The sequence below is a fragment of the Achromobacter sp. genome (assembly GCF_050285585.1).
GTDB lineage: Bacteria > Pseudomonadota > Gammaproteobacteria > Burkholderiales > Burkholderiaceae_B > Achromobacter.
The window spans coordinates 1-57,219 of record NZ_JBLZXF010000016.1 but is presented as its reverse complement, the minus strand read 5'-3'; the positions used below and the strand labels follow the sequence as shown (position 1 = coordinate 57,219).

Sequence of the window (57,219 nt, the reverse complement as noted above, 5' to 3'; positions counted from 1 at the left end):
TCGAGAGCCAGCTGTGGTCCGCCTATAACGACGGCACCTCGGTGAAGGTCGTCCAGTTCCTGCAGCAGCAACTGGCCCAGGTCGGCATCAAGGTGTCGGTCGAAGTGCTGGAATCGGGCCAGCGCGTCCAACGCGTCCAGCAGGTGCAGAAGCCTGAAGACGCCAAGGTCCGCATGTACTACGCCGGCTGGTCGTCCTCGACCGGCGAAGCCGACTGGGGCCTGCGTCCGCTGCTGACCACGGCCGCGTTCCCGCCGGTGCTCAACAACGTGTCGTACTACTCGAACAAGTCGGTCGACGACGGCATCCAGCAGGCCCTGGCCACGACGGACCGCGCCAAGAAGACGGAAATCTACAAGAACGTCCAGGAAACGATCTGGAAGGATGCCCCCTGGGCCTTCCTGGTCACCCAGAACAACCTGTACGTGAAGTCGAAGAATCTGTCGGGCGTCTACGTTGAACCGGACACCTCGTTCTGGTTCGGCGACATCGACCTGAAGCAGTAAACCTAGCAGCAACCCCCGGGGCCGGAAGGCCCCACAGTAAGGCCGCATGCGGCGGGGACACGGTGTCCCCGCCGATGTCGCAGGAATTTCAATGCTGACCTACATCGTCAAACGTCTTTTGGGCATGATCCCCACGCTGCTACTGGTGGCGGTGGTCGTGTTCCTGTTCGTGCACATGCTTCCGGGCGATCCGGCCCGTCTGGCCGCCGGCCAGGAGGCCGACCAGGCGACCGTCGAACTCGTGCGCAAGGAACTCGGGCTGGACCTGCCCCTGCCGCAGCAGTTCGTGCGCTACTTCAGCCACATGCTGCAAGGCGACCTCGGCACGTCGCTGCGCACCAAGCGCCCCGTGTCGACGGAAATCGCGGACCGCTTCATGCCCACGCTGTGGCTCACCATTGCCAGCATGGTCTGGTCGGTGACATTCGGCATGATCATCGGGATCGTGTCGGCCGTGTGGCGCAACCGCTGGCCCGACCGTCTCGGCATGACGCTGGCGGTGTCCGGCATCTCGTTTCCCGCCTTCGCGCTGGGGATGATGCTGATGCAGGTGTTCTCGGTGAATCTCGGCTGGTTGCCGACCGTGGGCGCCTCCAGCTGGAAACACTACATACTGCCGTCCATCACGCTCGGCGCCGCCGTTGCCGCGGTGATGGCCCGTTTTACCCGCGCCTCGTTCGTGGAGGTCATCCAGGAAGACTTCGTGCGCACCGCGAGGGCCAAGGGGCTGACCGAGCGCCGCGTGGTGATCAAGCATGCCTTGCGCAATGCGCTGATCCCGGTGGTGACCATGATGGGCCTGCAGTTCGGCTTCCTGCTGGGCGGCTCGATCGTGGTCGAGACCGTGTTCAACTGGCCCGGCCTCGGCCGCCTGCTGGTGGACGCCGTGACCCAGCGCGACTATCCGGTGATCCAGGGCCTCGTGCTGCTGTTCTCGCTGGAATTCATCCTGATCAACCTGATTGTCGACGTGCTCTACGGCGTCATCAATCCCAGCATCCGTTACAAGTGAGGCGGCCATGAGCAATACGACACCCGCCGCGACCATCGCCGCCGCTCCCAAGAACGACGTGCGCACGCCCGCCACCGAGTTCTGGCGCAAATTCAAGAAGCAGAAGCTCGCCGTTGGCGCCGGCATCTTCGTCCTGCTGCTGGTCTTCGTCGCAATCTTCGCGCCGTGGATCGTGCCGTTCGACGCCGAGAACTTTTTCGACTACGACGCCCTGAACGCCGGGCCGTCCGTCAAGCACTGGCTGGGCGTGGATTCGCTGGGCCGCGACATCTTCAGCCGTATCCTGATGGGCGCGCGCATCTCGCTGGCCGCCGGCTTCCTGTCGGTCGCCATGGGCGCCATCGTCGGCACGTTCATGGGCCTGATGGCCGGCTACTACCAGGGTTGGTGGGAGCGCATCACCATGCGCATCTCCGATGTGCTGCTGGCCTTCCCCGGCATGCTGCTGGCCATCGGCGTGGTCGCCATCCTGGGCTCCAGCATGGTCAACGTGATCGTCGCCGTGGCGGTGTTCAGCGTGCCGGCCTTCGCCCGCCTGGTGCGCGGCAATACGCTGTCGATCAAGCAGATGACCTACGTCGAGGCCGTCAAGAGCGTGGGCGCCTCCGACTGGACCATCATCATGCGCCATATCCTGCCCGGCACGATCTCGCCGATCGTGGTGTACGGCACGATGCGCATCGGCACATCGATCATCACGGCCGCCAGCCTGTCCTTCCTGGGCATGGGCGCGCAGCCGCCCACCCCGGAATGGGGCGCGATGCTGAACGAGGCCCGCGCCGACATGGTGATCGCGCCGCACGTGGCGATCTTCCCGGCCCTGGCCATCTTCTTCACCGTGCTGGCGTTCAACCTGCTGGGCGACGGCCTGCGCGACGCGCTCGATCCCAAGATCGACCGCAAGTAATCCTGCCGCCGGTCCTTCCGGGACCGGCGTGGAGGGCGAATTTTCCGCCGCCGCCTCCGTCCGCCGCGCGCCGCCGAGCGCGCGCCGGACCCAGGGCGGCGGCGTTTTGCATTCAGGAGCGTGGCGACACGTAGCGAACATGGACAAACAAGCGCTGGACATTCCCCGCATCGGCGTGCTGCCCCCGGGCCCGCTGGATTCGATCTGCGACGTGGGCGAGGTCACCGTCGGTCATCGCACGCTGGCCGACGGCCCGTTGCAGACCGGCGTGACCGTCGTGCGTCCGCATGGCGGCGACCCCTATCTGGACAAGGTCCCGGCCGCCGCCACCGTGCTGAACGGCTTCGGCAAGAGCACCGGGCTGGTCCAGGTGCAGGAGCTGGGCGTGCTGGAAACGCCCATCGCGCTGACCAACACTTTTGGCGTGGGCACGGTGGCCAATGCGCAGATCCGCGCCGCCGTGGCCGCCAATCCGGGGATCGGCCGGGGCATGGCCACCGTCAACCCGCTGGTCTTCGAGTGCAACGACGGCTACCTGAACGACATCCAGGCGCTGGCGGTCCAGGAGTCGCACTACGCCGATGCGCTGGCCGCCGCGGGCAAGCGGTTCGAGCAGGGCGCCGTGGGCGCCGGCCGGGGCATGTCCTGCTTTTCCTTCAAGGGCGGCATCGGCTCGGCCTCGCGCTTGGCATCCCTCCCGGCCGGGCCTCGGTACACGGTCGGGGCGCTGGTGCTGTCCAACTTCGGCCGCCTGCCCAACCTGACCGTGGCGGGCCGGCCCTTCGGCCGACGGCTGGCGGCGCAGTTGGACCGCGGCCTGGCGCAGGCGGGCGAGAACGCCGCCATTGCGCCCGAGAAGGGGTCCATCATCCTGCTGCTGGCCACCGACGCGCCGCTGGATTCGCGCCAGCTGCGCCGCCTGTCGCTGCGGGCGGGGGCGGGGCTGGCGCGCACCGGCTCCGTGTTCGGCCACGGCAGCGGCGACATCGCGCTGGCGTTTTCCACGGCCTACACGGTGCCGCAACTGCCCGAGCAGCCCATGCCGGCGGTGGCGATGTTGCATGAAGCCCGCATCGACCCCTTGTTCGAAGCCGCGGCCGAGGCCTGCGAGCAGGCCATCGTTTCCGCGCTCTGGCATGCCGATGGCGTGACGGGACGCGATGGCAACCGGCGCGCCGCGATCCGCGACGCGGCGCCGCAGTGGCGCCAGTGGCTGTCCGACACCGAATTCTGAATTTCTCGAAGGCTGATTCCATGAAGATCCTGATTTCCACCGATATCGAAGGCGTCGCCGGCGTCTTCCATTCCGAACAAGTCCGCGCCGGCAACGGCGAATACGAGCGCGCCCGCGCCTGGATGACCGCCGAGGCCAACGCGGCCGTGCAGGGAGCCATCGCCGGCGGCGCGGAAGAGATCCTGGTCAACGATTCGCATGGCGGGTTCCGCAACCTGCTGCCCGACGGCCTGGACGAGCGCGCCCGCCTGGTGCTGGGCAAGCCGCGCTACCTGGGCATGATGGGCGGGCTGGAAGAGGGCTGCGACGCCGTCATCATGATCGGCTACCACTCGCGCTCGCAGGGCCGCGGCATCCTGGCCCACACCATCAATAGCTTCGCGTTCGCCCGCGTGTTCATCAACGGCATGGAGCTGGGCGAGGCCGGCCTGTACGGCGCGCTGGCCGGCGAAATGGGCGTGCCCGTCATCCTGGGCTCCGGCGACGATGTGTTCATCTCGGAAACCCGCGATCTCTTTCCCGGCGCCGAATGGGTGCAGACCAAGGTGGCGCATGGCCAGGGCAGCGGCGTGACGCTGTCGCCCGCGGCCTCGCGTCGAGCGATCGCCGCTGCCGCCGAAAAGGCGGTGCGCAATCTGAAGGAAGACGCCCCCGCGCCGCGCCCGCCGGGCGGGCTTGCTGCCCCCCAAGGGGGCGTTTCTGTCTTGGGGCGGCCCGGCGATAGAAAAGCCGTTCCTTTCCGCATTCCCGCCCCTATAGAATGCCGGTTGCAGACGCAGAGTTCGGCCCTGGCCGACCTGTTCTGCATGTGGCCCACGCTGGAGCGCGTGGACGGCGTGACCTTGCGGTTCACCACGGACAGCATGCAGTCCGCCGTCCGCACGCTGAACAGCCTGGCCGCCATGTCTTTCATGTTGCGCTAAGGATTCCATCCCCCATGTCTAGCACCGACGCCCGTATCGCCCGACTGCGGCAGGCCATGAGCCGCCGCGGCCTGTCCGCCTACATCGTTCCCTCTTCGGACCCGCACCTGTCCGAATACCTGCCCGAGCGCTGGCAGGGGAGGCGCTGGCTGTCGGGCTTCACGGGTTCCGTCGGCACCTTGGTGGTCACCGCCGATTTCGCCGGCCTGTGGGTGGACAGCCGCTATTGGGTACAGGCCGAGGCGCAACTGGCCGGCACCTGCGTGCAACTGATGAAGATCGCGCTGGCGTCCACACCGGGCCACGTCGATTGGCTTGCGGCCAACACCAAGGCCGGCGAGGTCATCGGGGTGGACGGGCAGGTGCTGGGCCTGGGCGCCTTCCGCGCGCTGTCGGCGGCCGCGGCCGCCGCGGGCGCCATCCTGGAAATCCGCGAGGATCTGCTGGAAGACATCTGGGCGGACCGTGCCGGCCTGCCGCGCGCCCCGATCTACGATCACGTGGCGCCGGAGGCCTGCGTCTCCCGCGCCGACAAGCTGGCCCAGGTGCGCGAGGCCATGCGCGGGCATGGCGCGGACGTGCATTTCATCAGCACGCTGGACGACATCGCCTGGCTCTTCAACCTGCGCGGCGCCGACGTGGACTACAACCCCGTGTTCGTCGGCCATGCGCTGGTCGGCCTGGACCACGCCACGCTGTTCGTGGCGGACGGCAAGGTCGACGGCGCCCTGCGCGCCATCCTGGCGGCCGACGGCGTGGAAGTGGCGGATTACGCCCAGGCCGCCGATGCGCTGGCTTCGTTGGAGCTGGACCAGAAGTTGCTGATCGACCCGGCCCGCGTGACCTGCGGCGTGTTCCACGCCATGGATCCGGCCGTGCCGCGCGTCGAGGCCATCAATCCGTCCACGCTGCTGAAGTCCCGCAAGACCGACGCCGAGCTGGCCAATGTGCGCCAGGCCATGGCCCAGGACGGCGCGGCGCTTTGTGAATTCTTCGCGTGGTTCGAAGGCGCGCTGGGCACCGAAACCATCACCGAACTGACGATCGACGATCGGATCACCGCCGCCCGCGCGCGTCGGCCCGGCTACGTCTGCCCCAGCTTCGCGACCATCGCCGGCTTCAACGCCAATGGCGCGATGCCGCACTATCGCGCCACCCAGGAATCGCACGCAACCATCGAAGGCGACGGCCTGTTGCTGATCGACTCTGGCGGCCAGTACCTGGGCGGCACCACCGACATCACCCGCGTGGTCGCGGTGGGCGCGCCCAGCGCCGACCAGAAGGTGGACTTCACGCTGGTGCTCAAGGGCATGATCGCGCTGTCGCGGGCCTCGTTCCCGCGCGGCACGCCTTCGCCCATGCTGGACGCCATCGCGCGCGCTCCCATTTGGGAGGGCGGGGCGGAATACGGCCATGGCACGGGCCACGGCGTAGGTTACTTCCTGAACGTGCACGAAGGCCCGCAGGTGATTTCCTACCGCGCCGCGCCCGGCCCGCACACGGCGATGGAGCCGGGCATGATCACCTCCAACGAACCGGGCATCTACCGCCCGGGCCGCTGGGGCGTGCGCATCGAGAACCTGGTGGCCAACCGCGCGTGGCTGACCTCGGAACTGGGGGAATTCCTGTGCTTCGAGACGCTGACGCTGTGCCCGATCGACACGCGCTGCATCGAGCCGTCGCTGTTGCGCGACGACGAAATCGCATGGCTCAACGACTACCACAAGACGGTGTTCGAGCGGCTGTCGCCGCTGGTGGAAGGCGAGGCCCTGGCATGGCTGGAGCGTCGCACGGCGGCGGTCTGACATCCGCGTCCGGACAATGAAAAAGGCCCTTCGGGGCCTTTTTCATTGCGTCTATTCCTGCGTTGCAGCCTTCCGGCCGCTCCGTTCAGGCCGATGCGGCATCCTGATGCGCGTCGTGGCGCCGGTAGAACAGCTTGGCGCCGACGTGGCACCCCAGCGCCAGCAGGGCGCCGTAGGCCAGCAGCAGCGCCACCGTCGTGGCGCTGGTTTCAGCGGCACGCACCAACTGGTCCCACGTCATGGCGCGGATGGCCAGAACGGCCAGGCCGATCCCGAGCGCCTGTGCCATCCAGAAAGCGAACGTCCCATGGGCGATGGCCCGGCCGAATCCGGCCGTCCCCAATGTTTGCGGCACGCGCTTCAGGCAGACCCATGCCGTCAGCGCCAGGATCAGGGCGGGCAGCACCCAGTAGCCCAAGGCGTACTCCAGCAGTTCCGCCGATCGCATGTACGACGCGAAGTAGCCGCCCAGTGCCAGCGCCCCATGCAGCTGCCACAGCAGCAGCGTCAGCGCGGCGATCCATGCCGCGTGGCGAGGCAGGTAGGCAGGCGCGCCAGACGCTTCGCCCGGCCTGACGCTCCAGGCCGCGATGCGCACCGCCAGCCAGCTGTCTACGATCACGAGCAGGATGCTGCAAAGCTTGAGCGGCAGGCCCATTATCAGTATGCGGGTCGGACCGTAATAGCCGAACGTATTGTCCACCCATTCCTTGTGGGCGACGACGAACGAATAAAAAGCATGCTGGAGCAGCGCCTGGGCGACGGAATTCAACACGAACAGGACCAGCGACAGCGCCAGCAGCACCGCCGTCATCCGGCCCGGGCGGTCGACGCCGCTCGCGCCATGCCGGCGGAGCCAGCGCTGCGTGGTGCACCAGGTGACCAGTCCCACGAGGATGCAGCCGGCCGCGAGCTGCACGCCGGTGGTCGCCAGCATCTCGGGCCGCGCATATATCTCGCGCATCTGCGCGGCCATCGGCGAAGCGAGCATCAGGTAGGCCTGGAGCAGCGCGGTGCCGAGCACCTGCAAGCCAATCGCGGCCATCGTCAGGCGCCAGGCCAGGGATTTCGGGTGGTCGGGCGGGGTGTTCATCGGCAAGGGCGCTCCTGGTAGGGTCCAAAATCGGGGACGACCATAGCACGAAGCCTCCGGCGCGGTATTTCGATGCTCCGGCCGAGTGCAGCCAAATGTTACGAACTGGCGGCTAGGGGAAAACCCAAATAACCTCCGCCTCCCGGCTATAATCCAAATTTCCCGCACGCGCCCGCTCGTCCCGGGTGCTCATTACGATGACCAAATACGTATTTGTCACCGGCGGTGTGGTGTCTTCCCTGGGCAAGGGCATCGCCGCTGCGTCGCTTGCCGCCATCCTCGAGTCGCGTGGCCTGCAAGTCACCATGCTGAAGCTCGATCCGTACATCAACGTCGACCCGGGCACCATGAGCCCGTTCCAGCACGGCGAGGTTTTCGTCACCGAAGACGGTGCCGAAACCGACCTGGACCTCGGCCACTACGAGCGCTTCATTTCCGCCCGGATGCACAAGGTGAACAACTTCACCACCGGCCAGATCTATGAATCCGTGCTTCGCAAGGAGCGCCGCGGCGACTACCTGGGCAAGACCGTCCAGGTCATTCCCCACATCACGAACGAAATCCAGGACTTCATCGCCCGTGGCGCCGATGCCGCCTGGAACGGCAACACGGACGTCGCCATCGTCGAGATCGGCGGCACGGTGGGCGACATCGAATCCCTGCCTTTCCTGGAAGCCGCGCGCCAGATGAGCCTGCGCATGGGCCGCAACAATGCCGCCTTCGTGCACCTGACCCTGGTTCCCTTCATCGCCTCCGCTGGCGAACTGAAGACCAAGCCCACGCAGCATTCGGTGCAGAAACTGCGGGAAATCGGCATCTACCCGAACGCGCTGCTGTGCCGCGCGGACCGCCGCATCCCGGACGACGAGCGCGCCAAGATCTCGATGTTCTCCAACGTGCCCCTGGACGCGGTCGTTTCCGTCTGGGACGCCGATTCGATCTACAAGATCCCGGCCATGCTGCACAAGCAGGGCGTGGACAACATCGTTTGCGAAGCCCTGGGCCTGACCCCGCCGCCGGCCGACCTGTCCATGTGGGACAACCTGGTCGAAGCGCTGGAACATCCCCAGCACGAACTCACCATCGGCATGGTCGGCAAGTACGTCGACCTGACCGAGTCGTACAAGTCGCTGACCGAAGCCCTGGTCCACGCCGGTATCCATACGCGCTCGAAGATCAACATCGAGTACATCGATTCCGAAGACATCGAAACCCGCGGCACCGACCAGCTCAAGCACCTGGACGCCATCCTGGTTCCCGGCGGTTTCGGCAAGCGCGGCACCGAAGGCAAGATCGCGGCCATCCGCTATGCCCGAGAGAACGGCGTTCCGTACCTGGGCATCTGCCTGGGCATGCAGCTGGCCGTCATCGAATTCGCGCGCCACGTCGCCGGCCTGGGCGGCGCCAACAGCACGGAATTCGATCCGTCCGCTCCGCATCCCGTGGTGGCCCTGATCACCGAATGGATGGATCGCGAAGGCAAGGTCGAAAAGCGCGACACCTCCTCGGACCTGGGCGGCACGATGCGCAAGGGCGCGCAGCGCGTGCCGATCAAGCCCGGCACCCGCGCGCAGGCCATCTACGGCGACGAAGTGAATGAACGCCATCGTCACCGTTACGAAGTCAACAACGTCTACGTGCCCCGCCTCGAAGAGGCCGGCATGGTGATCAGCGCCCGCACGCCGACCGAGAACCTGCCGGAAATGATGGAATTGCCCAACCATCCGTGGTTCGTGGGCGTGCAGTTCCACCCGGAGTTCACGTCCACCCCGCGTGACGGACACCCCTTGTTCTCCAGCTATATCCGCGCCGCCATCGAGCAGAAGGCTCGCCGCGGCCAGGAGGCGTAATGGGCGCCTGCGGTCTCGAGTTCCGCGTGCGGATCATCGGGATCGCGGGCCTCCGCCCCGGCGCCGCCCTGTACGGCGGCGCTTCTTTCGGATACAACCGATTAGCAACGGATATGCGTCGCCGGCCGCCTTTGCGCGACACTGGCGATGCCGCCGCATCCGGCGCCACACCGAAACCAACGCAACTGTCCTGAAGGAACCCCATGAGTGCTTACCTCATCGCCGACGTCACAGTGACCAAGCCCGCGCAGTACGAGGATTACAAGCGTCTGTCCACGCTCGCCATGCGGGCGTACGATGCGAAGATCCTGGTGCGCGGCGGCGAGTCCAAGCACCTCGAGGGCCGTAAGCCTGGCCGCACCGTCGTCATGGAATTCCCCTCCATGGCCTCCGCCCAGGCCTTCTACGACTCCTGGCAGTACCGCCGCGCCCGCAATGCCCGCGAAGGCGCGGCCGTCATGAATATGTTTATCGTTCAGGGAATGTAAAGTCATGAGTGCAATTGTCGATATCATCGGCCGCGAGATCCTGGATTCTCGCGGCAACCCCACCGTGGAATGCGATGTGCTGCTGGAGTCCGGCGCAATGGGCCGCGCGGCCGTGCCGTCGGGCGCCTCCACCGGCGCGCGTGAAGCCATCGAACTGCGCGACGGCGACAAGAGCCGTTATCTGGGCAAGGGCGTGCTGCGCGCCGTCGAGAACCTCAATACGGAAATCTCGGAAGCCCTGATGGGCCTGGACGCCCAGGAGCAGACGTTCGTCGATCGCACCCTGATCGAACTGGACGGCACCGACACCAAGGAGCGCCTGGGCGCCAACGCGATCCTGGCTGCCTCGATGGCCGTGGCCCGCGCCGCCGCCGACGAGTCCGGCCTGTCGCTGTACCGCTATTTCGGCGGCAGCGGCCCCATGAGCATGCCCGTGCCGATGATGAACGTCATCAACGGCGGCGCGCACGCCAACAACACGCTCGACCTGCAGGAACTGATGATCCTGCCGGTGGGCGCGGGCAGCTTCCGCGAAGCCCTGCGCTGGGGCGCCGAAGTCTTCCACATGCTCAAGAAGCTGATCCACGGCCAGGGCATGTCCACCGCCGTGGGCGACGAGGGCGGTTTCGCGCCCAACGTGCCCAGCCACGAAGCCGCCATCCAGCTGATCCTGAAGGCCATCACCGAAGCCGGCTACGAGCCGGGTTCGCAGATCGCCCTGGGCCTGGATTGCGCCAGCTCCGAGTTCTACCGCGACGGCAAGTACACGCTGGCCGGCGAAGGCGGCATCTCGCTGTCCTCGCAGGAATTCACCAACCTGCTGGCAACCTGGTGCGACAAGTACCCGATCATCTCGATCGAAGACGGCATGGCCGAAAACGACTGGGAAGGCTGGAAGCTGCTGACCGACCAACTGGGCAAGAAGGTGCAGCTGGTGGGCGACGACCTGTTCGTCACCAACACCAAGATCCTGCGTGAAGGCATCCAGAAGGGCGTCGCGAACTCGATCCTCATCAAGATCAACCAGATCGGCACGCTGACCGAAACCTTCGCCGCCATCGAAATGGCCAAGCGCGCCGGCTACACCGCCGTCGTGTCGCATCGTTCGGGCGAAACCGAGGACTCCACCATCGCCGACATCGCCGTGGCGACCAATGCCATGCAGATCAAGACGGGTTCGCTGTCCCGCTCGGACCGCATGGCCAAGTACAACCAGCTGCTGCGCATCGAGGAAGAACTGGCTGAAGTGGCGTCGTATCCCGGCCTGGAAGCTTTCTACAACCTGCGTTGATGACGAGCGTGGCCCGGGCTTGCGGCCCGGGCCACGACTGCTGAGGGTTCTCGCGTATGCGCCTGTTGTTCCTGGTGCTGTTCGTGCTGCTAGGCCTGATCCAATACCCGCTCTGGTTGGGTAAGGGCGGCTGGTTCAAGGTCTGGGATCTGCAACGCCAGGTGGCGGAGCAGCGCGAGACCAATGAAGGCCTGCGCGCGCGCAATGCAGCACTCGAAGCCGAGGTGCGCGACCTCGAAGGCGGAACCGGCGCCATCGAGGAACGGGCCCGCGGCGAGCTGGGCATGATGCGCGAAGGCGAGGTATTCGTGCACATCCTGCCGCAGAATACGCCGCCGCCCGCGGGCGGCGCCTCGCTGGCGGCCGATCCCGCCGCCAAGCCTGCCACCGCCGCGCGCGCCAGCGCGCCGGCCGCCCGGACGTCCGCTCCGGCGCACAAGCCCGCCAATCCGGCGAACGCCCGGCACTGACCGGCTCCGCGTTCCCGCAACCGCGTTCCATTCCGATCAGCCGCAGCGCACGCTGCGGCACTCGCCATAAACGAAACCGGGGGGCGGGGTCCTGCGCGCCCATTCGACGGGGTGCGATTGCATTTCCATTTCCAGTTCGACGCGGATGGGCAGCAGGCCCCGGGCCTGCGCATGCCCGGCGTAGCTGGAGGCGTCGCGCCCCAGCGCCGCCAGCAAGGCCCGCAAGGGCGGCAGCAGCGGCTGGTGCAGATAGGTCAGCCGCAGCTTCAGCGTATTGGCCTGGAAGATGGTCTGGCCGCCCGGGCCCGACGGCTGGCGCGCGTGCTGCAAATCCTGGTAGTCGTTGTCGATCGCGCGCAGGCCGGCGGCGGAGGCGACGCGCAGGCCCGGCCGGGCGTGGCCGCGGAAGGATCGTTCGTCGGGAAGCAGCACTTCGATGCGCCAGGGATGCGTTCCGGCAAGGGCGGCGACCCTGGCGAAGCGATGCGCCTGGCGGCGCCGGGCGTCCGCCTGGCCCTGAGGGGAGGCGTCGCGCGGCAACAGGGCTTGCAGGAACGCCGCCCGCATGCGCGCCGGGTCGCCGTGGGTAGTGGCGCCGGCGCGCGCCGCCTCCATCAGGGCCAGATGGGCCATCTGCCGCATGCCCTGCCAATGCGCGGCCTCGATCGCCAGCAAGCCCAGCAGCAGCAGGACGGCCGCCGCCACCGCGAACTCGATGGCGGCGGCGCCGCGTTGCGGTCGCAGGCACAGGGCAAGAAAAAAAGCGGTCATGGCTGCGCAGTGTGGCGCGGGCATGACCGCTTGTCGATGAGGACAATCCGGTGTGATGGAAACGTCGCGGCGGGGCCGCCGGCGCGTCAGTGCACGGTGGGAGGCGCGTCCGCGGCGGGGGGCGCGTTGGGCGTGAACAGGGCGGCGCAGTCGACCGAATCGAATTTGTACGGTTTGCCGCAGAAGTCGCAGGAGACGTCCACTTCGCCGCGTTCGGCCAGGATGTCCTGGACTTCTTCTTCGCCCAACGAACGCAGCATGTTGGCCACGCGCTCGCGGGTGCAGGGGCAGTACCAGCGCACGTCGAGCGGATCGAAGGCCACCAGCGTTTCTTCCCAGAACAGGCGATGGGCCAGCGTATCGATCTCGGTCGCCAGCAGCTCGTCGCGCTTGAGGGTGCCGGCCAGCGCGCAGATGCGCTCCCAGGTTTCGGCGGCGTCCTGCTCGGTGAGCACGGGCGCGTCGGAGCCGCCATGGTGCGGCAGGCGCTGGATGAGGACGCCGGCCGCATGCTCGGCGTCAGCGGCCAGCCACAGCCGCGTGTCCAGCTGTTCGGAGGCCTTCATGTAGTGCTGCAGCGCTTCGGCCACGGTATCGCCTTCCAGGGGCACGACGCCCTGGTAGGCCTGCTGGCCGGGCAGCTTGCGCTGCGGGTCCAGCACCACGATGAAACGGCCGTTGCCGCCGGGGTTCAGCAGGCTTTGCATGTCGCCATCGGAGGGTACTGCGTGCCCTTCGCGCATCTTGACGGTGGCGCGCAGGCTGAGATCGTGGCGGCATTCCACCACCAGCAGGGCGATGGGGCCATCGCCCTGGATCTGCAGCACCAGCGAGCCATCGAACTTGATGTTGGCGGCCAGCAGGGTGGACGCGGCCACCAGCTCTCCCAGCAGGTTGGTGATGGCGGGCGGGTAGTCGTGGTTGGCCTGAACGGCCTTCCAGGTGGCGGCCAGGCGCACGGCCTGGATGCGGACGCTGCGGTCTTCGGTAAGGTATTTCTTGAGCTGATCGGTCATGGAGGAATGTTAGCCGATCAGGCGGGCCGAATTCCCCTGCTGCCAGCAGGGGTTGGAGGCGCCGCGGGGGGCGTTCAGGCGATCCGCTTGAGGGCGGTCTTGTAGTGTTGGCCCCGCGCCACGTAATGGGCGGTGTTCTTGTGCATGTTGGCGATTTCGTCGGCCGAGAGCTCGCGGACGACCTTGCCGATGCCGATGACCAGGGAGTTGTCCGGAATGACGCGGTCTTCGGGAATGATGGCGCCGGCGCCGATCAGGCAATTGCGGCCGATCACCGCGTTGTTCAGCACGATGGCCTGCATGCCCACCAGCGCGCCTTCGTGGATGGTGCAGCCGTGCAGCATGGCCTGGTGCCCCACCGTGACATTGGGGCCGATGGTCATGGGACAGCCGTCGTCCACGTGCAGCACGCTGCCTTCCTGGATATTGGTGCCCTGGCGGATCTGGATAGCGTCGTTGTCGCCCCGGATCGACACGTTCGACCAGATGCTGACGCCGGCCTCCAGCGTGACGTTGCCGATGATGTCGGCGCTGTCGGCCACGTAGGCCGAGGGATCGATGCGGGGAATCAGGTCGTCGAGCTGGTAGATGGGCATGCCTTTGGTCTCCGGTTGCGGCGTCAGGCCTCCGGGGCCCGGGGCGCGTCTGTAATGCCTGCGGGGATACGAGCGAGGTCTTCTTCTCGCTGGCGCAGGATGCGGCGTTGGATTTTACCGGTGGTCGTCATGGGCAGCTCGTCGACGAATTCGATCTCCTTCGGGTACTCGTAGGGGGCCAGGCGCTCGCGCACGTGTTCCTGCAGGTTCTCGATGATGTCGTTGCGGTCGCGCTGCGCGAATTCCGGGGTCAGTACTACGTAGGCCTTGACCAGGGCGCCGCGTTCGGCGTCCGGCTTGGGTACGACCGCGGCATTGGCCACGGCGGGGTGGCCGATCAGGCAGCTTTCGATTTCTCCGGGGCCGATCCGGTAGCCGGCCGACTTGAAGACGTCGTCCGCCCGGCCCGCATACCAGAGGTAGCCGTCGGCATCCACCTTCGCGAGGTCGCCGGTCAGGCACCAGTCGCCCTTGAACTTGGCCTGCGTGGCGGCTTCGTTGCGCCAGTAGCCCAGGAACATGACGGGATCGGGATAGCCATGGATATCGAGCCGGTTGACGGCGATTTCGCCCGTGCCGCCGGGAGGCACCGGATTGCCGTCGTCGTCCAGCACGGCGACGTTGTGGCCCGGGTAGGGGCGGCCCATGCTGCCGGGTTTGGCGGGCCAGCGCTTCTGGCTGTTGCCCACCACGTAGTTCATTTCGGTCTGGCCGAACATTTCGTTGGGCGTCACGCCCAGCGCGGACCGGCACCAGTCGAACACGCTTTCGCCCACGCTTTCGCCCGCGCTCATGAGAGCGCGCAGCGCAAGCTGGTAGCGGTTGCGCGGGTCCGGCACCGACTTCATCATCATCTTCAGCGCGGTGGGGAACAGGAACGTGTTGGTGACTTGGTAGCGCTCCATGAGCTCGAATGCGCGCTCGACGGAAAAGCGGCCGCGCGTGCCGACGATGGCGTGCCCGAAGTACAGCGTGGGCAGCAGGGCGTCCATCATGCCGCCCGTCCAGGCCCAGTCGGCGGGCGACCAGAATACGTCCCCGGGCTTGGGAAACCAGTCCTGCGAGGCCACGAAGCCCGGCAGGTTGCCGATCAGCACGCTGTGCGGCAGCAGGGCGCCCTTGGGCGCGCCGGTGGTGCCGGAGGTGTAGAGCAGGATGGCCGGATCCGAGGAGCGGGTCTGCACGGCCTTGAATTCGCTGGGCTGGCGGGCCAGCAGGCTGCGCCAGGGCAGCACGCGCTCGTCCGCGAAGCCGATGCCGATGATCTGCTGCAGGGCGGGGCAGTCGTCGCTGATGGACAGCAGGTTGGCGCTGGAGGCGTAGTCCACGATCGCGACCCGGGCCTCGGCGTCCCGCAAGCGGCTTTCCAGGGCTTCCGGGCCGAACAGGGCCGACAGCGGCAGCACCACGGCGCCCACGCTGTAGATGGCCATGTGGGCGACGACCGTTTCCGGACGTTGTCCCAAAACCACACCTACCCGGTCGCCGCGGCCCACGCCCATTTTGATCAGGCCGTTCGCCAACTGGTTGGCCGCTTCCGCCAGACGGGCATAGGTCCAGACCTCGCGGTTGCCGGATTCGTCTTCGTAGTAGATGGCGATGCGCCGCGCATCCGGACTGCTGGATGCCCAGCGGTGGCAGCACGCTTCCGCGATGTTGAACTGGGTGGGTACCAGCCAGCGGAATGTTTGGTAGAGCGCCTGATATTGGTCGTTCATGGCCCTATGTTGTGAGCATGTTGCAGCGTGAACGGGTCAGATCGCCCGTTGCCCCAGATGCAAGCATGACCTAGAGGGCCGTGAACTGCAACATCCCCGTTGCGTAACGGGGACGCATACGGGTTATCACGGGTGTTTGCCTTGGCGGCGCAGTGCGGAAGGCAGGGCGGGCAAGGTCAGGGAGCGGGGCGGACGGGGCGCGGGCTCGGCCCGGCGCTCGGCCTGGATGGCCGCCCAGTCCAGCAACTGGAGCTGCCCGTCGTGGGTTTCGCCCAGCGCCGACAGGCTTTCCACCCAGTCGCCGTCGTTGCAGTACAGGATCCCGCCCACGTCCCGCAGTTCGGCCTTGTGGATGTGGCCGCAGACCACGCCGTCCAGGCCGCGGCGCCGCGCTTCGCCCGCCAGCGCTTCTTCGAAGTCGGTGATGAAGGATACGGCGTTCTTGACCTTGTGTTTGAGGTATTGCGACAGGGACCAGTAATGAAGCCCCAGGCGGTGGCGCAGCCGGTTGAAATGGTGGTTGATCCACAGCGCCAGTTGGTAGAGGCCATCGCCCAGGTGAGCCAGCCAGCGGCTGTGCTGGATCACGCCGTCGAACTGGTCTCCATGCAGCACCAGCAGGCGCAGGCCCTTGGCGGTGACGTGCACGTCCTCGTCGAGGATTTCGATGTCGCCGAAGGCGTAGCCGGCGAATTCCCGCGCGAACTCGTCATGGTTGCCGGGAATGAACACGACCCGGGTGCCGTTGCGCGCCTTGCGCAGGATGCGCTGGATGACGTCATTGTGGGCGCGGGGCCAGTGCCAGTGCTTGCGCAATTGCCAGCCGTCGACGATGTCCCCCACCAGGTACAGGGTGTCCGAATCGTTGTGGTCCAGGAAGTCGAGCAGGAATTCCGCTTTGCACCCGGCGGTGCCCAGGTGAATATCGGAAATCCAGAGGGCGCGCCAGTGCGCAGGGTGGATTTCGTTCACGGTCGCTTCCCCAAGGGCTGTGGTCATTCCTGGGAATGAAACCACTCGGCGATGACCGGAATGTGAAGGCAGGGTGACGCTGTTGTGACGGCGGGCCGCGCCCGCTCAGCGGCGCACGGCCGCCAGCATGTCGTGCACGTCGTGCGCCATGACGGCCAGGATGCAGACCAGCGCCAGGTAGGCGCAGGTATAGGTCACCTTGCTTTCCAGCGAGGTGCCGTAATAGGCCTGGTTCTCGGGCAGCGACGGATCGTAACGGAAGGCGCGCACCACGTTGGGAAAGGCCAGCACCGCCACCAGGATCAGGATGGGGCTGGGGCGCCAGAAGAACAGGGCGACGAGAATGGGCACGCCGGCCAGCCAGATGCGCGGAGACAGCACCGCCGTGATGCGGCCGCCATCGAACGGCGACAGCGGGATCAGGTTGAACAGGTTGATGAAAAAGCCGGCGTAGGACAGCGCCAGCAGCAGATCGCTGCCCGTCTCGCGCGCGGCGAAGTAGCAGGCCAGGGAGGCCACCGTGCCGGCGAACGGGCCGCCCAGGCCCACATAGGCTTCGGTGTCCGCGTCGTGCGGCATCTTCTTCAACTGGATCCAGGCGCCGACGAAGGGGATGAAGACGGGCGCGCCCACGTCCAGCCCGCGCTGGCGCGCCGCAATGTAGTGGCCCATTTCATGCACCAGCAACAGCAGCACGAAACCGGCGGCATAGCGCCAGCCGAAGATGAAGGCATAGGCCGCCACCGACAGCAGCATGGTGCCGCCGGTGGCCAGCAGCTTGCCGAACTTCAGGTACTTGAAGCCGGAAAACAGCAGCAGAAGCAGTTTCATGGCCCGGCGGTCAGGGTTGCTGCTGGCCGGCCTTCTTGGCGCGCAGACGCTTCCACAGACCGCCGCCCAGGGCCGCCGCGGCCAGGATGCCGACCTTGGCGAACTTCGCCAGGAAGGCGGCGATCACGGCGAACAGGCCCAGTTTCTTGGCCGCCACGCCGGCCACCAGCGCCGCCAGCCCGTATTCGGCCACCTTGTCGGTCGACGAATTGAAGTCGGCGTAGCGCTTGCCTTCCACATAATTCAGATTGTCCAGCAGCGTCAGCACGGCGGTCTTGTCCTTGGGCACCAGATTTTTCTGCGTGATCAGATCCAGCGTGATGTAGCCGTCGCGGCCCAGCGCGTAGGTGTTGTAGTTGACCGTGGGGTTGCCGTTGGCGTCTTCGCCCTTGTGCTTGACGGCGACCGACCACACCAGGCGCTGCGTATTGCTGTCGTACTTCGGCGCTTCCACCCAGCCGTCCATGACCAGTTCGGGAAAGCCGAGTTTCTTGCGTTCCTCGTTGGACTGTTCCGTGCCTTCGCGCAGGCTGTCCAGCAATTCGCTGACGTTCCAGTTCTTGGCGTCGTCATCCTTGATGTAGCCGGCCTTGTCGAAATTGACGGTAATGACCCAATCGTCGTCGTCGCTCTTGGGCATCACCAGGCCCAGCAGCGAGGGATCCTTGCCATTGCCGTGCGCCGCCATGAGGCGGTCCGCCTGGAGGCGCGGCACGAAGAACATGGACGCCGGCAGATGCACCACTGCCTGGTCGCCCAGCTTGACGTCGGACGGCCCTTCCTGCGCGGCGGCGTAGGCGGCTTTCGTGGCCGCTTCGATTTCCTGCTGGGCGGCGGCGTTCTGCGCGGATGCGCCGACGGGCAGCAGGAGCAGGGCGCTGGCGGCGGCCAGCGCAAGACGGGTAAGGAAAGCGCGCATGATCATTCTGAGGCGTAGGAAAAAGGGGCCTCATTGTCTTTGCGGTCGACTTTCAACTTTCTGAAAGCAAGCGGTGAATTCGCCGCTCGATGTTGCCGTTTGTCTCAGAATGTATTTGACGGGCGGCCGGGCGCCCTGGGAGCGTCAGGTTTTCTTGCGCTGCGGCGCGTTGCGCAGCCGCGTGCCCAGGAGGCGGTCGTGCAGGAACTGCCCGTCAGGATCGAACCAGGACCAGATGAAGATCGCGAAGGGCGCGGCCACGATGAACATGTCCACCGATGCCCAGCCGGTGGCGCTGGCGGCGGCCCACACCAGAGCCGCGCCGGCCAGGACCAGCGGCCAGGCCAGGATGTAGCGCAGGATGAGGCGCGGGGTGGACGGGGTGTTGCCGTCGCGGTCCACCAGCCGGATGTTCCAGGTCTTCATGGGCAGCGTCTGGCCGCGGCGGCGCCAGCAGAGCACGAAGTATGCTCCGATCGCGACGAACAGCCAGGCTTGCCGGGCCGAGCGCAGATCCAGCGCGTTCCTGCTCTGGGTGAGGGTATCCATCAGGTAGCCCGCAAGGAAAACCACGCCGAACAGCAGCACGGCTTCATACATCATGCAGGCGAATCGGCGTAGCCGATTGGGGGTCTGGTCGAGATGGGCGTCGGTCATGGACGCGTATTATGCCCGCGAATACCGGCACCCCCGCCAGGAATGTGAAGCGCGCGGCACGCACGCTTCATTAGAACGTCTGTTTAAAACAGTCGTGGCAGAAATAGCCGCGCCGCCGCCGGGCCGCCCCAAGGCGGGCCAGCCCCCTTGGGGGGGCAGCAAGCAAGCGACGCTTGCGCAGCGTGGGGGCAAAAAAAACCCGCCGGTGAGGGCGGGTCTATAAAAGGGGCTATGCAGCCCCCAAGGGGAAAACTTTTCAGGCCCAGGGGCCTGGGGCGTCCAGCTTAGGCAGCGGAGTGCGCGTTCTTGGCGCTCGTCTTGCCGGCCAGGGCCTTGATGCCGTGGGCCAGCTTGCGCAGCCCGGCGGCCAGCGCCCGCATCGGGTGCGGACGGAATTGTTCTTCAATCGCCTGGAGCATCAGTTGGCGCTCGAGTTCGTCGGTCAGGCGGATGGTGTTGTTCGGGTTGATCACAATAGCCTCCACGGGCTTGCACAGTTGTTTAGCTACTAGGGATAACCCGAATTATAGGGTTAACCCTGAACGTGTGCAAGGGGCCGGTGCATATTGGCAACACCTTGGTTCGATGATGCCCCAAAACCGCGCAGCGAGGCACCATAAGCAAAGATATGCGCACCATGTTGCGGCGCTTTTACAACGCGCCGCACAAGAGATCAGGCGTCGCGGTAGCCGGCCGCGACCAGTTCGAAACCGAACAGGCGGCAGTCCAGCGAGCCGTTGTGCAGCGGCACGCGGCGCTTGGGTTTCAGGCGCATCTGGTTGGGCAACGTCAGGTCGCTGGTGATGGCGTGCAGTTGCCAGCCGGCGAAATTGCGCTTCAGGCAGGCCGCCCAATCGCGCCAGAGGTCCGGATCCTGTTCCGTCCCCATGCGCTCGCCATAGGGCGGGTTGGTGACGATCCAGCCATGGTCGGCGGGCGCGGAGATCTGGCGGGCGTCGCCCACCTCGAACCGGATCGAATCCGCGGTCAGCCAGGCGCGCTCGGCATTGTTGCGGGCGAATTCGATGGCTTGCGGGTCCAGGTCGTAGCCGACCAGCGGCGCGTCTAGCTGGGGCAGGATGCGCGAGCGGGCATCGTCCTTCAGGTCGCGCCAGCGGTAGGCGTCATGGCCGCGCAGGCGCTCGAAGCCGAAGGGGCGCGAGATGCCCGGCGGCACGCCCAGGGCGATCCAGGCGCCCTCGATGAGGATGGTGCCCGAGCCGCAGAAGGGGTCCAGCAGCGGTGCGGCCGGATCCCAGCCCGCCAGCGCCAGCATGCCGGCTGCCAGGTTCTCGCGCAGCGGAGCCTCGCCCTTGTCCAGGCGCCAGCCGCGCTTGAACAGGGATTCGCCGGAGGTGTCCAGATAGAGCGTGGCGGTGTGCCCGGTCAGGAACAGGTGCACCCGCGCGTCCGGGCGGACCGTGTCGATGCTGGGGCGCTCGCCTTCCCGTTCGCGCAGGCGGTCGCAGATACCGTCCTTGGCGCGCAGATTGCAGTATTGCAGGCTCTGCACCGGGCTCTTGATCGCCGAGGTGTCCACGCGCAGCGTCTGCTCGGCGCCGAACCAGCGTTCCCAGGGGGTGTCGCGGGCGAGGTCCAGGATGTCGTCTTCGTGCGAGATCTCGGCATGCGCGACCTGCACCAGGATGCGCGTCGCCAGACGCGAGTAGAGGTTGGCGCGCTGCACGCCCGACCAGTCGGCGGTAAAGGAGCAGCCCGCGCGGCCGGCCTGCGCGTCGTCGTATCCCAGGGCCTGCATTTCCGCGGTCAGGGCTTCTTCCAGGCCTTGGGGACAGGGCGCGAACACCTTGAACGTTTCGGCCTGCCGCGGTTCGCGGGGGCGGCGGCTGCGGATCTCGACATGGGGCTCGGGCCGGGAGAAGGGTTCCGCAGCGGAGTCTTCGTAATCGGGCTCGGGCGCGAAGGCGGGCGCGGGGCCGTCGTCTTCGAAGGGATCGTAGAAACGTCCGGCCGGCGTGGCCGGTGCGATGTATTGGTCGTCCAGGCGCGGCGCGCGTTGCGGCGCGCGGCCGGAGCGCGAACCCGGAGCGGTCTCGCGGCGCGGGCCGTCGCCGCGGCTTGCGGAGCTGCGGGCATCCTGCCCCCGGTTCACGGGGCCGCGCCCGTCGGCGGCCGCGGGCTTGCGGCCGCGCGCGGATTCCTGCTGGCGCCGCTGGTAGCCTTCGGGATCCTTCTGGCGTTCGATGTTGTCCTTGGTGCGCTCCTGCTGCGCGACCAGGCGGGCGCGGGCGCCGGAGCGCACGCGCTTGGGCGCGCTCTCGGCATGGGCGTCGCGCGCCGTTTTCTTGATTGTCAGCGTCTTGCGCGGGCGGTCCTGTTCATCAGAGGACATACGAATCCTGGCGAATGTGCAAAGGTAGGGGGTATCAGAAGGGTTTGACGACGACCAGCGCCACCACCACCAAGAGCAGCAAGACGGGAACTTCGTTGAACCAGCGATAGAACTTGTGCGAACGGACGTTCTTGCCCTGTTCGAATTTGCGCAGCATCGAGCCACAGGCGTGATGGTAGCCGATCACGAGCACGACGAAAAAGAGCTTGGCGTGCATCCAGCCGTTTCCTGGGCCCATGCCGATGCCGTAGCCCAAGTAGAGCCATGCGCCGAGCAGCACGGCGGCCACGGCCAGGATGGTGGTGAAACGGTACAGCCGGCGGGCCATGCCCAGCAGCGTGGCCTGAACCGAGGGATCCGATTGCTGCGCCAGGTTCACATAGATGCGCGGCAGGTAGAACAAGCCGGCAAACCAGGAGGCGATGAAGACTATATGAAAGGTCTTGACCCAAAGCATGGCCATGGCGCGATCCGTCCGAGGAAAGCCGCATTGTAAGCCGCGCGACGGTTGCGGCCCGCGACAAGGCGAGGGCCGCAACCGGCCCCCGGACCGCCGCGGCGGAACTCAGATCGAGTAGAGATCCACGTACTCGTGCACCGGCATGGCTTCCAGGGTTTCCTGGTCGAGGGACGCCTCCAGGATGCGGTGCTGTTGCCTGGCCGGGAACATGCGGGCCAGGTTGGTGCGGAACTTGGCTTCCAGCAGCGGAATGCCTTCGGCGCGGCGGCGCTTGTGGCCGATGGGATATTCGCAGACGACTTCGTCCAGGCGCGTGCCGTCGCTGAATTCCACCGTCAGCGCGTTGGCGATCGAACGCTTGTCGGGATCGTGGTAGTCCCGGGTATAGGCCGGGTCCTCCACGCAGACGATCCGATCGCGCAGCGCGTCGATGCGCGGATCCCGGGCGACCGCGTCTTCGTAGTCGGCCGCGGTCAGGCGTCCGAACAGCAGCGGCACGGCCACCATGTACTGGATGCAGTGGTCGCGGTCGGCGGGATTGTCGAGCGGGCCTTTCTTGTCGATGATGCGGATGCACGCTTCGTGGGTGCGGATCGTGATCTTCGCGATGTCTTCCGGGCGCTTGCCGGCGGCCTGCAGCTGCCGGTGGATGTCCATGGCGCACTCGACGGCGGTCTGCGCGTGGAATTCGGCTGGGAAGGAGATCTTGAACAGCACGTTTTCCATCACGTAGCTGCCGTAGGGGCGCTGGAACCGGAACGGCTGGCCCTTGAACAGCACGTCGTAGAAGCCCCAGGTCTTGGCCGTCAGCACCGAGGGATAGCCCATCTCGCCGGTCCGCGCGATCAGCGCCAGGCGCACGGCGCGGCTGGTGGCGTCGCCGGCGGCCCAGCTCTTGCGGCTGCCGGTATTGGGGGCGTGGCGGTAGGTGCGCAGGCTCTGGCCGTCGACCCAGGCGAGGGAGACGGCGTTGATGACTTCCTCGCGATTCAGGCCCAGCATCTGCGCGACGACGGCGGTGGACGCCACCTTGACCAGGACCACGTGGTCCAGCCCCACCTTATTGAAGGAGTTTTCCAGCGCGATGCAGCCCTGGATTTCGTGCGCCTTGATCATGCCGGTCAGCACGTCGCGCATCAGGAGGGGCGGTTTTCCGGCCGCGACCGCGGTGCGCGACAGCCAGTCTGCGGTGGCCAGGATGCCGCCGAGATTGTCTGACGGGTGGCCCCATTCGGCGGCCAGCCAGGTGTCGTTGAAATCCAGCCAGCGGATCATCGCGCCGATGTTGAACGCGGCCTGGACGGGGTCCAGCTGGAACTGGGTGCCCGGCACCTTGGCGCCGTGGGGCACGACCGTGCCCGGCACGACCGGGCCGAGCAGTTTCCTGCACGCGGGGTATTCAAGCGCTTCCAGGCCGCAGCCCAGGGTGTCGATCAGGCAGTTGCGGGCCGTCTCGTAGGCCGTGCCGCTCTGGATCTCATGGTTCAGTACGTAGTCGGCGATGTCGACCAGGACCTGGTCGGGATCGGGACGGACGTTGGATATCGGGGCAGACATGTCGGAACCTCTCCTGAGTGAGTACAGGAGGCCCGGGGCCCGCGCGGCGCTGCTCGTTGGATGCGCGGGCCCATGGGTCGCCTTACTTACGCTTTTCGATCGGCACGAACTTCTGATCTTCCGGGCCCACGTAGTTGGCGGTGGGGCGGATGATCTTGTTGTCGATGCGCTGCTCGATGATGTGGGCCGACCAGCCCGCGGTGCGCGCAATGACGAACAGCGGGGTGAACATGGCGGTGGGCACGCCCATCATGTGGTAGCTGACGGCCGAGAACCAGTCCAGGTTGGGGAACATTTTCTTGATGTCCCACATGACGGTTTCCAGGCGTTCGGCGATGTCGAACATCTTGGTGCTGCCGGCCTTCTTGGACAGCTTTTTCGCCACGTCCTTGATGACCTTGTTACGGGGATCGGACACCGTGTAGACGGGGTGGCCGAATCCGATGACGACTTCCTTGGCTTCCACGCGGCGGCGGATGTCGGCCTCGGCTTCGTCGGGGGTCTCGTAGCGCTTCTGCACCTCGAAGGCGACTTCGTTGGCGCCGCCATGCTTCGGGCCGCGCAGCGCGCCGATGGCGCCGGTGATGGCGGAGTACATGTCGGAACCGGTGCCGGCGATGACGCGGGACGTGAACGTGGACGCGTTGAATTCGTGCTCGGCGTACAGGTTCAGCGAGATATGCATGGCCTTGACCCAATCCTCGCTCGGCTTCTCGCCGTGCAGCAGGTGCAGGAAGTGGCCGCCGATGCTGTCGTCGTCGGTCTGCACGTCGATGATGCGGCCGTTGTGGCTGTAGTGGTACCAGTACAGCAGCGCCGAGCCCAGGTTGGCCATCAGGCGGTCGGCGATGTCGCGCGCGCCGGGGATGTTGTGGTCGTCCTTTTCAGGCAGGACGCAGCCCAGGACCGAGACGGCGGTGCGCATCACGTCCATGGGGTGGCTGGCGGCGGGCAGGGCTTCCAGCGCGGCCTGCAGCTGGGCGGGCAGCCCGCGCAGGCTGCGCAGCTTTTCCTTGTAGGCCTTCAGTTCGGCCTTGTTGGGCAGCTTGCCGTGGACGAGCAGGTGGGCGATTTCCTCGAACTCGCTGGTGTGGGCGATGTCCAGGATGTCGTAGCCGCGGTAGTGCAGATCGTTGCCGCTGCGGCCGACCGTGCAAAGCGCGGTGTTGCCGGCGACGACGCCGGACAGCGCGACCGACTTCTTGGGCTTGAAGCCGGCTTTCTCTTCCGGCTTGGCGTCCGTTTTCGCTTCCTGCTTCTTGGGAGCCGTGCTCATGTCTCTACTCCTTTCCTTTCGCGGGGTCGTTGCAATGGGATGGCATGCATGGCGCCGGGCGCGGCGCCGGTTATCGCGGTTACGCCTTGCCTTTCTGGAAAAGCGCGTCCAGTTTCGATTCGAATTCGTGGTAGCCGATGCGGTCGTACAGCTCTTCGCGCGTCTGCATCAAGTCCACCACGTTCTTCTGGTGGCCGTCGCGGCGGATGGCCGTGTAGACGGCTTCGGCGGCCTTGTTCATGGCGCGGAAGGCGGACAGGGGATAGAGCACCATGCCCACGCCGACGCTCTTCAGCTCCTCGACCGAGAAGAGCGGGGTCTTGCCGAACTCGGTGATGTTGGCGAGCACCGGCACCTTGACGGCCTTGACGAAGCGGTCATAGGTGGGCAGATCGTAGGCGGCTTCCGCGAAGATGGCGTCGGCGCCCGCTTCCACGCAGGCCAGCGCGCGTTCGATGGCGGCGTCCACGCCATGCGAGGCGATCGCGTCGGTGCGGGCGATCAGGTAGAAGTCGCTGTCGGTGCGGGCGTCGGCCGCGGCCTTGACGCGGTCGGCCATTTCCTCGGTCGAGACGATTTCCTTGCCGGGGCGGTGGCCGCAGCGCTTGGCGCCGACCTGGTCTTCGATGTGGCAGGCGGCGGCGCCGAACTTGATCAGGCTCTTGACGGTACGGGCGATATTGAACGCCGACGGGCCGAAGCCGGTGTCGATGTCCACCAGCAGGGGCACGTCGCACACGTCGGTGATGCGGCGCACGTCGGTCAGGACGTCGTCCATCGTGTTGATGCCGAGGTCGGGCAGGCCCAGCGAGCCGGCCGCGACGCCGCCGCCGGACAGGTAGATGGCGCGATAGCCGGCGCGCTTGGCCAGCAGCGCGTGGTTGGCGTTGATGGCGCCGATGATCTGCAGCGGGCTTTCTTCGGCGAGAGCGCGGCGGAAGAGGGCGCCGGCGGATTCGGGTCTGGACATGGGTGGTCTCCGTATATTGGACCGGGTGTTCTCGTAAGCCCCGGATGAAACGACTGGACTGCGGACTGGCGGCCTGCCGGTCGGCCGGGGCGGGACGCCCCGCCCTTGATTCCGACCTTACCGCGGGCCCGGAAAATAAATCTGTCCCCTTGGCGACATTCCCTTGAGCGGGAGCAAAGAGACAGGTTTATGTTGCGGACGCAATGGGGCTGCCCCCTAGGAATTGGGCCCGCGAACGGGCCCAATCCTTGATTCATGCGCTGCTTACTTCAGCAGGTCCTTGACGCCGTCGCGCTCTTCGAGGAGCTCCTTCAGCGTGAAGTCCAGGCGCTCGCGGGAGAAGGCGTCGATTTCCAGGCCTTCGATGCGCTTGTATTCGCCGTTTTCGGTCGTGACCGGCACGCCGTAGATGATGCCTTCGGGGATGCCGTAGGAGCCGTCCGACGGGATGCCCATCGTGACCCACTTGCCGTTGCTGCCCAGGACCCAGTCACGGACGTGGTCGATGGCGGCGTTGGCGGCCGAAGCGGCCGAGGACAGGCCACGGGCTTCGATGATGGCGGCGCCGCGCTTGCCCACGGTGGGGATGAACGTGTCGCGGTTCCAGGCGTCGTCGTTGATCAGCTTGGACAGCGATTCGCCGCCGACGGTGGCGAAGCGGTAATCGGGGTACATCGTGGGCGAGTGGTTGCCCCACACGACCAGCTTCTCGATGTCGGCCACGGCCTTGCCCGACTTGGCGGCCAGTTGCGACAGGGCGCGGTTGTGGTCCAGGCGCAGCATGGCGGTGAAGTTCTTGGCGGGCAGGTCCGGCGCCGACTTCATGGCGATGTAGGCGTTGGTGTTGGCGGGGTTGCCCACGACCAGGACCTTGACGTTGCGGCTGGCGACGTCGTTCAGGGCCTTGCCCTGCGCCGTGAAGATCTGCGCGTTGACGGACAGCAGGTCCTTGCGCTCCATGCCCGGGCCGCGGGGGCGGGCGCCAACCAGCAGGGCCACGTCGGCGTCCTTGAAGGCGGTGCGCGGATCGCTGTGCGCGGTCACTTCCTGCAGCAGCGGGAAGGCGCAGTCATCCAGTTCCATGATGACGCCCTTCAGGGCCTTTTGCGCTTTCTCGTCGGGGATTTCCAGCAGTTGCAGGATGACGGGTTGATCTTTACCCAGCATTTCGCCCGAGGCGATGCGGAATAGCAGTGCGTAACCGATTTGGCCGGCGGCGCCGGTGACGGCGACACGCAAGGCAGGCTTGGACATGGACGTTCTCCGTAATGGTTTGGCGAGAAAAAAATCTCACCAATCAGTGTAATCGTTGGGGCGTGAAAATCGACGCGCACACGGCCTGGCGCGCGGCGCCCGGGCAGCGGTGAATCCTAGATCGATTTTACGTATGCGTCAATTGCTCTTCTATCTTATATAAGACATAAGACGTTGGACAGCGTCCCTCGCGATATGCCACAATAGTGTGTTTATTCGAATGCGCCGCAGCCTTGTTTGGCCGCGCGCCTGTATCAAGCCAGAAGGCCGGCGGCAGCGGTGCATTGCGGATGGGTTCGTGGCCCTTGCGCCGCTCTCCCATTCTCCGGATAAACATGACACAACCAAGAAGATCCATGGCAGAGCCTCGGCCCGAAACCTCCTTACGCACTCGCGCCGCCCGTCCTTCGGGCGAGGGGGCCGCTTTCAGTCCGCTCTACCGCCAGATCAAGGACCTGCTGGTCCAAAGCCTGGAGCGCGGCGAATGGAAGCCGGGCGAGCTCATCCCCAGCGAAATCGATCTGGCCGCCCGTTTCCAGGTGAGCCAGGGCACGGTGCGCAAGGCGGTCGACGAGCTTGCGGCCGAGCACATGCTGTTGCGCCGCCAGGGCAAGGGCACTTTTGTCGCCACCCACCACGAAGCGCGCGTGCGCTACCGCTTCCTGCGCCTGGCCCCCGATGACGAGGGCGAGGCCGGCCGGGCGGAAAGCCGCATCCTGGAATGCCGCCGCCTGAGGGCCCCGGCCGAGATCGCGCGCGCCCTGGACCTGCGGGCCGGCGAAACCGTCGTGATGATCCGCCGCCTGCTGTCCCTGGGGCACGTGCCCACCGTCGTGGACGACATCTGGCTGCCCGGTTCCATTTTCCGCGGACTGACCCTGGAGCTGCTGGCCGCCAACAAGGCGCCCCTCTACGGTCTGTTCGAATCCGAATTCGGCGTGAGCATGGTGCGCGCGGACGAAAAGCTGCGCGCGGTCGTCGCGCCGGCCGAGGTCTGTCCGCTGCTTAATGTTGCCGCCGGGACGCCGTTGTTGCAGGTGGATCGGGTGTCCTACACCTACGGTGACCGCCCCATGGAAATTCGCCGGGGGTTGTACTTGACCGATCGATACCATTACCGCAATAGTTTGAATTGATGAGCTTTTTGACTACGATTTGATACCGACCCTATCTCTGGGCGAAAATACCGTGCTTGCCCGAAAGGGCCACGGCATTCTTGCCGTCACGATTCCCTAGTTCCGAAACACCGAGGCCGTCATGTCCGACACCGCTGCCAAGCCACGTCCGCAGTTTCGCAATATTGGCATTGCGCAACTCGCCAGCTACCGCCTGCCCCTGGCCGGCAAGCTGTCCATCCTGCACCGCGTCAGCGGCGCGCTGCTGTTCCTCTGTCTTCCCTTGGTCATCCTGCCGCTGTTCGCGGCCAGCGTGGCCGCGCCGCAGACGTTCGCCGCCGTGGCCGCGTACGCCGGCAATCCGATCGTCAAGCTTGTCTTCCTGGTCCTGATCTGGGGCTACCTGCACCACTTCTGTGCCGGCATCCGCTACCTGCTGCTCGACCTGCACCTCGGCATCGACAAGCTGTCGGCGAAGAAGAGCGCCGGCGTGGTTTTCGGGGTGAGCCTGGCGCTGACCCTGGTGTTCGCCCTCAAACTGTTCGGAGTGCTGTAATGGCCGACGTCAAAAACTACGGACCCAAGCGTCTGGTCGTGGGCGCCCATTACGGCGTCATGGACTTCATCATCCAGCGCGTCACCGCCGTCATCATGGCCGTGTACACGCTGGTGCTGCTGATCGGCATCCTGATGATGCCGGCTTTCACGTACGAACACTGGACCGCGCTGTTCAATTTCTACGTGGGCGTTCTTCCGGTCGGCCAGATCCTGGCCACCCTTGCATTCGTTGCGCTGGCCTGGCACGCCTGGATTGGCGTGCGCGACATCTGGATGGACTACGTCAAGTCGGTGGGCGTGCGCCTGCTGCTGCAAGTGCTGACGATCCTCTGGCTGGTCGGTTCGGTCGTTTACTTCGCGCAAATCCTCTGGAGCATTTAAGCCGTGGTCTCTGTCATGAAATCCTTGCCGCGCCGCCAGTTTGATGTGGTGGTCGTTGGCGCCGGCGGAGCCGGCATGCGTTGTTCGCTGCAACTGTCCCAAGCGGGCCTGTCCGTTGCGGTGCTGTCCAAAGTGTTCCCCACGCGTTCGCACACCGTTGCCGCTCAAGGCGGCGTGAGCGCCTCGCTGGGCAACATGAGCGAAGACAACTGGTACTGGCACATGTACGACACCGTCAAGGGGTCGGACTGGCTGGGCGACCAGGACGCCATCGAATTCATGTGCCGTGAAGCGCCGAACGCCGTGTACGAGCTCGAGCACTTCGGCATGCCGTTCGACCGCAACCCCGACGGCACGATCTATCAGCGTCCGTTCGGCGGCCACACCGCCAACTTCGGCGAAAAGCCGGTCCAGCGCGCCTGTGCCGCTGCCGACCGTACCGGCCACGCCCTGCTGCACACCCTCTACCAGCGCAACGTTGCCGCGCGCACCCAGTTCTTCGTCGAATGGATGGCGCTGGACCTGCTGCGCAACGAAGCCGGCGACGTCGTGGGCGTGACCGCCCTCGAAATGGAAACGGGCGAGATCTACATCCTGGAAGCCAAGACCACGGTGCTGGCCACCGGCGGCGCGGGCCGCATCTGGGCCGCTTCCACCAACGCGTTCATCAACACCGGCGACGGCCTGGGCATGGCTGCCCGTGCCGGCATCCCGCTGCAAGACATGGAATTCTGGCAGTTCCACCCGACCGGCGTGGCCGGCGCGGGCGTGCTGATCACGGAAGGCGTGCGCGGCGAAGGCGGCATCCTGCTGAACAAGGATGGCGAGCGCTTCATGGAGCGCTATGCGCCCACGCTGAAGGACCTGGCGCCGCGCGACTTCGTGTCCCGCTCGATGGACCAGGAAATCAAGGAAGGCCGCGGCTGCGGCCCCGACGGCAGCTATGTGGTCCTGAAGCTGGACCACCTGGGCGCCGACGTGATCAACAAGCGCCTGCCCTCGATCCGCGAAATCGCCATCAAGTTCGGCAACGTGGACCCGATCAAGGAGCCGATCCCCGTCGTCCCGACCATCCACTACCAGATGGGCGGCATCCCGGCCAACTACCACGGCCAGGTGCTGACGCGCGAAAACGGCGAGAACAAGGTCGTCAACGGCCTGTACGCCATCGGCGAATGCGCCGCGGTGTCGGTGCACGGCGCCAACCGCCTGGGCACGAACTCGCTGCTGGACCTGATCGTGTTCGGCCGCGCCACCGGCAACCACATCGTGAATTCGCATCCGGAACGCCAGCACGCGCACCAGCCCGTGCCGCAGCAAGCCGTCGAATTCTCGCTGGACCGCGTGAACAAGCTGGAGTCGCGCACCTCCGGCGAAAAGACGCAGGACATCGGCAATGCCATCCGCTTCTCGATGCAGCGCCACTGCGGCGTGTTCCGCACGCTGGACCTGCTGAACGAGGGCGTGGAGCAGATCGAAGACCTGGCCAAGCAAGCCGACAACATCTACTTCAAGGACAAGTCCAAGGTGTTCAACACCGCGCGCGTCGAGGCGCTGGAACTGGCCAACATGACCGAAGTGGCCCGCGCCACCATCAAGTCGGCCGCCAACCGCACCGAAAGCCGCGGCGCCCACGCGCTGGACGACCACCCGACCCGCGACGACGAGAACTGGCTCAAGCACACGCTGTGGTACTCCGAAGGCAGCCGCCTGGATTACAAGCCCGTGCAGATGAAGCCGCTGACGGTCGAGTCCTTCCCGCCCAAGGCGCGTACCTTCTAAGTCCGGATAGAGCCTACTATGAGCACCAAGAGAATCGTCAAGTTCGAAATCTACCGCTACGATCCGGACAAGGACGAGCGTCCCTACATGCAGAAGCTGGACGTCGAACTCCAGCCCACCGACAAGATGCTGCTCGATGCGCTGGTGCGCATCAAGAACGACGTCGATGACAGCCTGGCCCTGCGCCGCTCGTGCCGTGAAGGCGTGTGCGGTTCGGACGCCATGAACATCAACGGCAAGAACGGCCTGGCCTGCACGACCAACCTGCGCGAGCTGAAGGAACCGATCGTGCTGCGCCCGCTGCCGGGCCTGCCCGTGATCCGCGACCTGATCGTGGACATGACGCACTTCTTCAACCAGTACCACTCGATCCGCCCGTACCTCATCAACGACACGCCGCCGCCCGAAAAAGAGCGCCTGCAGTCGCCCGAGGCGCGCGAAGAGCTGGACGGCCTGTACGAGTGCATCCTGTGCGCGTGCTGTTCCACTTCCTGCCCGTCGTTCTGGTGGAATCCGGACAAGTTCGTCGGCCCGGCCGGCCTGCTGCAAGCCTACCGCTTCATCGCCGACAGCCGCGACGAAGCCACGGGTTCGCGCCTGGACAACCTGGACGATCCGTACCGCCTGTTCCGTTGCCACACCATCATGAACTGCGTCGACGTCTGTCCGAAGGGCCTGAACCCGACCAAGGCGATCGGCAAGATCAAGGAACTGCTGGTCCGTCGCACGGTCTAGTCTGAAGCAGGATTTTTTTATCGCCGAGCCTTCCGGGATATGGCCCTCCCGGAGGGCGGCAAGCCCGGGTGGCGCCGAGGTCCGTAGGCTTTCCGCCGCCGGGCCGGCACGGGGCGGAAACGCCTCCCCGGGCGCAGCTGGTCCGCGTAGCGGACGCGGCGCGAGGGCTTCATTTAGGTGTAACGATGAGCAGGCTAACTGAACTAGAGCGGGCACGTCTGCGTTGGCGGGCGCGTCGCGGTCTGCTCGAAAACGACTTGATCATCACCCGGTATCTGGACGCCCACGAGGCCGAGCTTACCGATGATGACGTAGCCGCATTGACGCAGCTTTTCGAATTGGGAGACAACGACCTGCTCGATCTGCTGCTGGCCCGCAAGGAGCTCGAAGGCGAGCTGGACACGCCCAGGCTCCGGGGCATTATTGGCCAGATGCGCGCGCTCTGATTAATTGAGAGGAAAAAACATGAACCTGTCTGACAAAAAAGCCACGCTATCCTTCTCGGATGGCAGCGCTCCCATTGAGTTCCCTGTCTACAAGGGCACGGTCGGTCCGGATGTGATCGACATCCGCAAGCTTTACGGCCAGACGGGCATGTTTACGTTTGACCCGGGCTTCATGTCCACCGCCGCCTGCGAATCGGGCATCACGTACATCGACGGCGACAAGGGCGAGCTGCTGTATCGCGGCTTCCCCATCGAGCAGCTGGCCGTGAACTGCGACTTCATGGACATCTGCTACCTGATCCTGAACGGCGAACTGCCCAACAAGGACCAGAAGGCCGACTTCGACTCGCAAGTCACCCATCACACGATGGTGAACGAGCAGCTGCATTTCTTCCTGCGCGGCTTCCGCCGCGACGCGCACCCGATGGCCGTCCTGACGGGCCTGGTCGGCGCGCTGTCCGCGTTCTATCACGACTCCACCGACATCACGAACCCGCAGCATCGCCACATCTCGGCCATCCGCCTGATCGCCAAGATGCCGACGCTGGTTGCGATGGCGTACAAGTACTCGCAAGGCCAACCGTTCATCTATCCGCAGAACGACCTGTCCTACACGGGCAACTTCCTGCGCATGATGTTCGCCACGCCGTGCGAAGACTACAAGGTCAATGAAGTCGTCGAGCGCGCGCTGGACCGCATCTTCATCCTGCACGCCGACCACGAGCAAAACGCGTCGACCTCGACCGTCCGCCTGTGCGGTTCGTCGGGCACCAACCCGTTCGCCGCCATCTCGGCCGGCGTGGCTTGCCTGTGGGGCCCGGCTCACGGCGGCGCCAACGAAGCTTGCCTGCAGATGCTCGAAGAACTGCAAGCCAACGGCGGCATCGCCAAGGTCGGCGAGTTCATGGAGAAGGTCAAGGACAAGAACTCGGGCGTGCGCCTGATGGGCTTTGGCCACCGCGTCTACAAGAACTACGACCCGCGCGCCAAGCTGATGCAGGAAACCTGCAAGGAAGTGCTCTCGGCCCTGGGCCTGGAAAACGACCCGCTGTTCAAGCTGGCCATGGAACTGGAACGCATCGCCCTGTCGGATCCGTACTTCGTGCAGCGCAAGCTGTACCCGAACGTGGACTTCTACTCGGGTATCGTCCAGCGCGCCATCGGCATCCCGACCTCGCTGTTCACGGCCATCTTCGCGCTGGCCCGCACGGTGGGCTGGATCGCCCAGTGGAACGAAATGCTGTCGGATCCCGATTACAAGATCGGCCGTCCGCGCCAGCTGTTCACCGGTTCGGTCACGCGCGACGTGCCCCCGATGGACAAGCGTTGATCCGCTAGCGGTCCGCTCCGAGAAACCCGCCTTCAACGAGGCGGGTTTTTTCATGGGCGCAGCCCGTCTGCGGCGGCCTGTCCGCCTGCCTCCGGAAGCGGGGACGCGCCGGTCCCAGGGCCCGATGGGGCAACGGGTAAATACCAATTCAAAGGCAGTTGCCTTTTGGCAGAATCTTCGGGACAAAGCGGGGGGGCGACTCCCCGCCCGGCAGCACGCAGGAAGCAGCAGGCAGCAAGAGGACCGATAAGCCGTATTTCCGCAAAATCCGTGTCAATCTCTGGCACTGGCCCCGCCGGAGGGGAAATGAAGCTGAACTATTCGACCGAGAAGGTGAGTGAGCGCCAGCGGCCCGAGTACTGGAACGAAGTCGTCTGCAAACATTGTGTACAGGCCGACAGCACCATCGACAGCTCAGGCAGTTTTATCGGCAAGTACGCCGCCAAGTCGATCGACGAGATCGAGATATCGCGGATGTCTTCTCCCCGCCATGTGTGGCAGCGCGCGGCCAGGCACGTGCGCCGGGATGAGAACGAGGCATTCCTGTTGACGCTGATGGAGTCGGGAACGGGCCATCTGTCGCAATCGGGCCGTTCCACGCACATCAACAATGGCGATATCGCCCTGTACGACGCCGAGCGCCTGTTCACCTACGATATGACGCCCGAGTCCGTCTTGCTGTTGCGCATTCCACGCAAGCAATTGCTGTATCGCGCCCCGCTGGCGGAACGCTATACGGCCATGCGCTTCATGCCGGACAAACCCATCACCGGCTTGCTGTTCCACACGATACGCTCCGCCGCCGACATCAACTTCTCCGAGGATCTGCCTCCCGGCGTGCAAACCCAGTTTGCCGCGTCCTTGCTCGACCTGCTGGCGGCGACGATCCAGATGCAGATGGCCGGCAGCGACTCGGCCGCCAGCGAACGCGAGAGACTGCTCGGGAGCGCCAAACAGTACGTGGAGTCCCACCTGGACGATCCCCAGCTCACGGTGGACCGGATCGCCATCGCCTTGCGCGTGTCCGAGCGCACGCTCACCCGCATGTTCGCCGAGAGCGGCACCACGCCCATGCGCTGGGTCTGGCAGCGGCGGCTTGAATCCGCCTATTGTTCGCTGAAGGAGGGCAGGGCGCGTCAGGTGACCGAGGCCGCGTTCCGCCATGGATTCAACGACGTTTCGCATTTCAGCCGGATCTTCAAACTCTGCTACGGCCATTCGCCGAAAGACCTGCTGAGTCGAACAAGGCGCTGAGCGGCGCCGGTCCGGCAGCCCGCTGGGGCCCGTCCTGGGGTCCAGCGGGCTGTTTCTTTTCCCGCTTCCGATTCCGCGCCGCGCGCGCGTGGCTGTCACAGTCAAGTCGGCTGGCGGTCACGAACAAGAATCCGTTCGGCACGCGCCGTAATCTGCTTCCAGACACGCATCAGGCTATTTCAAGCCGCGCAAGACGATAGCGTCTGGCGGTTTCTGTCGGTTGACGTCAAGGAGGACGGAATGAATCACGATGATCTGCACTACATGGGACTGCGCGAAATCGGCAAGGCCATTCAATCCGGCGAGGTCTCTTCTGAAACCGTCACCGAGCGGCAGTTCGAACGCATCGACAAACTGGACGGCCGCCTCAAGAGCTACGTCCTGCTCATGAAGGACGGCGCGATGGCGGCTGCCCGCCAGGCGGACCGGGAGATCGCGCAAGGCCAGGTGCGCGGCCCCCTGCATGGGGTGCCCGTCGCGGTGAAAGACCTGTGCTGGACCTTCGACGCGCCCACCGCGTTCGGAACGACGGTCTACCGGGAGTTTCAATCCCGCGAAGACGGCACGGTGGTGAAGCGCCTGCGGGAGTCCGGCGCCGTCCTGCTGGGCAAGGTCCAGCTGACCGAGGGCGCGCTCACCGACCATCATCCGGACGTCGATCCGCCCATCAATCCCTGGAATCCCGAGCACTGGACCGGCGTGTCTTCCAGCGGGTCGGGCGTGGCGCCGGCGGCCGGGCTTTGCTATGGCGCGATCGGCACCGATACCGGCGGCTCGATCCGCTTCCCGTCCGCGGCTTGCGGACTGTCGGGCATCAAGCCGACTTGGGGGCGCGTCAGCCGCTACGGCGCGTTCGAGCTGGCGGCATCGCTCGATCACCTGGGTCCGATGACGCGCAGCGCGGAGGATTCGGCCGCGATGCTGCAGGTCATCGCGGGCGCCGACGAGAACGATCCGACGGCCAGTCAGTTGCCGGTTCCCGATTATCTGAGCGAGATGGAGCGGGGCGTCAAGGGGCTGCGCATCGGCGTCGATTCCCGCTGGAACCATGACGATGTCGATGCGCCGACGCGCAAGATGATGGACGAAGCCGTTGCCGTAATGGCGAAGCTGGGCGCGGAGATCGTCGAGGTCAAGGCGCCCGACGCGGTCGATGTGCAGCGCAACTGGTTCAACCTGTGCAGCATCGAAGCGGCCGTGGCCCATGAAGAAACCTATGCGCGGCACAAGGGCTCCTACGGCCCGGCATTGGCCAACCTGATCGAGATGGGCATGGCCCAGAGCGGCATCGACTACCAGAAGATTCTGCTGCAGCGCGCCGCGTACACGGGCAAGATGCGGGCCCTGATGCAAACGGTGGACGTGCTGTTGATTCCCACCACGCCGATCGCCTCGCCGACGGTGGCGCAAATGCACGTCACCGGCCAGGCCTATGTCGACATCTGGTTCGCCATGATGCGCTACACGGCGCCGCTGGACATGGCGGGCGTGCCCACCATTACCTTGCCCGGCGGCTTTCTCGAAGGGGCCGGCACGCCGATCGGCTTCCAGTTCGTGGGCGCCGATTTTCGCGAAGACCTGATCGTGCGCGCCGCGCATGCGTATCAGCAAATGACGGATTGGCATCGCAGGCATCCCGATCTGGCCGGTGCCTGAGCGCGCGGGCGCGCGTCGGCGTCGGGCCGGATCGCAGCCGCAGGATCGCCGCCGGCGGGAGACGCCGGCGGGGGCAATTCAACGAAGGAGTGTCCATGTCCCTCAATCGACGGGGTTTCATCAAAACCGCGGCCGGCGTGCTGGCGTACGCCAGCAGCTTCGATCTGCTCGCGCAGGCGCAAATCGATTCGTCCAAGCCGATCAAGGTGGCCAACCTGCTGGACAAGACCGGCGTCCTGAACAACTACTGCCTGAAGCAGATCAAGGCGGTCGCCATGGCGGCCGACGAGATCAATGCATCGGGCGGCTTGCTGGGCCGTAAGGTAGAGGTCGCCTTCTACGACACCCAGTCCAGCAACCGGCTCTATTCGCAATACGCGACCCAGGCGTTCGTCCGCGACAAGGCCGACGTCATCCACGGCGCCGTCGCCAGTTCCGCGCGCGAAGTGGTCAGGCCGATCGTGCAGCGCTTCAAGGGGCTGTACTTCTACAACGCCCTGTACGAAGGCGGCGTGTGCGATCGCCGCCACGTGTGTCCCGGCATGGTGCCGGGCCAGGAGCTGGACCCGCTGGTCGACTACGTGATCAAAGAGCGCAACGCCAAGACGCATTACATCCTGGCGGCCGACTACAACTACGGCCAGATCACCAGCAAATGGCTGCAGAAGTTCATCCGGGAAAAGGGCGGCAAGGACGTGGCCGTCGAGTTCTTTCCCCTGGACGTGACCAACTTCGCGCCCGCGCTCAGCCGCATCCAGGCCGCCAAGCCCGATGCGGTGTGGTCCGCGCTGGTCGGCGATGCCCACATGAGCTTCTACCGCCAGTTCGAATCGACCATAGGCAAGAAGAACATGACGCTGATCGGCACGGTGTACGGCGCCGCCAGGGAGAACTCCATGCTCAGCGCGCAGGAGAACGACGGCACCATCATCGCCGCGTCCTTCATCGACACGCTGCCCACCGACGCGGCCAGGAAATTCGTGAAGCGCTTCGCGGACTTCACCGGGGAGTCGGACTACATCGGCGAGTATGGAGAGTACGGCTACCGCGGCATGATGCTATGGGCCGAAGCGGTCCGGCGCGCCGGCAGCGTGGAGCCGGACAAGGTCATCGCCGCCTTGCCGGGGACCCGGTACGACGGCCCCGGCGGACTGTACTCCATCGATGAGCAGTCCAATCACGTCGTCATGGATATCCACATCGCCATCGGCAACAAGGACAAGGGCTTCGACGTGGTCAAGTCATTCCCCCAGCGCCAGCCCACCGATACCCAGGCGGTATGCGACCTGAGGCGCAATCCCGACGACACCCGGCAGTACGAGCCCAAGCTCTAGATGCCGGAAGTACCAGGGCCGCCGCTACGCCGACGGCCCTGGCGGACATCAACCATCCGCTTCGGAGAGCCGCGTGACATCGCTATACACCGGTCTTTACCTAGTCGTATTTTCGATCTCCCTGATGTTGCTGATCAGCCTGGGGCTGGCGGTGATATTCGGCATGATGAAGGTCATCAACCTGGCCCACGGCGAATTCATGATGGTGGGCGGATACGCGTGCGTGCTGTCCGCCAACGCCGGCGCGCCGCTGTGGCTGGGCGTACTGGCCGGCGGGGCGATCGCCGGCATTGCAGGCATCGTGGTCGAGCGGCTCGTCATCCGCTTCCTCTACGGACGGATGGTCGACACGCTGTTGGCCACCTGGGGGTTGTCGCTGCTGTTCGTCGGGGCGGCCACCACCGTGTTCGGCGCATCCAGCATGGGAATGTCGACGTACTTCGCCAACGTCAGCCTGGGCGGCATGAGCGTCTCTTCCTACAACCTGGCGATCTGCGCGTTTTCCTTCTCGCTGGTCGCGCTGTGCTGGTGGCTGGCGGTTCGGACCAAGGCGGGCCTGATCGTGCGCGGAACCATGCAGGCTCCGGAGATGGCGGCTTGCCTGGGCGTGGATCGAGACCGCGTCTACATGTCCACGTTCGGGCTGGGTTCCTGCCTGGCCGGGCTGGCGGGCGCGGCGCTGGCGCCATTGACCGGGGTGAGTCCGGCCATGGGCGGCTTTTTCGTGGCCAAGGCGTTCATCACGGTCATCGTCGGCGGCCACCTGCCTCTCGTGGGCGCGAGCGCGGCCTCATCCCTGTTCGGCGCGATCGACGGCGTGGTGTCCTATGCCTACAGCTCGGTGCTGGGCGAGGTCAGCATGCTGATCGCGGCGGTTCTCCTACTGCGCATGCTCCCCTTGGGCATCACAGGCAGAATGAAGCGAGGTATGTAGCATGAGCAGCCATACGTTTTCCATGAGTTTCGACGCGCATGCCGGACGCCGGCCCCGATGGCCCTGGTGGGCATCGGTGGGCGTTTGCGTAGCGCTGATGCTGGCCGTGCCCCGGTACGCCGACACGGCGCTCCAGCTGGACCTGTCGCTGGTGATGATCCTGTCGCTGCTGGCGCTGAGCATGGGATTGCTGTGGGGCTACGTCGGGATCCTGAGCTTCGGCCAGACGATTTTCTTTGGCCTGGGCGGCTATGCCTATGCCCTGTTCAGCCTGAATACCGATCTGCCCGTGGCGGCACTGGCATTGGCGGCCGTCGTGCCCATGCTGTTCGCGGTACTGCTGGGCTATTTCATGATGTACGGCCGGATCAGCGATATCTACCTGAGCGTCATCACGCTGGTCGTCACGCTGATCTTCGAGAAGGGCGTGCGCGCCACCTCGGGGCCCGAATACGTCATCGGCACCGTGCGGCTCAACGGACAGAACGGCATACCCGGCGTGCCGGGGCTGCCGCTGCGGATCGGGCCGCTCGACCTGCAATCCATCGAAGGCATTTTCTACCTGGCCTTGTTCTTCCTGGCCCTGGCGTACGTGGGCATCCGCCTGTTCCTCGCCAGCCCGACGGGACGCGTGCTGGTGGGGCTGCGGGAAAACGACAAGCGCATGGAATTGCTGGGCTACGACAGCCGGCTGTACAAGCTGATGGCCTTCGTCATCGCCGGCGGGCTGGCCGGCCTGGCCGGAGGCCTGTACGCGCTGTGGGGGAACTTCGTCGGTCCGGAGATGTTCAGCCTCAACCAGGCCGCGATGGTGGTCATCTGGGTCATCGTCGGCGGACGTTCCATCCTGGCGGGGCCGATCATCGGCACGCTGCTCATCCAGTACCTCACCACCTGGCTGGGCACGGTGGGCGTCGGCCAGGTCACGCTGGCGCTGGGATTCATATTGATCGTCTGCGTGCTGTTGTTTCCGCAGGGATTGGCGCCGGCGTGCCAAGGCCTGATCGCCCGTCTAGCGCCGCGGCGGCGCGCGGGAGGCGAGCGATGACGGACCGCGACATCATCCTGGAGGCTCGGGGCGTGGGCAAGCGCTTCGGCGGCGTCAAGGCGCTGGGCAATATCGATTTCGTCTTGCGCCGAGGCGAGCTGAGGTGCCTGATCGGGCCCAACGGCGCCGGCAAGAGCACGTTCTTCAAGTTGCTCAGCGGCCAACTCGCGCCCTCGGAAGGAGACATTCTGTTCGACGGACGCAGCATCCGGCATGCGCAGCAGCACGCCATCGCCAAGCGGGGCATGGGTATCAAGAACCAGGTGCCGACCGTGCTGGACGGGCTGACGGTGGACGAGAACCTGTGGCTGGCCGCCTGGAGCGCCTGCAGCTCCGGGAAGGCGCTCGACCGGGCCGAGCAGATCAAGGCCCGCCTGGGGCTGGAGGGCGTTTCCCGAAAGCTGGTGGGCGAGCTGGCCCACGGCCAGCGGCAGTGGGTGGAAATCGGCATGGTCGTGGCGCGAGATCCGAAGGTGATCCTGCTAGACGAACCCGCGGCCGGAATGAGCGACGAGGAAACCCAGCGCATGGCGGACCTGATACACGAGCTGAATTCGCGGGCGGCCGTGGTGGTGGTCGAGCACGACATGGCCTTCATCGGCAAGATCGCGCGCACGGTCACCGTGTTTCATCAGGGCAGCATCCTGACGGAAGGCTCGTTTGAGCAGATCATCGCGGATCCGCAGGTGCGCGATGTCTATTTGGGAAGGGGGCGCGGCGCATGAACTTGCTGACGGTCAACAATCTGGCTTCCGGCTACGGCCGCATTCCCGTTCTGGAGGGCGTGCAATTCCACGTCGCCGAGGCGGAATTCCTGGGCGTGCTCGGCCACAACGGCATGGGCAAGTCCACGCTGCTGAAGACGCTGATGGGCGTGCTGCCGGCGACGGCGGGCGCCGTGCGCTTGCAGGACGCGGACATCACGCGCTTGCCTTCCCACTGGCGCGCCCGGATGGGCATGGGTTACGTGCCGCAGGGGCGGGGCATTTTTCCGGGCCTGTCGGTGCTGGACAACCTCAGGTTTTCAGCCAAGGCGAACCCCGGGCGTAGCATGGACGTGCAAGAAATCCTGGATGAGTACCCGCGCCTGAAACCGTTGGCGGGGCGCCCCGGCGGCGCGCTCAGCGGCGGAGAGCAGCAACTGTTGGCGCTGGCGCGGGCCCTGGTCGCGCGGCCGAGGCTGCTGCTGCTCGACGAACCCACCGAAGGCATCCAGCCTTCCATCATCGATGAAATCGTGGACAAGCTGAAGGACATCCGCGAGCGCCTGGGGCTGGCGATCGTGCTGGTGGAGCAGAACATCGATTTCATTCGCCAGCTGTCGGACCGCGTGCTGCTGATCCACAAAGGCACCATCACGCGGGCCTTGCAGCCGGACGAATTGACGGACGAATCCGTCCTGGATCATTTCACCTGAGGCGTGGGACAGGGGGCTGTCGGCGTCCGGACCGGCGCGGGGGCGCGGCATCCCGACCGAGGCGGCGGTTCGCGTATCATCGCCGCCATGATCCCGATTTCGCTGCCGTCGACGGAATTCTTCGTCTTCCTTTTCGTTTCCCAGCTCGCGGGCCTGGCATTGCTGGGATGGTTGGCGGTGCTGGCTGCCAGCCGCCGCGCAAGGCAGCGGTTCGGGCGCCGCCCCTGGCTGCACGGCGGCGCGCTGCTGGCGCTGGCCGCCTTGTCCGCCTTCTATGTCTTCATCCGGTACGTGTCCTGGACCGTGGACCGCGAACATGACCGCCTGGAGGCGGCGCGGCGCGTGACGCTGGCGCAGCCGCAGACGCTGGGCGGCGTGGCCATGCCCGCGGGCGCGCGCCTCGTGCTGGCGAGGGAAGGCCAGCCCGAACGCTACACCGAGGCGACGTTCGAGGCGCCGGTTCCGGCATTCGGCATGCAGGCCACGCGTATCGTGCGTTACCTGCGCACCGAGTACGACCGGGAAACCTACGAGGAACTCGGCGCGCATCCGCACACGCTGTACCTCTGGGGCGCGGGCGTGCAGGATGTGGCGGGCTGGCGCTGCGACACCACGGAAAAGGTCGAATTCAGCGTCGAGAAAAAAGACGCCCGTCCCGAGTTCGAATCCTGCACGCTGGGCGCGGGCAATCGCGCGGGAGGGATCGCGTTGCCGGCCGGCGCCGAGGTCCGGGCGAGAAAGGGCGAGACCTACACGAACGGGCACGTGGAGCCGCTGAACTGGTACGTGAGCGTCGATTCGCCCGAGCCCCTGGCGGTGTCCGGGATGTTGCTCGGGCGTCCCGGGCTGCGCCTGGACGACACGCATCGTTTGCTGGGCGTGGCGAGCGCGGCGCTGGCCTGCCCGCTGCGGCTGGGGCCCTATCGCTATCCCGCGGGCACGCGGGTCCAGTCCACCGCCTATCCGCTGAACCGGCGCCTGCCGGACGCCTGGGTGCTCACCCCGGACCATGGCATGACGGTGCTGCGCGACGACGGCGAGGCGCTGTCCGAGGGCATGTCGGTGGTGCAGCGGGGGGACGGCGAGGTGCTGGCCACGCTGCCGAACGCCGAGGCGGGCGTGATGCTGTTCGCCACCATCGAGGTGGAAGGGGCGCCGCCGCAGGCGTCGGTGCGCTGCCCCTCCTGAACGCGCCGGCCCGGAGCGGGGCCGGGCGCTACATGCCGATGCCGCGCGCCATCAGCACCGCGAACAGCGGCAGGAAGATGAACAGATGGGATTCGATCATCACCCAGCGGCGCGCGCGGCGGATGTCGGCTTCCGGCGGCACGAAGCCGGGCTGCGTGGCGGCCTGCTTGCGCCAGCGGATGAAGGCGAGGGTGGGCGGGATCGAACAGAGCGCGATCACGACGAAGAGCGCGATCTTGGCGTGGAACCAGGGATTGGCCATGTAGAACGCCGCGCCCTTGGCGCCGAGCATGAGGCGCAGCACGCCGGTGACCAGCACGGTCACCGCCGACACGCCGAAGAAGCGATCGTACAAGGCCAGGCGGCGAACCGTGTCGGGCGCCAGGCCGGGGCGCAGCAGGACGGCTTCGGCCGTCATGATGACTACGAGCACGAAAATGGCCAGGTAGTGAAACCAGGCGAGCAGGGCGTCTTGCAGCATGTCGGCTCCAGAAAGGCGGGACAAGCATGGTTGTACCATCCCCCGCCGAACCGCCAAGAAAAAAGCGCCCCGAGGGGCGCTTTGCATGCCGGGCGCCGCGGGCGCCCGAACAGGTCGATCAACGGCGTTTCTTGGCGGCCTCGGCGGCTTCCTGCTGCGCGTCCACCACGGCCAGCGCCGTCATGTTGACGATGCGGCGCACGGTGGCGCTGGTGGTCAGGATGTGCACGGGACGCGCCGCGCCCAGCAGGATCGGGCCCATCGCGATGCCATTGCTGCCGGTCATCTTCAGCATGTTGTACGTGATGTTGCCGGTGTCCAGGTTCGGCATGACCAGCAGGTTGGCGCGACCCTTCAGCGTGCTGTCCGGATAGGCCAGCATGCGGATCTTCTCCGACAGGGCGGCGTCGGCGTGCATTTCGCCGTCGACTTCCAGGTCGGGGGCGCGATCGCGCACCAGCTTGTTGGCGCTGGCCATCTTGCGCGAGGATTCCGTCGTGCGGCTGCCGAAGTTGGAGTGCGACAGCAGCGCGATCTTCGGCACCACGCCGAAGCGCAGCATCTCGTCGGCGGCCTGGATCGTGATGTTGGCCACTTCCTCGGCCGTCGGGTTCTCGTTGACGTGCGTGTCGGTGACGAACAGCGTCTGGTCGGGCAGCATCAGCACGTTCAGGGCGGCGTAGGTCTGGCCTTCCTTCTTGCCGATGATTTCGTCGATGTACTTGAGCTGGTTGTCGTACTTGCTGGCCACGCCGCACAGCAGTGCGTCGGCATCGCCACGGCGCAGCAGCATCGCGCCGATCAGCGTGTTGTGCTTGCGGATCATCGCCTTGGCGATGGCCGGCGTCACGCCTTCGCGGCCCTTGAGCTGGTAGTACGCATTCCAGGTTTCGTTGAAGCGGCTGTCGTCCTCGGGATCCACGATCTCGAAGTCCTTGCCGGCCGCCAGGCGCAGGCCGAACTTCTTGATGCGCATTTCGATGACGGACGGACGGCCGATCAGGATCGGGAACGCCAGCTTTTCATCGGCCACGGTCTGCACCGCGCGCAGGACGCGCTCGTCTTCGCCGTCGGCGTAGATGACGCGCTTGGGCGCCTTCTTGGCCTGGGCGAACAGCGGGCGCATCAGCTGGCCGGAGTGGTACACGAAGCCCATCAGCTTCTGGCGGTAGGCTTCGATGTCCTCGATGGGACGCGCGGCGACGCCGGAGTCGGCGGCGGCCTGGGCCACGGCCGGGGCGATCTGGACGATCAGGCGCGGGTCGAAGGGCTTGGGAATGATGTAGTCGGGACCGAAGGACAGTTCCTGGCCGGCGTAGGCGCGAGCCACTTCATCGTTCTGCTCGGCTTGCGCCAGTTCGGCGATGGCCTTCACGCAGGCGAGCTTCATCTCTTCCGTGATGCGCGAGGCGCCGGCGTCCATGGCGCCGCGGAAGATGAACGGGAAGCACAGCACGTTGTTGACCTGGTTCGGATAGTCCGAACGGCCGGTGGCGATGATGCAGTCGGGACGCGCCGCCTTGGCGACTTCCGGACGGATTTCGGGTTCCGGGTTGGCCAGCGCCAGGATCAGCGGGCTGGCGGCCATGGTCTTGACCATGTCGGCGGTCAGCACGCCGGCGGTGGAGCAGCCCAGGAACACGTCGGCGCCGTTGACCACGTCGGCCAGCGTGCGCGCGTCGGTCTTCTGCGCGTAGCGCTTCTTGTTGACCTCCATGTTCTCGTCACGGCCATCCCAGATCACGCCGCGGGAGTCGACCACGTAGATGTTCTCGCGCTTGACGCCCAGGTGGACCAGCAGGTCCAGGCAGGCGATGGCGGCGGCGCCGGCGCCCGAGCAGGCCAGCTTGACCGAGCCGATGTCCTTGTTCACGACCTTCAGGCCGTTCAGGATGGCGGCCGACGAGATGATGGCGGTGCCGTGCTGGTCGTCGTGGAAGACGGGGATCTTCATGCGCTCGCGCAGCTTCTTCTCGATGTAGAAGCACTCGGGCGCCTTGATGTCTTCAAGGTTGACGCCGCCCAGCGTGGGTTCCAGCGCGGCGATGATGTCGACCAGCTTGTCCGGGTCGTTTTCGGCGAGTTCGATGTCGAACACGTCGATGCCGGCGAATTTCTTGAACAGGCAGCCCTTGCCTTCCATGACCGGCTTGGCGGCCAGCGGACCGATGTTGCCCAGGCCCAGCACGGCGGTGCCGTTGGTGATCACGCCCACCAGGTTGCCGCGCGAGGTGTACTTCGAGGCGGCGTCGTCGCCCTGGTCGAAGATGGCCATGCAGGCGGCCGCCACGCCGGGGGAGTAGGCCAGGGACAGGTCGTCCTGGTTGGCCAGGGTCTTGGTCGGGGTGACCGAGATCTTGCCGGGAGTCGGATAGGCGTGGTAGTCCAACGCCAGTTTGGTGAGAGTTTCGTCCATGGGATACAGGCCTTCTGGGGCGTAAAACAGAAAAAGAAAACGGACTGCAAAAGGCGGGCTCGCGGCCCGCCGTTTTCATCTGGCAATGCTTGGGAACACCCGTATTTCAACAGAAAGCGCGCAGCCTTGGTTGTTGCAGTGCAGCGAAGGCCCGCGCGCCCTCCATCCTAGAGTTCCCAGGGAGGGGTTTGGCGGGTGCCGGCGTTCAGCCGCGCGCGCAATGCCCGGGCGTCGTCCTGCCGGCCCAGGCTGTCCAGCGCGTAGAGCGCGATCCAGTCGGCGCTGACCTCGAAGAAGTCGCGCAGCCGGGCGCGGGTGTCGCTGCGGCCGAAGCCGTCGGTGCCCAGCGTGCGGTACGGCGCCGGCACCCAGGCGCGGATCTGGTCCGGGACGGCGCGCACGTAGTCGGTGGCGGCGATCACCGGCGCGTCGCTGCCGCCCAGGCAGGCGCGCACCCAGTCCGTGGCGGCGTCGGCTTCCAGCCCCAGCACGCGGGCGCGCTCGGCTTCGCGGCCGTCGCGGGCCAGCTCCGAGAAGCTGGTCACGCTCCAGACCTCGGCCTCCACGCCGTAGTCCGCCCGCAGGCGCTCGGCCGCCATCTCGGCCTCGCGCAGCATCGGGCCGGCGCCCAGCAGGCGCACCTGGGCCTCTCCATGGGCGGGCCGCAGGCGGTACATGCCGCGCAGGATGCCCTCGCGCGTGCCCTCGTCCGCGGGCATGTCGGGTTGCGCCAGGTTCTCGTTGGTGACGGTCAGGTAGAAGAATTCGTCGCGTTGTTCGTCCAGCATGCGGCGCATGCCGTATTCGACGATGACCGCGACCTCGTAGGCATAGGCCGGGTCGTAGGCGCGGCAGTTGGGGACGGCGGCGGCCATGATGTGGCTGGAGCCGTCCTGGTGCTGGAGGCCTTCGCCGCCGAGCGTGGTCCGGCCGGACGTGGCGCCGACCAGGAAGCCGCGCGTGCGCTGGTCGGCGGCCGCCCAGATCAGGTCGCCGATGCGCTGGAAGCCGAACATCGAGTAATAGATATAGAACGGCAGCATCGGCAGGCCGTTGACCGAGTAGCTGGTGCCGGCGGCCGTCCAGGACGAGATCGCGCCGGCCTCGGTGATGCCTTCTTCCAGGATCTGGCCGTCGCGGGCCTCGCGGTAGTACAGCACCGAGCCGATGTCCTCGGGTTCGTAGAGCTGGCCCTGGGCGGAATAGATGCCGATCTGGCGGAACAGGTTGGCCATGCCGAAGGTGCGGGCCTCGTCGGCCACGATGGGCACGATGCGCGGACCCACCGCGGGGTCCTTGAGCAGCGCGGTCAGCATGCGCACGATGGCCATGGTGGACGACATTTCCTTGCCGTCCGCGGCCAGCGCGAAGCGCGCCCACTGTTCGGCGTCCGGCGGCGCCAGGCGGGGCGCCTCGGTGGCGCGGCGGGGAATGTGGCCGCCCAGCGCGGCGCGGCGCGCCTGCAGGTGGCGCAGTTCGGCGCTGTCTTCGGCGGGGCGGTAGAACTTCAGGGCCAGGCAGTCGGCGTCCGAGATCGGCAGCGCGAAGCGGTCGCGGAAGGCCAGCAGGGCCTCGTCGTCCAGCTTCTTCTGCTGGTGGGTGGTCATCTTGCCCTGGCCGGCCGCGCCCATGCCGAAGCCCTTCTTGGTCTGGGCCAGGATGACGGTGGGCTGGCCGCGATGGCGCGCGGCGCGGTGATAGGCCGCATGGATCTTCACCATGTCGTGGCCGCCGCGGTGCAGCCGGTCGATGGCTTCGTCGGTCCAGTCGGCCACCAGGGCGGCGAGTTCGGGATTCTGGTTGAAGAAGTGGGCGCGGTTGAAGGCGCCGTCGTTGGCGGCGAAGGTCTGGAACTGGCCGTCCACGGTATTGGCGAACGCCCGGGCCAGCGCGCCGCCCGTGTCGCGCCGCAGGAGCGCGTCCCAGTCGCTGCCCCAGACCAGCTTGATGACGTTCCAGCCCGCGCCGGCGTACAGGGTTTCGAGTTCGTCGATGATGCGGCCGTTGCCGCGCACCGGGCCGTCCAGGCGCTGCAGGTTGCAGTTGACCACGAACACCAGGTTGTCGAGCTTTTCGCGCGCGGCCAGCGTCAGCGCCGCGATGGACTCGGGCTCGTCCATTTCGCCGTCGCCGAAGATGCCCCAGACCTTGCGGTCGCCGCCCGGCACCAGCGAGCGGTGTTCGAGGTAGCGCATGAAGCGCGCCTGGTAGATGGCGTTGATCGGGCCGATGCCCATCGAGCCCGTGGGGAATTGCCAGAAGTCCGGCATCAGCCACGGGTGCGGATACGAAGACAGCCCGCGCAGGCCGCGCGCGGTGGCGGTGATTTCCTGGCGGAAATGCGCCAGGTCGTCTTCGCCGAGGAAGCCCTCCAGGTAGGCGCGGGCGTACACGCCCGGCGCCGAGTGCGGCTGCATGTAGACCAGGTCGCCGGGGCCGTCGGCGGTGCTCGCCCGGAAGAAATGGTTGAAGCCCACCTCGAACAGGTCGGCGGCCGAGGCATAGCTGGCGATGTGCCCGCCCAGTTCGCCGTGCGCCTGGTTGGCGCGCACCACCATGGCCAGCGCGTTCCAGCGGTTGATGCGCGCGATGCGCTCTTCGACGGCCAGGTTGCCGGGAAACGGCGGCTCCTGGTCGGCGGGGATGGTGTTCAGGTAGGCGGTGCGCGTCTGCGCCCGGGCGCGCAGGCCCAGCGAGGCGGCATGGCCCAGGAGATTGTCCAGTACGTAGCCCGCCCGTCCGGCGCCTTCGGCCTGGACCAGCGATTGCAGGGCGTCGCGCCATTCGGCGGTTTCGGCGGGGTCGAGGTCGGGTTCCGTGCCCTGCCCGGGGCGGAGGGTGCTGGCGTCGCGCATAGTGGTGTTGTCTCCTGGTTTAGCACCCATGCTAGACCCTTGCCCCTGGCATGGGTGATCGAAATCTTGGCGGAATCGCGCCGCTTTCAGCATAATCTTTTGCAGGACGGATTGCCGGCGGCAGCTTATGCCGCCGAATCGGCCGATGGCCGCCTCCCGGGCCGCAACCGGGGGGCGCTAGAATTCGCGCCTTGCAGACAGGGAGATTTCCATGACCGAACCCATCCGCGTCCCCGCAGAGGTCACGCTGCCGGAACTGACGTTCCGCGGCGTCCTGCTGGGCGCCCTGATCACCGTCATTTTCACGGCCTCCAACGTCTTCCTGGGGTTGAAGGTGGGCCTGACGTTCTCGTCCGCCATCCCGGCCGCGGTGATCTCGATGTCCGTCCTGCGCCTGTTCAAGGACGCGAACATCCTCGAAAACAATATGGTGCAGACCCAGGCCTCGGCGGCCGGCACGCTGTCCTCCATCATCTTCATCCTGCCGGCCCTGGTCATGATGGGGCACTGGCAGGGCTTTCCGTTCTGGCAGACGCTGGGCATCTGCGCGGCCGGCGGGATGCTGGGCGTGATGTTCACCATTCCGCTGCGCCACGTGATGGTGGTGCAGAGCGACCTGCCGTATCCGGAAGGAGTGGCGGCCGCCGAGATCCTGCGCGTGGGCAGCGCCGAGCGCGCTCCGGACGCCGCCGAGGACGCAGGGCGGCCGCCGGCCAGGACGGCCACGGGCATGGGCGACATCGTCGCCGGCGGCCTGGCCTCGGCCGTGGTCAGCTTCGCCGCCAGCGGCCTGCGGGTGCTGGGCGACAGCGTCAGCGGCTGGTTCCCGCTGGGCGGGGCGGTGTTCCGCCTGCCCATGGGATTCTCGCTGGCGCTGCTGGGCGCCGGCTACCTCATCGGCATCGTCGCGGGCCTGGCCATGCTGACCGGCCTGGTCATTTCCTGGGGGATCGCCGTGCCGATCCTGACCGCCCTGGGCGACATGCCCGCCGGCATGTCGCCGGAGAAGTACGCGACCGGGCTGTGGTCGTCGCAGGTGCGCTTCATCGGCGCGGGCGTGATCGGCGTGGGAGCCATCTGGACGCTGGCGACTCTGTTCATGCCCATGGTGCGCGGCCTGAAGGCGTCGTTCGCCGCGCTGGGCAAGTCGGACGCGGCCCAGGCCGGGCGCATCCCGCGCACCGAGCGCGACCTGTCGGCCGGCTGGATCTCGGCGGTGACGCTGGTGCTGGTGGCGGTGCTGGTCGTGACGTTCCAGGTGTTCCTGTCGGGCGCGCCGCTGTCGGCCGGCGCCATCTGGAAACTGGTGGCCTACGCCGTGCTGTTCGCCTTCGTGTTCGGCTTCCTGGTGGCGGCGGCCTGCGGCTACATGGCCGGGCTGGTCGGTTCGTCGACGAGCCCGATCTCGGGAGTGGGCATCGTGGCCATCGTGCTGGTGTCGCTGCTGATGCTGGCGCTGGGCGGCGAGTTGCTGGGCGCCGAGAATGGCGTGCAGATGGCCATCGCGCTGTCCATCTTCAGCACCTCCGCGGTGGTGGCCGTGGCCTCGATTTCCAACGACAACCTGCAGGACCTGAAGACCGGCTGGCTGGTGGGCGCGACGCCGTGGCGCCAGCAGGTGGCGCTGCTGATCGGCTGCGTGGCGGGCGCGGCGGTGATTTCGCCGGTGCTGGAGCTGCTGTACAACGCCTACGGTTTCGCCGACGCGATGCCGCGCGCCGACATGGATCCGGCGCAGGCCCTGTCGGCGCCGCAGGCGACCCTGATGCTGGCGATCGCGCGCGGCATTTTCACGCACCAGCTCAACTGGACGATGATCCTGATCGGCATGGCGGTCGGCGTGGGCCTGATCCTGGTGGACCAGGTCCTGATGCGCACCTGCCGCGTGGCCCGGATCCCGGTGCTGGCGGTCGGCATCGGCATCTACCTGCCGCCCACCGTGGCGGCGCCCATCGTGGCCGGCGCGGTCCTCGCCTGGCTGCTCGAACGCGTTCTGCGCCGCCGCGCCGCAGAAGCCGGCAAGCCGTACGAGCAGTTCGCCGACGCGGCCAACCGCCGCGGCGTGCTGATCGCCTCCGGCCTGATCGTCGGCGAAAGCCTGGTCGGGGTGCTGATGGCGGGTATCATCGGCGCCGCCGGCACCGATGCCCCGCTGGCCATCGCCGGGGAGGATTTCGCGAAACCGGCCTCCTACCTGGGGCTGGCCGTCTTCGTGCTGGTGGCGGTGCTGTTCTGGCGGCGCGTGCTGCGGCTGGCGTAGCGCATCCGCCCCGGCCCGGCCGCGGGACCGTCAGGCCGGCCCGAGCAGGTCGGACAGCGTGCGGGCGATGACCTTGGTGGCGCGGCGCAGGTCTTCCAGCACCACGCGCTCGTCGTTGCGCTTGGCGTGGGATTCCAGCACGCTGCGCGGCCCGGCGCCATAGATCACGCCGGGGATGCCGGCTTCGGCGTACAGGCGCACGTCGGTATAGAGCGGCGTGCCCATGGCGGGTATCGGCTCGCCGAACAGTTCTTCTCCATGCTTCTGGATGGCCTGCACCAGCGGCTGGCTGCCGGGCAGCGGCCGCATGGCGTTCGCCAGCAGCAGGCGCTTGATGTCCACCGTGATGCCGGGCAGGGCGGCGGCGGTCTCGGCGATGATGCGGCGGATGTCCGCTTCGACGTCGGCGGCGTTCTCTTCGGGGATCATGCGCCGGTCCAGCTTGAACACCACCTTGCCCGGCACCACGTTGGTGTTGGTGCCGCCCTCGATGCGGCCGATGTTCAGATAGGGGTGGCTGATGCCCGGCACCTGCGAGCGGATCTCCCGGTAGCGCGCGTTCTGCCCGTACAGCGCGTCGAGGATCTTGACGGCGGCCTGCAGCGCGTCGACGCCGGTGGCCGGGATGGCGGCATGCGCCATCTTGCCGTGGACGGTCACTTCCATTTGCAGGCAGCCGTTGTGCGCGGTGACGACTTCGTAGCTGAAGCCCGCCGCGATCAGCAGGTCGGGCCGGGTCAGCCCCTGCGAGAGCAGCCAGCCCGGGCCCAGCAGGCCGCCGAATTCCTCGTCGTAGGTGAAGTGCAGCTCGATCGCGCCGCGGGTGGGGCGGGCGACGGCTTCGAGCGCGCGCAGCGCGAAGGTATAGCTGGCGAAGTCGCTCTTGCTGACGGCGGCGGCGCGGCCGTAAAGGCTGCCGTTGTCGATTTCGCCGCCGTACGGATCGTGCTGCCAGCCGTCGCCGGGCGGGACCACGTCGCCGTGGGCGTTGAGCGCAATGCGCGGGCCGTCCGCGCCGTACTCGCGCCGCACGATGAGGTTGGTGATGGATTGCAGCCCGTAGTCGCGGACCGCGTCGGCGGGCACGGGGTGGGACTCGGCCGAAAGGCCGTAGCCTTGCAGCAGTTCCGCGGTGCGTTCGGCGTGGGGGGCGTTGTTGCCGGGCGGCGTGTCGGTGGGCACGCGGACCAGTTCCTGCAGGAAGCGGACTTCCTCGTCGAAGTGGGCGTCGATCCAGGCGTCGAGCCGGGCGTAATCGGTCGGAGTCGTCATGTCGTTTCCTTGGCGAGCGCGTCCAGCAGCTGCAGCATCGCGAGCGCGGCGAGCTGGATGTCGTCGCTGGTGGTGGATTCGCGGGGGTTGTGGCTGATGCCGGCGTTCTGGCCGCGCACGAACAGCATGGCCTGCGGCATGACTTCATGCAGCTTCATGGCGTCGTGGCCCGCGCCGCTGGGCATGCGGTGGACCGGCAGCCCCAGCGCGTCGACGGCCTGTTCCCAGCGCCGCTGCCAGGCGGGATCGCTGGGCGCCGCGGCGGCGCGCATGGTTTCTTCCAGGGCGTAGCGCAGGCCCCGGCGCTGGCAGACGGCTTCGAGCTCGGCCAGCACGTCCCGGGCGAGCGCGTCGCGCCGTTCGTCGCTGGGGGCGCGCAGGTCCAGGCTGAAGCGGCACTCGCCGGGCACCACGTTGATCGAGCCGCTGGGCACTTCCAGCATGCCGACGGTGCCTACCGAATCGCCATCGCGGGCGGCGCGCCGCTCGACGTACAGGACCATCTCGGCCGCCGCGGCGGCGGCGTCGCGGCGCCGGTCCATCGGGGTGGTGCCGGCATGGCAGGCCATGCCGAAAACCTGGACCTGGTAGCGCAGGCAGCCGTTGATGGAGGTGACGACGGCCAGCGGCAAGCCCATTTCGTAGAGCACCGGCCCTTGCTCGATGTGGACTTCGACGAAGCCCAGGTAGCGGGCCGGATCCCGGCGCAGCGCGGGGATGTCCTCGGCGCGCAGGCCGGCGCGCGCCATCGCGTCGCGCATGCTGATGCCGTCCGCGTCGCGTTGGTCCAGCCATTCGGGGCGGAAGTCGCCAATGAGGGCGCCCGAGCCGAGGAAGGTGGCGCGGTAGCGCTGGCCTTCCTCTTCGGCGAAACCGATCACCTCCAGGTGATAGGGCAGGCGGCGGCCGCGCCGGTGCAGTTCGCGCACGCAGGCCATGGGCACGAAGATGCCCAGCCGCCCGTCGTGCTTGCCGGCATTGCGCACCGTGTCGTAGTGGCTGCCGGTCAGGAGCGTCAGGGCCTCGGGGCGGTCGGCGAGGTATCGGCCCACCACGTTGCCCACGGCATCGATCCCGACCTCGTCGAAACCGCAGTCGCGCATCCATTGCGACAGCTGCGCGGCGCAGGCGCGGTGCGCGTCGGTCAGGTAGGTGACCGTCAACTGGCCTTTTTCGGCGTAGCCCGGGTCGCTGTGGGCGGCGAGGGCTTCGCCCCAGTCCCAGATGTCGTCGCCCATGGCGGGGGTGTCGCCGAACCGTTCCCGCAGGCGGATCTCGGCGATGCGGTGCAGGTGCTGCAGCGCTTCCTGGAGTTCGACGTCGGCCGGGTTGTCCAGGCGGCGGGCGAATTCGTCGAGGATCTGCCGGCGCGCGAGGCCGGTTCCGCGCGGGCCGCGCACGGCCAGCACGAAGGGGAAGCCGAACTTGGCGGCGTAGGCGGCATTCAGTTCGCGCAGTCGGTCGAGCTCGTCGGCCGAGCCTTGCCCGATGCCGGCCAGCGTCTGTTCGCGCGTCGATTCCGCGCTGAGCGCCGGGCCTTGCGGCGTCGGGACGGCCAGTTCGGGATGGGCGCGCACGAGCGCCAGGCGAGCGTCGGGGTCGGCATCGGCGACGGCCCGGCGCAGGCATTGCCGCAGTTCGGCCAGGGAACGGAACGGGCGCGCCTGCGCCGCGCGTTCGGCGATCCAGGGCGCGTGTTCGTACAGGCCATCGAGCATCGCGGCGGCGTCGGCCGGCGGGGCCGAGTTGAGTCGGGCTAGGGTGTCGTCCATGAGCGTCCTGTTCAGGCGTTGGAAGTGTAGGGATGCGCCGCTTTCCAGTGGCGCGCGATGTCGATGCGGCGGCAGACCCAGACGCGGTCGTGGCGCGCGATGTGGTCCAGGAAACGCTGCAGCGCGGCGATGCGGCCGGGCCGCCCCAGCAGGCGGCAATGCATGCCGATGCTCATCATCTTGGGCGCCTCGTCGCCTTCGGCGTACAGCGCGTCGAAGCTGTCCTTCAGGTACTGGAAGAACGGATCGGCGTGCGAATAACCCTGCGGCAGCGCGAAGCGCATGTCGTTGCAGTCCAGCGTGTAGGGCACGATCAGCTGCGGGACGGTGCTGCCGTCGGTTTTCCGCACTTCCATCCAGAAGGGCAGGTCGTCGCCGTAATAGTCGCTGTCGTACTCGAAGCCGCCGTAGTCGGCGACGAGCCGGCGGGTGCGCGGGCTGTCGCGGCCGGTGTACCAGCCCAGCGGGCGGCTGCCGGTCAGGCGGGTAATGGCGTCCATGCCCAGGCGCATGTGCTCGCGCTCCGTGGCTTCGTCGACGTGCTGGTAGTGGATCCAGCGCCAGCCGTGGCAGGCGATCTCGTGGCCCAGTTCGACGAAGGCCGAGGCCACCTCGGAGTGCCGCTCCAGGGCCATGCCGACGCCGAACACGGTCAAGGGCAGCCCGCGCTTTTCGAATTCCCGCAGGATGCGCCACACCCCCGCCCGGGAGCCGTACTCGTAGATGCTCTCCATGCTGAGGTGGCGCTCGGGATAGCTGGCGGGATTGAACATCTCGGACAGGAATTGTTCGGATCCCGCATCGCCATGCAGCACGCTGTTCTCACCGCCTTCCTCGTAGTTCAGCACGAACTGCACGGCGATGCGGGCCTGTCCGGGCCAGCGGGCGGGCGGCGGGTTGCGGCCGTAGCCGACCAGGTCGCGCGGATAAGGGCGGGTGGAATCGTAGTGGCTCATGGACGGTCGGGCAGTGGGTCCCGGCGCTCGGCGGCGGGAGCGGGGTTGGCGGACGATCTCGCGATGAGCTGCACCATAGCCGGAAACCGCAGTTTTGTATACAACTTATGTACATAATTGTACGGGATCCGGGGCCAGCGCCTGGGTGGCCGCGGCCCGGACGCGCTGCGCCCCGCCGGGGAATTCCGGGCGGGGCGGGGGGGCGCCGCGCCGCGCCGTTCGCGGAGTCCGGGTACTACCTTGCTTGCATCATGGGCGCGGACCGGCCGCGGTGGCAAGCCCCGGGGGCTTCCCGCGGGCGCCGCCTTCAGCGCAGGTCGCCGCTGGGCCAGCCCAGGGGGCCGTAGGCGCCCTTATCCGTTGCGGTACAGAAAGCTGTAGGCGTTGATCGCCGGCACCCCTCCCAGGTGCGCATACAGGACGCGGGAGCCGGCGGGGATCTCGCCGCGGCGCACGATATCCATCATCCCCTGCATGGATTTGCCCTCGTAGACCGGGTCGGTCATCATCCCTTCCAGGCGCGCGCAGAGGCGGATCGCCTCGTTGGTCTCGGCCGAGGGCAGGCCGTAGGCCGGATAGGCATAACGGGTGTCCAGCACCACGTCGCCGTCCTCGATCGGCTTGTCCAGCCCCACCAGGTCGGCGGTGCGCCGCGCGATGCGCAGGATCTGCTCGCGGGTCTGGTCCGGCGTGGCGGAGGCATCGATGCCGATGACGCGGTTCGCGCGCCCGTCGGCGGCAAAGCCCACCACCATGCCCGCCTGCGTGCTGCCAGTGACGGCGCACACCACGATGTAGTCGAAGCGGAAACCCAGCTCGGCCTCCTGACGCCGCACTTCCTCGGCGAAGCCCACGTAGCCCAGGCCGCCCAGTTCGTGGTCGGACGCGCCGGCCGGAATGGCATAGGGCTTGCCGCCGCGCCGTTTCACTTCTTCCAGCGCGTCTTCCCAGCTGCGCCGGAACCCGATGTCGAACCCCTGGTCGACCAGCCGCACGTCGGCGCCCATCAACCGGCTCATCATGATGTTGCCGACTCGGTCGTACACCGCATCGGAATAGTCCACCCAGTTTTCCTGCACCAGCACGCAGGCCAGGCCCAGCTTGGCGGCCACCGCCGCCACCATGCGCGTGTGGTTGGACTGGATGCCGCCTATCGTGACCAGCGTGTCGCAACCCTGTTCCAGGGCCTGCGGAATCAGGTATTCCAGCTTGCGCAGCTTGTTGCCGCCGAACGCCAGGCCGCTGTTGCAGTCTTCGCGCTTTGCGTAGATCTCGACCTTGCCGCCCAGGTGCGCGGAGAGGCGGTCGAGCTTTTCGATGGGGGTATCGCCGAAGGTCAGGCGGTAGCGGGGAAATCGTTGCAGATCCATGCTGGCTCCTGTTGGTGTAGCCGTGCCGGCCGGAATGGCGCGCACGGAAAAATCATAGGAATCGCGGGGATGCGAGGTCAATTGCGTATTTTTTCAAATAAGCAGGGTTATTTTTTTATGAATCAGGATTTATGGATTTAATATTCATCGATAAAAACAACAAACGAAATTTAATTTTCAGGGACATATCAAATGGCAGCCATTTCCGAGCTGGACCGCATCGACCGGCAGATCCTGCGCGAGCTGCAGCAGGATGCCCAGATCACCAACCTGGAGCTGAGCGCGCGCGTCCACCTGAGCCCAGCCGCCTGCCTGCGCCGGGTGGAAAAACTCAAGGGCGAGGGCATCATCCGCAAGACCGTCGCGTTGCTGGAGCCGGCGGAGGTGGACATGGCCACGCTGGTGATCGTGGGCGTGGTGCTGGACCGCTCCACGCCCGAGTCCTTCACCGACTTCGAGGAGGCCGCGCGCGGCATCAGCGGCTGCCTGGAATGCCATCTGGTGGCGGGTGAATTCGATTACTTCCTGATGCTGCGCATACGCGACCTGGAACGCTTCAACAAGCTGCACGCGGGCGAGATCATCAAGCTTCCCGGCGTACGCCAGATACGCACCTTTTTCGTCCTGAAAGAGATCCTGTCGACCACGGCCTTGCCGGTCTGACGAGGCGAATGTGCAACACACATTGCGCGTCAATTAAAAAATGACGCGCCGCCGCATTTTGGATTAACGGAATTTGATGGCGAGTAGACGGCGCAATGGAAGGCGTTCGCAGGACATTCCAACGCCGCATGAAGGCATTCCCAATGCGCTTTTGCGTCACGCAAACGCAAGAAGACGCCCATAAACTCAAAGGGTTATACTCTCGTCCATACGGCTTTCAAGGCTTGTACGCGCCTTCTGCCCCTGCTATCCGCTAACCGGGAAGCCCGTGTCGCGGAAGGTTTTCCTGCATCGTGTCGAGTGAAGCACTCGTAAAGGTGAAGCGATATGTCTTCGGAATTGGAATCTCTATCCACGTCTTATTTATTCGGGGGTAATGCCCCCTATGTCGAGGAGCTTTACGAAGCCTACCTCGATAACCCCGGTTCGGTACCTGACAACTGGCGCGAATATTTCGACCAATTGCAGCACGCTCCCGCAACCGACGGCCAGGAATCCACTCGCGACCAGGCCCACGCTCCCATCGTCGAATCGTTCGCCCAGCGCGCCAAGGCCAATGCCTTCGTGCAACGCGCCGCCGAACCCGACCTGAGCGTCGCCTCCAAGCAAGTCTCGGTGCAATCGCTGATCGCCGCCTACCGCTCGCTCGGCTCGCGCTGGGCCGACCTCGATCCGCTCAAGCGCCAGGAACGTCCGCCGATCCCCGAACTCGATCCGGCCTTCTACGGCCTGACCGAAGCCGACCTGGACCAGACCTACTCGGCCACCAACACCTACTTCACGACCGCCAGCACCATGACGCTGCGCGACATCCTGAAGGCGCTGCGCGACACCTACTGCCGCAGCATCGGTGCCGAATTCACGCACATCTCCGATCCCGCCGCCAAGCGCTGGATCCAGGAACGCCTGGAAACCACGCTGGGCGCGCCCGTCTATTCGGTCGAAGAAAAGCGCCACATCCTGCAGCAGCTGACCGAGTCCGAAGGCCTCGAACGCTTCCTGCACACCAAGTACGTCGGCCAGAAGCGCTTCTCGCTGGAAGGCGGCGAAAGCTTCATCGCCTCGAT

Annotated in this window: 51 protein-coding genes (1 of these 51 only partly in view); 28 read left to right on the top strand and 23 right to left on the bottom strand. The window is 66.4% G+C overall.

The genetic code is table 11. The features are described 5' to 3' along the window. The 6 genes from gsiB to ACN6PJ_RS19910 form a co-directional block, all read left to right on the top strand. Nucleotides 1–506, top strand: partial view of a glutathione ABC transporter substrate-binding protein GsiB gene (gene gsiB, locus ACN6PJ_RS19935; RefSeq protein WP_427997555.1) — the final stretch only. It extends 1,048 nt beyond the left edge of the window; 506 of the gene's 1,554 nt are visible here — the last part of the coding sequence; its start codon lies beyond the left edge, outside the window; it ends in the stop codon at nt 504–506. Nucleotides 507–597: 91 nt separating this feature from the next. Further along, on the top strand, nt 598–1,518 hold the full coding sequence (gsiC, locus tag ACN6PJ_RS19930; RefSeq protein ID WP_043543233.1) for a glutathione ABC transporter permease GsiC: 921 nt from the start codon (nt 598–600) through the stop codon (nt 1,516–1,518). A 7-nt stretch (nt 1,519–1,525) separates the two neighbouring features. Next, complete coding sequence (gsiD, locus tag ACN6PJ_RS19925; RefSeq protein ID WP_427997554.1) at nt 1,526–2,425, top strand: glutathione ABC transporter permease GsiD; 900 nt, start codon at nt 1,526–1,528, stop codon at nt 2,423–2,425. Nucleotides 2,426–2,564: 139 nt separating this feature from the next. After that, nucleotides 2,565–3,659 carry a P1 family peptidase gene (locus tag ACN6PJ_RS19920; RefSeq protein WP_427997553.1) on the top strand — a complete coding sequence of 365 codons (1,095 nt, stop codon included), beginning with the start codon at nt 2,565–2,567 and terminating at the stop codon, nt 3,657–3,659. Between the two features lie 20 nt (nt 3,660–3,679). Next, a complete protein-coding gene (locus ACN6PJ_RS19915) occupies nt 3,680–4,582 on the top strand; it encodes a M55 family metallopeptidase (protein WP_427997552.1) in 903 nt (300 codons plus the stop codon). Between the two features lie 14 nt (nt 4,583–4,596). After that, nucleotides 4,597–6,387 carry an aminopeptidase P family protein gene (locus ACN6PJ_RS19910; RefSeq protein WP_427997551.1) on the top strand — a complete coding sequence of 597 codons (1,791 nt, stop codon included), beginning with the start codon at nt 4,597–4,599 and terminating at the stop codon, nt 6,385–6,387. Nucleotides 6,388–6,472: 85 nt separating this feature from the next. Here the strand turns inward: ACN6PJ_RS19910 and ACN6PJ_RS19905 are convergent, their stop codons facing one another. After that, nucleotides 6,473–7,480: a hypothetical protein gene (locus ACN6PJ_RS19905; protein ID WP_427997550.1), complete on the bottom strand. Its 1,008-nt coding sequence runs from the start codon at nt 7,478–7,480 to the stop codon at nt 6,473–6,475. Nucleotides 7,481–7,677: 197 nt separating this feature from the next. Here ACN6PJ_RS19905 and ACN6PJ_RS19900 point away from each other — a divergent pair, with 197 nt between their 5' ends. From ACN6PJ_RS19900 to ftsB, 4 genes are all read left to right on the top strand, one after another. Beyond that, a complete protein-coding gene (locus ACN6PJ_RS19900; protein ID WP_427997549.1) occupies nt 7,678–9,330 on the top strand; it encodes a CTP synthase in 1,653 nt (550 codons plus the stop codon). Nucleotides 9,331–9,533: 203 nt separating this feature from the next. Then, nucleotides 9,534–9,818: a DUF1330 domain-containing protein gene (locus ACN6PJ_RS19895; RefSeq protein WP_427997548.1), complete on the top strand. Its 285-nt coding sequence runs from the start codon at nt 9,534–9,536 to the stop codon at nt 9,816–9,818. Nucleotides 9,819–9,822: 4 nt separating this feature from the next. After that, complete coding sequence (eno, locus tag ACN6PJ_RS19890; protein ID WP_043543220.1) at nt 9,823–11,109, top strand: phosphopyruvate hydratase; 1,287 nt, start codon at nt 9,823–9,825, stop codon at nt 11,107–11,109. Between the two features lie 56 nt (nt 11,110–11,165). After that, a complete protein-coding gene (gene ftsB, locus ACN6PJ_RS19885) occupies nt 11,166–11,579 on the top strand; it encodes a cell division protein FtsB (protein WP_427997547.1) in 414 nt (137 codons plus the stop codon). A gap of 36 nt (nt 11,580–11,615) precedes the next feature. Here ftsB and ACN6PJ_RS19880 read toward each other — a convergent pair whose 3' ends face one another. The 15 genes from ACN6PJ_RS19880 to ACN6PJ_RS19810 all read right to left on the bottom strand — a co-directional run bounded on the left by ACN6PJ_RS19880 (nt 11,616) and on the right by ACN6PJ_RS19810 (nt 26,929). Next, the gene (locus tag ACN6PJ_RS19880) at nt 11,616–12,350 is read right to left on the bottom strand and encodes a TadE/TadG family type IV pilus assembly protein (protein ID WP_427997546.1); all 735 of its coding nucleotides are present in this window, start codon (nt 12,348–12,350) and stop codon (nt 11,616–11,618) included. An 86-nt stretch (nt 12,351–12,436) separates the two neighbouring features. After that, entirely contained in the window at nt 12,437–13,366 is a 930-nt protein-coding gene (gene hslO, locus ACN6PJ_RS19875) for an Hsp33 family molecular chaperone HslO (protein WP_427997545.1), read from the bottom strand. Nucleotides 13,367–13,440: 74 nt separating this feature from the next. Next, nucleotides 13,441–13,962 (bottom strand): gamma carbonic anhydrase family protein, encoded by a 522-nt coding sequence (locus ACN6PJ_RS19870; protein WP_427997544.1) that lies wholly within the window; start codon nt 13,960–13,962, stop codon nt 13,441–13,443. Between the two features lie 23 nt (nt 13,963–13,985). Beyond that, the gene (locus tag ACN6PJ_RS19865) at nt 13,986–15,680 is read right to left on the bottom strand and encodes an acyl-CoA synthetase (protein ID WP_427997543.1); all 1,695 of its coding nucleotides are present in this window, start codon (nt 15,678–15,680) and stop codon (nt 13,986–13,988) included. Nucleotides 15,681–15,806: 126 nt separating this feature from the next. After that, nucleotides 15,807–16,679 (bottom strand): UDP-2,3-diacylglucosamine diphosphatase, encoded by an 873-nt coding sequence (locus ACN6PJ_RS19860; RefSeq protein WP_427997542.1) that lies wholly within the window; start codon nt 16,677–16,679, stop codon nt 15,807–15,809. A gap of 78 nt (nt 16,680–16,757) precedes the next feature. Continuing rightward, nucleotides 16,758–17,483, bottom strand: a complete 726-nt coding sequence (locus ACN6PJ_RS19855) for a site-2 protease family protein (RefSeq protein WP_427997541.1) — start codon at nt 17,481–17,483, stop codon at nt 16,758–16,760. A 10-nt stretch (nt 17,484–17,493) separates the two neighbouring features. Further along, complete coding sequence (locus ACN6PJ_RS19850) at nt 17,494–18,402, bottom strand: DUF2167 domain-containing protein (protein WP_427997540.1); 909 nt, start codon at nt 18,400–18,402, stop codon at nt 17,494–17,496. 144 nt (nt 18,403–18,546) lie between these two features. After that, entirely contained in the window at nt 18,547–19,059 is a 513-nt protein-coding gene (locus ACN6PJ_RS19845; protein ID WP_427997539.1) for an RDD family protein, read from the bottom strand. A 284-nt stretch (nt 19,060–19,343) separates the two neighbouring features. After that, entirely contained in the window at nt 19,344–19,532 is a 189-nt protein-coding gene (locus ACN6PJ_RS19840; RefSeq protein WP_008161862.1) for a hypothetical protein, read from the bottom strand. 200 nt (nt 19,533–19,732) lie between these two features. After that, entirely contained in the window at nt 19,733–21,412 is a 1,680-nt protein-coding gene (locus ACN6PJ_RS19835; protein ID WP_427997538.1) for a THUMP domain-containing protein, read from the bottom strand. 34 nt (nt 21,413–21,446) lie between these two features. Further along, a complete protein-coding gene (locus tag ACN6PJ_RS19830; protein WP_427997537.1) occupies nt 21,447–21,875 on the bottom strand; it encodes a CopD family protein in 429 nt (142 codons plus the stop codon). A 102-nt stretch (nt 21,876–21,977) separates the two neighbouring features. Further along, nucleotides 21,978–23,429, bottom strand: coding sequence for a bifunctional 2-methylcitrate dehydratase/aconitate hydratase (locus tag ACN6PJ_RS19825; protein WP_427997536.1), 1,452 nt, complete (start codon nt 23,427–23,429; stop codon nt 21,978–21,980). A gap of 82 nt (nt 23,430–23,511) precedes the next feature. Then, on the bottom strand, nt 23,512–24,705 hold the full coding sequence (gene prpC / locus ACN6PJ_RS19820) for a bifunctional 2-methylcitrate synthase/citrate synthase (protein ID WP_427997535.1): 1,194 nt from the start codon (nt 24,703–24,705) through the stop codon (nt 23,512–23,514). 79 nt (nt 24,706–24,784) lie between these two features. Then, nucleotides 24,785–25,675: a methylisocitrate lyase gene (prpB, locus tag ACN6PJ_RS19815; RefSeq protein ID WP_043542890.1), complete on the bottom strand. Its 891-nt coding sequence runs from the start codon at nt 25,673–25,675 to the stop codon at nt 24,785–24,787. A gap of 264 nt (nt 25,676–25,939) precedes the next feature. After that, entirely contained in the window at nt 25,940–26,929 is a 990-nt protein-coding gene (locus tag ACN6PJ_RS19810) for a malate dehydrogenase (protein WP_013392305.1), read from the bottom strand. 356 nt (nt 26,930–27,285) lie between these two features. On the opposite strand from ACN6PJ_RS19810, the gene ACN6PJ_RS19805 reads away from it, so the two are divergent. The 15 genes from ACN6PJ_RS19805 to ACN6PJ_RS19735 all read left to right on the top strand — a co-directional run bounded on the left by ACN6PJ_RS19805 (nt 27,286) and on the right by ACN6PJ_RS19735 (nt 42,107). After that, a complete protein-coding gene (locus tag ACN6PJ_RS19805) occupies nt 27,286–28,065 on the top strand; it encodes a GntR family transcriptional regulator (RefSeq protein ID WP_427997534.1) in 780 nt (259 codons plus the stop codon). Between the two features lie 121 nt (nt 28,066–28,186). After that, the gene (gene sdhC / locus ACN6PJ_RS19800) at nt 28,187–28,600 is read left to right on the top strand and encodes a succinate dehydrogenase, cytochrome b556 subunit (protein ID WP_427997533.1); all 414 of its coding nucleotides are present in this window, start codon (nt 28,187–28,189) and stop codon (nt 28,598–28,600) included. Then, nucleotides 28,600–28,983, top strand: a complete 384-nt coding sequence (gene sdhD, locus ACN6PJ_RS19795) for a succinate dehydrogenase, hydrophobic membrane anchor protein (RefSeq protein WP_043542892.1) — start codon at nt 28,600–28,602, stop codon at nt 28,981–28,983. The genes sdhC and sdhD overlap by 1 nt, the downstream gene beginning before the upstream one ends. Before the next feature lie 3 nt (nt 28,984–28,986). Next, nucleotides 28,987–30,765, top strand: a complete 1,779-nt coding sequence (sdhA, locus tag ACN6PJ_RS19790; RefSeq protein ID WP_427997532.1) for a succinate dehydrogenase flavoprotein subunit — start codon at nt 28,987–28,989, stop codon at nt 30,763–30,765. An 18-nt stretch (nt 30,766–30,783) separates the two neighbouring features. Next, entirely contained in the window at nt 30,784–31,500 is a 717-nt protein-coding gene (locus ACN6PJ_RS19785) for a succinate dehydrogenase iron-sulfur subunit (RefSeq protein WP_427997531.1), read from the top strand. Nucleotides 31,501–31,685: 185 nt separating this feature from the next. After that, nucleotides 31,686–31,946: a succinate dehydrogenase assembly factor 2 gene (locus ACN6PJ_RS19780; RefSeq protein ID WP_043542897.1), complete on the top strand. Its 261-nt coding sequence runs from the start codon at nt 31,686–31,688 to the stop codon at nt 31,944–31,946. A gap of 19 nt (nt 31,947–31,965) precedes the next feature. After that, nucleotides 31,966–33,276 (top strand): citrate synthase, encoded by a 1,311-nt coding sequence (locus ACN6PJ_RS19775; protein WP_057284849.1) that lies wholly within the window; start codon nt 31,966–31,968, stop codon nt 33,274–33,276. A gap of 306 nt (nt 33,277–33,582) precedes the next feature. Beyond that, nucleotides 33,583–34,530 carry a helix-turn-helix domain-containing protein gene (locus ACN6PJ_RS19770; protein ID WP_088145787.1) on the top strand — a complete coding sequence of 316 codons (948 nt, stop codon included), beginning with the start codon at nt 33,583–33,585 and terminating at the stop codon, nt 34,528–34,530. A gap of 240 nt (nt 34,531–34,770) precedes the next feature. Beyond that, complete coding sequence (locus ACN6PJ_RS19765) at nt 34,771–36,186, top strand: amidase (RefSeq protein ID WP_125284628.1); 1,416 nt, start codon at nt 34,771–34,773, stop codon at nt 36,184–36,186. Between the two features lie 95 nt (nt 36,187–36,281). After that, a complete protein-coding gene (locus ACN6PJ_RS19760) occupies nt 36,282–37,520 on the top strand; it encodes an ABC transporter substrate-binding protein (RefSeq protein ID WP_062684934.1) in 1,239 nt (412 codons plus the stop codon). A 73-nt stretch (nt 37,521–37,593) separates the two neighbouring features. Beyond that, nucleotides 37,594–38,454, top strand: coding sequence for a branched-chain amino acid ABC transporter permease (locus ACN6PJ_RS19755; RefSeq protein WP_254598863.1), 861 nt, complete (start codon nt 37,594–37,596; stop codon nt 38,452–38,454). Nucleotide 38,455: 1 nt separating this feature from the next. Next, a complete protein-coding gene (locus tag ACN6PJ_RS19750; protein WP_427997530.1) occupies nt 38,456–39,502 on the top strand; it encodes a branched-chain amino acid ABC transporter permease in 1,047 nt (348 codons plus the stop codon). Continuing rightward, nucleotides 39,499–40,227, top strand: coding sequence for an ATP-binding cassette domain-containing protein (locus tag ACN6PJ_RS19745; protein WP_125284627.1), 729 nt, complete (start codon nt 39,499–39,501; stop codon nt 40,225–40,227). The genes ACN6PJ_RS19750 and ACN6PJ_RS19745 overlap by 4 nt, the downstream gene beginning before the upstream one ends. Beyond that, on the top strand, nt 40,224–40,919 hold the full coding sequence (locus ACN6PJ_RS19740) for an ABC transporter ATP-binding protein (protein ID WP_427997529.1): 696 nt from the start codon (nt 40,224–40,226) through the stop codon (nt 40,917–40,919). The genes ACN6PJ_RS19745 and ACN6PJ_RS19740 overlap by 4 nt, the downstream gene beginning before the upstream one ends. Nucleotides 40,920–41,006: 87 nt before the next feature. Next, on the top strand, nt 41,007–42,107 hold the full coding sequence (locus ACN6PJ_RS19735; protein ID WP_427997528.1) for a hypothetical protein: 1,101 nt from the start codon (nt 41,007–41,009) through the stop codon (nt 42,105–42,107). 28 nt (nt 42,108–42,135) lie between these two features. Here ACN6PJ_RS19735 and ACN6PJ_RS19730 read toward each other — a convergent pair whose 3' ends face one another. The 3 genes from ACN6PJ_RS19730 to mdeB form a co-directional block, all read right to left on the bottom strand. Beyond that, nucleotides 42,136–42,588, bottom strand: coding sequence for a DUF2214 family protein (locus tag ACN6PJ_RS19730; RefSeq protein ID WP_088145782.1), 453 nt, complete (start codon nt 42,586–42,588; stop codon nt 42,136–42,138). A gap of 118 nt (nt 42,589–42,706) precedes the next feature. Beyond that, nucleotides 42,707–45,004, bottom strand: coding sequence for an NADP-dependent malic enzyme (locus ACN6PJ_RS19725; RefSeq protein ID WP_427997527.1), 2,298 nt, complete (start codon nt 45,002–45,004; stop codon nt 42,707–42,709). Nucleotides 45,005–45,171: 167 nt separating this feature from the next. Then, entirely contained in the window at nt 45,172–47,859 is a 2,688-nt protein-coding gene (gene mdeB / locus ACN6PJ_RS19720) for an alpha-ketoglutarate dehydrogenase (protein WP_088446008.1), read from the bottom strand. 211 nt (nt 47,860–48,070) lie between these two features. On the opposite strand from mdeB, the gene ACN6PJ_RS19715 reads away from it, so the two are divergent. Continuing rightward, entirely contained in the window at nt 48,071–50,119 is a 2,049-nt protein-coding gene (locus ACN6PJ_RS19715) for an OPT family oligopeptide transporter (protein ID WP_062684942.1), read from the top strand. A gap of 30 nt (nt 50,120–50,149) precedes the next feature. Here the strand turns inward: ACN6PJ_RS19715 and ACN6PJ_RS19710 are convergent, their stop codons facing one another. The 4 genes from ACN6PJ_RS19710 to ACN6PJ_RS19695 all read right to left on the bottom strand — a co-directional run bounded on the left by ACN6PJ_RS19710 (nt 50,150) and on the right by ACN6PJ_RS19695 (nt 55,489). After that, complete coding sequence (locus ACN6PJ_RS19710) at nt 50,150–51,391, bottom strand: M20 family metallopeptidase (RefSeq protein WP_088446006.1); 1,242 nt, start codon at nt 51,389–51,391, stop codon at nt 50,150–50,152. Further along, nucleotides 51,388–53,163, bottom strand: a complete 1,776-nt coding sequence (gene uraD / locus ACN6PJ_RS19705; RefSeq protein WP_427997526.1) for a 2-oxo-4-hydroxy-4-carboxy-5-ureidoimidazoline decarboxylase — start codon at nt 53,161–53,163, stop codon at nt 51,388–51,390. The genes ACN6PJ_RS19710 and uraD overlap by 4 nt, the downstream gene beginning before the upstream one ends. An 11-nt stretch (nt 53,164–53,174) precedes the next feature. Next, entirely contained in the window at nt 53,175–54,119 is a 945-nt protein-coding gene (puuE, locus tag ACN6PJ_RS19700) for an allantoinase PuuE (protein WP_427997525.1), read from the bottom strand. Nucleotides 54,120–54,472: 353 nt separating this feature from the next. Then, the gene (locus tag ACN6PJ_RS19695) at nt 54,473–55,489 is read right to left on the bottom strand and encodes a 1-aminocyclopropane-1-carboxylate deaminase (RefSeq protein ID WP_088145777.1); all 1,017 of its coding nucleotides are present in this window, start codon (nt 55,487–55,489) and stop codon (nt 54,473–54,475) included. Nucleotides 55,490–55,681: 192 nt separating this feature from the next. On the opposite strand from ACN6PJ_RS19695, the gene ACN6PJ_RS19690 reads away from it, so the two are divergent. Together ACN6PJ_RS19690 and ACN6PJ_RS19685 are read left to right on the top strand one after the other, a co-directional pair. Further along, nucleotides 55,682–56,152: an Lrp/AsnC family transcriptional regulator gene (locus tag ACN6PJ_RS19690; protein ID WP_062684947.1), complete on the top strand. Its 471-nt coding sequence runs from the start codon at nt 55,682–55,684 to the stop codon at nt 56,150–56,152. Between the two features lie 327 nt (nt 56,153–56,479). Continuing rightward, nucleotides 56,480–57,219 (top strand): 2-oxoglutarate dehydrogenase E1 subunit family protein (locus tag ACN6PJ_RS19685; protein ID WP_427997524.1); only part of this gene is annotated, 740 nt, incomplete at its 3' end.

Coding starts and splice junctions, on each gene's coding strand:
- gsiC (WP_043543233.1), top strand. CDS start 598: ATGCTGACCTACATCGTCAAACGTCTTTTGGGCATGATCCCCACGCTG.
- gsiD (WP_427997554.1), top strand. CDS start 1,526: ATGAGCAATACGACACCCGCCGCGACCATCGCCGCCGCTCCCAAGAAC.
- ACN6PJ_RS19920 (WP_427997553.1), top strand. CDS start 2,565: ATGGACAAACAAGCGCTGGACATTCCCCGCATCGGCGTGCTGCCCCCG.
- ACN6PJ_RS19915 (WP_427997552.1), top strand. CDS start 3,680: ATGAAGATCCTGATTTCCACCGATATCGAAGGCGTCGCCGGCGTCTTC.
- ACN6PJ_RS19910 (WP_427997551.1), top strand. CDS start 4,597: ATGTCTAGCACCGACGCCCGTATCGCCCGACTGCGGCAGGCCATGAGC.
- ACN6PJ_RS19905 (WP_427997550.1), bottom strand. CDS start 7,480: ATGAACACCCCGCCCGACCACCCGAAATCCCTGGCCTGGCGCCTGACG.
- ACN6PJ_RS19900 (WP_427997549.1), top strand. CDS start 7,678: ATGACCAAATACGTATTTGTCACCGGCGGTGTGGTGTCTTCCCTGGGC.
- ACN6PJ_RS19895 (WP_427997548.1), top strand. CDS start 9,534: ATGAGTGCTTACCTCATCGCCGACGTCACAGTGACCAAGCCCGCGCAG.
- eno (WP_043543220.1), top strand. CDS start 9,823: ATGAGTGCAATTGTCGATATCATCGGCCGCGAGATCCTGGATTCTCGC.
- ftsB (WP_427997547.1), top strand. CDS start 11,166: ATGCGCCTGTTGTTCCTGGTGCTGTTCGTGCTGCTAGGCCTGATCCAA.
- ACN6PJ_RS19880 (WP_427997546.1), bottom strand. CDS start 12,350: ATGACCGCTTTTTTTCTTGCCCTGTGCCTGCGACCGCAACGCGGCGCC.
- hslO (WP_427997545.1), bottom strand. CDS start 13,366: ATGACCGATCAGCTCAAGAAATACCTTACCGAAGACCGCAGCGTCCGC.
- ACN6PJ_RS19870 (WP_427997544.1), bottom strand. CDS start 13,962: ATGCCCATCTACCAGCTCGACGACCTGATTCCCCGCATCGATCCCTCG.
- ACN6PJ_RS19865 (WP_427997543.1), bottom strand. CDS start 15,680: ATGAACGACCAATATCAGGCGCTCTACCAAACATTCCGCTGGCTGGTA.
- ACN6PJ_RS19860 (WP_427997542.1), bottom strand. CDS start 16,679: ATGACCACAGCCCTTGGGGAAGCGACCGTGAACGAAATCCACCCTGCG.
- ACN6PJ_RS19855 (WP_427997541.1), bottom strand. CDS start 17,483: ATGAAACTGCTTCTGCTGCTGTTTTCCGGCTTCAAGTACCTGAAGTTC.
- ACN6PJ_RS19850 (WP_427997540.1), bottom strand. CDS start 18,402: ATGCGCGCTTTCCTTACCCGTCTTGCGCTGGCCGCCGCCAGCGCCCTG.
- ACN6PJ_RS19845 (WP_427997539.1), bottom strand. CDS start 19,059: ATGACCGACGCCCATCTCGACCAGACCCCCAATCGGCTACGCCGATTC.
- ACN6PJ_RS19835 (WP_427997538.1), bottom strand. CDS start 21,412: ATGTCCTCTGATGAACAGGACCGCCCGCGCAAGACGCTGACAATCAAG.
- ACN6PJ_RS19830 (WP_427997537.1), bottom strand. CDS start 21,875: ATGGCCATGCTTTGGGTCAAGACCTTTCATATAGTCTTCATCGCCTCC.
- ACN6PJ_RS19825 (WP_427997536.1), bottom strand. CDS start 23,429: ATGTCTGCCCCGATATCCAACGTCCGTCCCGATCCCGACCAGGTCCTG.
- prpC (WP_427997535.1), bottom strand. CDS start 24,705: ATGAGCACGGCTCCCAAGAAGCAGGAAGCGAAAACGGACGCCAAGCCG.
- prpB (WP_043542890.1), bottom strand. CDS start 25,675: ATGTCCAGACCCGAATCCGCCGGCGCCCTCTTCCGCCGCGCTCTCGCC.
- ACN6PJ_RS19810 (WP_013392305.1), bottom strand. CDS start 26,929: ATGTCCAAGCCTGCCTTGCGTGTCGCCGTCACCGGCGCCGCCGGCCAA.
- ACN6PJ_RS19805 (WP_427997534.1), top strand. CDS start 27,286: ATGGCAGAGCCTCGGCCCGAAACCTCCTTACGCACTCGCGCCGCCCGT.
- sdhC (WP_427997533.1), top strand. CDS start 28,187: ATGTCCGACACCGCTGCCAAGCCACGTCCGCAGTTTCGCAATATTGGC.
- sdhD (WP_043542892.1), top strand. CDS start 28,600: ATGGCCGACGTCAAAAACTACGGACCCAAGCGTCTGGTCGTGGGCGCC.
- ACN6PJ_RS19785 (WP_427997531.1), top strand. CDS start 30,784: ATGAGCACCAAGAGAATCGTCAAGTTCGAAATCTACCGCTACGATCCG.
- ACN6PJ_RS19780 (WP_043542897.1), top strand. CDS start 31,686: ATGAGCAGGCTAACTGAACTAGAGCGGGCACGTCTGCGTTGGCGGGCG.
- ACN6PJ_RS19775 (WP_057284849.1), top strand. CDS start 31,966: ATGAACCTGTCTGACAAAAAAGCCACGCTATCCTTCTCGGATGGCAGC.
- ACN6PJ_RS19770 (WP_088145787.1), top strand. CDS start 33,583: ATGAAGCTGAACTATTCGACCGAGAAGGTGAGTGAGCGCCAGCGGCCC.
- ACN6PJ_RS19765 (WP_125284628.1), top strand. CDS start 34,771: ATGAATCACGATGATCTGCACTACATGGGACTGCGCGAAATCGGCAAG.
- ACN6PJ_RS19760 (WP_062684934.1), top strand. CDS start 36,282: ATGTCCCTCAATCGACGGGGTTTCATCAAAACCGCGGCCGGCGTGCTG.
- ACN6PJ_RS19750 (WP_427997530.1), top strand. CDS start 38,456: ATGAGCAGCCATACGTTTTCCATGAGTTTCGACGCGCATGCCGGACGC.
- ACN6PJ_RS19745 (WP_125284627.1), top strand. CDS start 39,499: ATGACGGACCGCGACATCATCCTGGAGGCTCGGGGCGTGGGCAAGCGC.
- ACN6PJ_RS19740 (WP_427997529.1), top strand. CDS start 40,224: ATGAACTTGCTGACGGTCAACAATCTGGCTTCCGGCTACGGCCGCATT.
- ACN6PJ_RS19735 (WP_427997528.1), top strand. CDS start 41,007: ATGATCCCGATTTCGCTGCCGTCGACGGAATTCTTCGTCTTCCTTTTC.
- ACN6PJ_RS19730 (WP_088145782.1), bottom strand. CDS start 42,588: ATGCTGCAAGACGCCCTGCTCGCCTGGTTTCACTACCTGGCCATTTTC.
- ACN6PJ_RS19725 (WP_427997527.1), bottom strand. CDS start 45,004: ATGGACGAAACTCTCACCAAACTGGCGTTGGACTACCACGCCTATCCG.
- mdeB (WP_088446008.1), bottom strand. CDS start 47,859: ATGCGCGACGCCAGCACCCTCCGCCCCGGGCAGGGCACGGAACCCGAC.
- ACN6PJ_RS19715 (WP_062684942.1), top strand. CDS start 48,071: ATGACCGAACCCATCCGCGTCCCCGCAGAGGTCACGCTGCCGGAACTG.
- ACN6PJ_RS19710 (WP_088446006.1), bottom strand. CDS start 51,391: ATGACGACTCCGACCGATTACGCCCGGCTCGACGCCTGGATCGACGCC.
- uraD (WP_427997526.1), bottom strand. CDS start 53,163: ATGGACGACACCCTAGCCCGACTCAACTCGGCCCCGCCGGCCGACGCC.
- puuE (WP_427997525.1), bottom strand. CDS start 54,119: ATGAGCCACTACGATTCCACCCGCCCTTATCCGCGCGACCTGGTCGGC.
- ACN6PJ_RS19695 (WP_088145777.1), bottom strand. CDS start 55,489: ATGGATCTGCAACGATTTCCCCGCTACCGCCTGACCTTCGGCGATACC.
- ACN6PJ_RS19690 (WP_062684947.1), top strand. CDS start 55,682: ATGGCAGCCATTTCCGAGCTGGACCGCATCGACCGGCAGATCCTGCGC.